Source organism: Roseomonas nitratireducens (genome assembly GCF_017813355.1).
Classification (GTDB): Bacteria; Pseudomonadota; Alphaproteobacteria; order Acetobacterales; family Acetobacteraceae; genus Neoroseomonas; species Neoroseomonas nitratireducens.
The window spans coordinates 55,294-112,964 of sequence record NZ_JAGIYZ010000001.1; the positions used below are offsets into that span (position 1 = coordinate 55,294).

42 protein-coding genes (2 of these 42 only partly in view) are annotated in these 57,671 nt (G+C 71.4%); 23 read left to right on the forward strand and 19 right to left on the reverse strand.

Annotation, left to right across the window (positions count from 1 at the left end; translation table 11 throughout):
* On the reverse strand, nucleotides 1-601 hold the 5' portion of the coding sequence (locus J5Y09_RS00255; RefSeq protein ID WP_209349713.1) for an aromatic ring-hydroxylating oxygenase subunit alpha. 404 nt of this gene lie to the left of the window's left edge; the window shows 601 of its 1,005 coding nt (coding positions 1-601); the start codon lies at nucleotides 599-601; the stop codon falls past the left edge of the window.
* Between the two features lie 220 nt (nucleotides 602-821).
* Between J5Y09_RS00255 and J5Y09_RS00260 the strand changes: the two genes are divergently transcribed.
* The 4 genes from J5Y09_RS00260 to J5Y09_RS00275 are packed head-to-tail and all read left to right on the forward strand — an operon-like array spanning nucleotide 822 to nucleotide 5,420.
* Nucleotides 822-1,844, forward strand: a complete 1,023-nt coding sequence (locus J5Y09_RS00260) for an ABC transporter substrate-binding protein (protein ID WP_209349714.1) — start codon at nucleotides 822-824, stop codon at nucleotides 1,842-1,844.
* Nucleotides 1,845-1,847: 3 nt separating this feature from the next.
* Nucleotides 1,848-2,663 (forward strand): creatininase family protein, encoded by an 816-nt coding sequence (locus J5Y09_RS00265; protein ID WP_209349715.1) that lies wholly within the window; start codon nucleotides 1,848-1,850, stop codon nucleotides 2,661-2,663.
* Nucleotides 2,656-4,017, forward strand: coding sequence for an FAD-binding oxidoreductase (locus J5Y09_RS00270; RefSeq protein ID WP_209349716.1), 1,362 nt, complete (start codon nucleotides 2,656-2,658; stop codon nucleotides 4,015-4,017). The genes J5Y09_RS00265 and J5Y09_RS00270 overlap by 8 nt, the downstream gene beginning before the upstream one ends.
* The gene (locus J5Y09_RS00275; RefSeq protein ID WP_209349717.1) at nucleotides 4,014-5,420 is read left to right on the forward strand and encodes an FAD-binding oxidoreductase; all 1,407 of its coding nucleotides are present in this window, start codon (nucleotides 4,014-4,016) and stop codon (nucleotides 5,418-5,420) included. Before J5Y09_RS00270 ends, J5Y09_RS00275 begins: the two co-directional genes overlap by 4 nt.
* 4 nt (nucleotides 5,421-5,424) lie before the next feature.
* On the opposite strand, the gene J5Y09_RS00280 is transcribed toward J5Y09_RS00275, so the two are convergent.
* Genes J5Y09_RS00280 through J5Y09_RS00290 form a run of 3 tightly spaced genes read right to left on the reverse strand, consistent with a single transcriptional unit; the run spans nucleotide 5,425 to nucleotide 7,135 of the window.
* On the reverse strand, nucleotides 5,425-6,009 hold the full coding sequence (locus J5Y09_RS00280) for an NAD(P)H-dependent oxidoreductase (protein WP_209349718.1): 585 nt from the start codon (nucleotides 6,007-6,009) through the stop codon (nucleotides 5,425-5,427).
* The gene (locus J5Y09_RS00285) at nucleotides 6,009-6,440 is read right to left on the reverse strand and encodes a cupin domain-containing protein (protein WP_245216711.1); all 432 of its coding nucleotides are present in this window, start codon (nucleotides 6,438-6,440) and stop codon (nucleotides 6,009-6,011) included. The genes J5Y09_RS00280 and J5Y09_RS00285 overlap by 1 nt, the downstream gene beginning before the upstream one ends.
* Entirely contained in the window at nucleotides 6,437-7,135 is a 699-nt protein-coding gene (locus tag J5Y09_RS00290; protein WP_342451381.1) for a cysteine hydrolase family protein, read from the reverse strand. Before J5Y09_RS00290 ends, J5Y09_RS00285 begins: the two co-directional genes overlap by 4 nt.
* Nucleotides 7,136-7,236: 101 nt before the next feature.
* Here J5Y09_RS00290 and J5Y09_RS00295 point away from each other — a divergent pair, with 101 nt between their 5' ends.
* Nucleotides 7,237-7,806: an NAD(P)H-dependent oxidoreductase gene (locus tag J5Y09_RS00295; RefSeq protein WP_245216713.1), complete on the forward strand. Its 570-nt coding sequence runs from the start codon at nucleotides 7,237-7,239 to the stop codon at nucleotides 7,804-7,806.
* On the opposite strand, the gene J5Y09_RS00300 is transcribed toward J5Y09_RS00295, so the two are convergent.
* Genes J5Y09_RS00300 through J5Y09_RS00315 form a run of 4 tightly spaced genes read right to left on the reverse strand, consistent with a single transcriptional unit; the run spans nucleotide 7,793 to nucleotide 11,770 of the window.
* The gene (locus tag J5Y09_RS00300; protein WP_245216714.1) at nucleotides 7,793-9,142 is read right to left on the reverse strand and encodes a cytosine deaminase; all 1,350 of its coding nucleotides are present in this window, start codon (nucleotides 9,140-9,142) and stop codon (nucleotides 7,793-7,795) included. The two genes, J5Y09_RS00295 and J5Y09_RS00300, sit on opposite strands and share 14 nt — an antisense overlap.
* Complete coding sequence (locus tag J5Y09_RS00305; protein WP_245216715.1) at nucleotides 9,139-9,975, reverse strand: ABC transporter permease; 837 nt, start codon at nucleotides 9,973-9,975, stop codon at nucleotides 9,139-9,141. The genes J5Y09_RS00300 and J5Y09_RS00305 overlap by 4 nt, the downstream gene beginning before the upstream one ends.
* Entirely contained in the window at nucleotides 9,972-10,754 is a 783-nt protein-coding gene (locus J5Y09_RS00310; protein ID WP_209349720.1) for an ABC transporter ATP-binding protein, read from the reverse strand. The genes J5Y09_RS00305 and J5Y09_RS00310 overlap by 4 nt, the downstream gene beginning before the upstream one ends.
* Nucleotides 10,751-11,770, reverse strand: a complete 1,020-nt coding sequence (locus tag J5Y09_RS00315; RefSeq protein ID WP_209349721.1) for an ABC transporter substrate-binding protein — start codon at nucleotides 11,768-11,770, stop codon at nucleotides 10,751-10,753. Before J5Y09_RS00315 ends, J5Y09_RS00310 begins: the two co-directional genes overlap by 4 nt.
* A 224-nt stretch (nucleotides 11,771-11,994) precedes the next feature.
* Here J5Y09_RS00315 and J5Y09_RS00320 point away from each other — a divergent pair, with 224 nt between their 5' ends.
* The 10 genes from J5Y09_RS00320 to J5Y09_RS00365 all read left to right on the forward strand — a co-directional run bounded on the left by J5Y09_RS00320 (nucleotide 11,995) and on the right by J5Y09_RS00365 (nucleotide 22,983).
* Entirely contained in the window at nucleotides 11,995-13,053 is a 1,059-nt protein-coding gene (locus tag J5Y09_RS00320; protein ID WP_342451367.1) for an ABC transporter ATP-binding protein, read from the forward strand.
* Nucleotides 13,050-14,087, forward strand: coding sequence for an extracellular solute-binding protein (locus J5Y09_RS00325; RefSeq protein WP_209349723.1), 1,038 nt, complete (start codon nucleotides 13,050-13,052; stop codon nucleotides 14,085-14,087). The genes J5Y09_RS00320 and J5Y09_RS00325 overlap by 4 nt, the downstream gene beginning before the upstream one ends.
* Nucleotides 14,084-15,787, forward strand: a complete 1,704-nt coding sequence (locus J5Y09_RS00330; protein ID WP_209349724.1) for an ABC transporter permease subunit — start codon at nucleotides 14,084-14,086, stop codon at nucleotides 15,785-15,787. Before J5Y09_RS00325 ends, J5Y09_RS00330 begins: the two co-directional genes overlap by 4 nt.
* 13 nt (nucleotides 15,788-15,800) lie before the next feature.
* Nucleotides 15,801-16,295, forward strand: a complete 495-nt coding sequence (locus tag J5Y09_RS00335) for a deaminase (RefSeq protein ID WP_209349725.1) — start codon at nucleotides 15,801-15,803, stop codon at nucleotides 16,293-16,295.
* Between the two features lie 150 nt (nucleotides 16,296-16,445).
* The gene (locus tag J5Y09_RS00340) at nucleotides 16,446-18,242 is read left to right on the forward strand and encodes a peptide ABC transporter substrate-binding protein (protein WP_209349726.1); all 1,797 of its coding nucleotides are present in this window, start codon (nucleotides 16,446-16,448) and stop codon (nucleotides 18,240-18,242) included.
* 10 nt (nucleotides 18,243-18,252) lie between these two features.
* Nucleotides 18,253-19,212: an ABC transporter permease gene (locus J5Y09_RS00345; protein WP_209349727.1), complete on the forward strand. Its 960-nt coding sequence runs from the start codon at nucleotides 18,253-18,255 to the stop codon at nucleotides 19,210-19,212.
* Entirely contained in the window at nucleotides 19,178-20,104 is a 927-nt protein-coding gene (locus tag J5Y09_RS00350; RefSeq protein ID WP_209349728.1) for an ABC transporter permease, read from the forward strand. Before J5Y09_RS00345 ends, J5Y09_RS00350 begins: the two co-directional genes overlap by 35 nt.
* Nucleotides 20,105-20,160: 56 nt before the next feature.
* Nucleotides 20,161-21,090 carry an ABC transporter ATP-binding protein gene (locus J5Y09_RS00355; protein WP_209350126.1) on the forward strand — a complete coding sequence of 310 codons (930 nt, stop codon included), beginning with the start codon at nucleotides 20,161-20,163 and terminating at the stop codon, nucleotides 21,088-21,090.
* Complete coding sequence (locus J5Y09_RS00360) at nucleotides 21,087-22,061, forward strand: ABC transporter ATP-binding protein (RefSeq protein WP_209349729.1); 975 nt, start codon at nucleotides 21,087-21,089, stop codon at nucleotides 22,059-22,061. Before J5Y09_RS00355 ends, J5Y09_RS00360 begins: the two co-directional genes overlap by 4 nt.
* 70 nt (nucleotides 22,062-22,131) lie before the next feature.
* A complete protein-coding gene (locus J5Y09_RS00365) occupies nucleotides 22,132-22,983 on the forward strand; it encodes an FkbM family methyltransferase (RefSeq protein WP_209349730.1) in 852 nt (283 codons plus the stop codon).
* A gap of 13 nt (nucleotides 22,984-22,996) precedes the next feature.
* Here the strand turns inward: J5Y09_RS00365 and J5Y09_RS00370 are convergent, their stop codons facing one another.
* The 5 genes from J5Y09_RS00370 to J5Y09_RS00390 form a co-directional block, all read right to left on the reverse strand.
* On the reverse strand, nucleotides 22,997-24,763 hold the full coding sequence (locus J5Y09_RS00370) for an O-linked N-acetylglucosamine transferase, SPINDLY family protein (protein ID WP_209349731.1): 1,767 nt from the start codon (nucleotides 24,761-24,763) through the stop codon (nucleotides 22,997-22,999).
* A gap of 3 nt (nucleotides 24,764-24,766) precedes the next feature.
* Entirely contained in the window at nucleotides 24,767-26,752 is a 1,986-nt protein-coding gene (locus J5Y09_RS00375) for an O-linked N-acetylglucosamine transferase, SPINDLY family protein (RefSeq protein ID WP_209349732.1), read from the reverse strand.
* A gap of 67 nt (nucleotides 26,753-26,819) precedes the next feature.
* On the reverse strand, nucleotides 26,820-33,473 hold the full coding sequence (locus J5Y09_RS00380; protein ID WP_209350161.1) for a hypothetical protein: 6,654 nt from the start codon (nucleotides 33,471-33,473) through the stop codon (nucleotides 26,820-26,822).
* Between the two features lie 170 nt (nucleotides 33,474-33,643).
* On the reverse strand, nucleotides 33,644-34,969 hold the full coding sequence (locus J5Y09_RS00385) for an HlyD family type I secretion periplasmic adaptor subunit (RefSeq protein WP_209349733.1): 1,326 nt from the start codon (nucleotides 34,967-34,969) through the stop codon (nucleotides 33,644-33,646).
* 65 nt (nucleotides 34,970-35,034) lie between these two features.
* A complete protein-coding gene (locus J5Y09_RS00390) occupies nucleotides 35,035-37,170 on the reverse strand; it encodes a peptidase domain-containing ABC transporter (protein WP_245216716.1) in 2,136 nt (711 codons plus the stop codon).
* A gap of 245 nt (nucleotides 37,171-37,415) precedes the next feature.
* Between J5Y09_RS00390 and rutA the strand changes: the two genes are divergently transcribed.
* From rutA to J5Y09_RS00430, 8 genes are read left to right on the forward strand one after another with little or no spacing between them, the layout of a single operon-like run.
* On the forward strand, nucleotides 37,416-38,492 hold the full coding sequence (rutA, locus tag J5Y09_RS00395) for a pyrimidine utilization protein A (protein ID WP_209349734.1): 1,077 nt from the start codon (nucleotides 37,416-37,418) through the stop codon (nucleotides 38,490-38,492).
* Between the two features lie 2 nt (nucleotides 38,493-38,494).
* The gene (locus tag J5Y09_RS00400; RefSeq protein ID WP_209349735.1) at nucleotides 38,495-39,580 is read left to right on the forward strand and encodes an ABC transporter ATP-binding protein; all 1,086 of its coding nucleotides are present in this window, start codon (nucleotides 38,495-38,497) and stop codon (nucleotides 39,578-39,580) included.
* On the forward strand, nucleotides 39,577-40,443 hold the full coding sequence (locus J5Y09_RS00405; protein ID WP_209349736.1) for an ABC transporter permease: 867 nt from the start codon (nucleotides 39,577-39,579) through the stop codon (nucleotides 40,441-40,443). Before J5Y09_RS00400 ends, J5Y09_RS00405 begins: the two co-directional genes overlap by 4 nt.
* Entirely contained in the window at nucleotides 40,443-41,264 is an 822-nt protein-coding gene (locus tag J5Y09_RS00410; protein WP_209349737.1) for an ABC transporter permease, read from the forward strand. The genes J5Y09_RS00405 and J5Y09_RS00410 overlap by 1 nt, the downstream gene beginning before the upstream one ends.
* Before the next feature lie 25 nt (nucleotides 41,265-41,289).
* Nucleotides 41,290-42,435: an ABC transporter substrate-binding protein gene (locus J5Y09_RS00415; RefSeq protein ID WP_209349738.1), complete on the forward strand. Its 1,146-nt coding sequence runs from the start codon at nucleotides 41,290-41,292 to the stop codon at nucleotides 42,433-42,435.
* 14 nt (nucleotides 42,436-42,449) lie between these two features.
* On the forward strand, nucleotides 42,450-43,115 hold the full coding sequence (locus tag J5Y09_RS00420; protein WP_209349739.1) for an isochorismatase family protein: 666 nt from the start codon (nucleotides 42,450-42,452) through the stop codon (nucleotides 43,113-43,115).
* 4 nt (nucleotides 43,116-43,119) lie between these two features.
* Nucleotides 43,120-44,031, forward strand: coding sequence for a polysaccharide deacetylase family protein (locus tag J5Y09_RS00425; RefSeq protein WP_209349740.1), 912 nt, complete (start codon nucleotides 43,120-43,122; stop codon nucleotides 44,029-44,031).
* A complete protein-coding gene (locus J5Y09_RS00430) occupies nucleotides 44,028-44,957 on the forward strand; it encodes a polysaccharide deacetylase family protein (protein WP_209349741.1) in 930 nt (309 codons plus the stop codon). Before J5Y09_RS00425 ends, J5Y09_RS00430 begins: the two co-directional genes overlap by 4 nt.
* Here the strand turns inward: J5Y09_RS00430 and J5Y09_RS00435 are convergent.
* From J5Y09_RS00435 to glgX, 6 genes are all read right to left on the reverse strand, one after another.
* Nucleotides 44,939-48,640 (reverse strand): cellulose biosynthesis protein BcsC, encoded by a 3,702-nt coding sequence (locus J5Y09_RS00435; protein ID WP_209349742.1) that lies wholly within the window; start codon nucleotides 48,638-48,640, stop codon nucleotides 44,939-44,941. The two genes, J5Y09_RS00430 and J5Y09_RS00435, sit on opposite strands and share 19 nt — an antisense overlap.
* Nucleotides 48,640-53,145, reverse strand: a complete 4,506-nt coding sequence (gene bcsA, locus J5Y09_RS00440; RefSeq protein ID WP_209349743.1) for a UDP-forming cellulose synthase catalytic subunit — start codon at nucleotides 53,143-53,145, stop codon at nucleotides 48,640-48,642. The genes J5Y09_RS00435 and bcsA overlap by 1 nt, the downstream gene beginning before the upstream one ends.
* Nucleotides 53,142-53,966 (reverse strand): cellulose biosynthesis protein BcsQ, encoded by an 825-nt coding sequence (gene bcsQ, locus J5Y09_RS00445; protein ID WP_209349744.1) that lies wholly within the window; start codon nucleotides 53,964-53,966, stop codon nucleotides 53,142-53,144. The genes bcsA and bcsQ overlap by 4 nt, the downstream gene beginning before the upstream one ends.
* Nucleotides 53,967-53,970: 4 nt before the next feature.
* On the reverse strand, nucleotides 53,971-54,426 hold the full coding sequence (locus J5Y09_RS00450) for a hypothetical protein (RefSeq protein WP_209349745.1): 456 nt from the start codon (nucleotides 54,424-54,426) through the stop codon (nucleotides 53,971-53,973).
* 94 nt (nucleotides 54,427-54,520) lie between these two features.
* Nucleotides 54,521-55,594, reverse strand: a complete 1,074-nt coding sequence (locus J5Y09_RS00455) for a family 8 glycosyl hydrolase (RefSeq protein ID WP_209349746.1) — start codon at nucleotides 55,592-55,594, stop codon at nucleotides 54,521-54,523.
* 425 nt (nucleotides 55,595-56,019) lie between these two features.
* Nucleotides 56,020-57,671 carry the final stretch of a glycogen debranching protein GlgX gene (gene glgX, locus J5Y09_RS00460; protein ID WP_209349747.1) on the reverse strand. It continues 2,122 nt past the right edge of the window, so the window shows 1,652 of its 3,774 coding nt (coding positions 2,123-3,774); the start codon falls outside the window, past its right edge — the gene reads right to left on this strand; the stop codon is at nucleotides 56,020-56,022.

A 57,671-nucleotide genomic window follows, 5' to 3' on the forward strand; every position in this document is an offset into this window, starting at 1 on the left:
TGCGCACCGGCACCTCGGTGATCATCAGGAACCCGTCCGGATGCTCCTCGATCTCGAGCTTCGCCGGCTCCGGATGACCCTGGTCGCCGAAGGAGGCGCGATGGACGAAGGAGAAATGCGCGTTGTCGAAGGAATTCTCCATCAGGCGCAGCCCTGCGCAGGCCCAGGGTTCGTAGAATTCGTCGATGCGGCGGAAGCCTTCCGCCTCCTCCTCGAATTCCGGGATCGGAAAGAGCGGGTCCTCCAGCGCGACCCAGATGTAGCCGTAGCGTGCCGCCGCGCGATAGGCGGGCGTGCCCATGCGGATCGCGCCCTGGCGTTCGGGCGGGCGCTGCGGGATGCGCAGCACCGTGCCGTCGCGGCCGAACTCCCAGCCATGATAGCCGCAGGCGAGCCGCCCTTCCGTGTAGAAGCCCTTCGAGAGCTTCGCCGTGCGGTGGCAGCAGCGGTCATCCATCGCCGCCGGCGCGCCGTCCCCATCGACCCACAGCACCAGGTCGCGGCCGAGCAGGCGGAAGGGCTTCGGCCCCTCGGCCAGCATCGCCATGGGCATGACGGGATACCAGAAGCGGGTCAGCAGCGGCGTGGCGGTGGCAAGCATGGGCGGGCTCCGGTCCTGTCGCGTGGCGCAGCAAATCGCGGGCCGTGCCGCAGCCGGGCATTCGGGGCCGGACTGCCTGCCGCTGCGGCAGGGCTCGATCCCTGCCCGCACAGAAAGCGGGCAGTCGCGCAGGCGCCCCGCGGGTCTGCGGCTGGTCCGCCGCTTGCACACCCGCGACGACCCGGTCCGGGAACGTCCGGACCTGTGCCGGAGACCCGCCATGGATCGTCGCCTTGCGCTGAAGACCCTTGCCGCCACGGCCGCCGGCCTCGCCGCGCCCGCCGTGCAGGCGCAGACGCTGCTGCCGGTCCGCTTCTCCCTGGACTGGGCGCTGCAGGGCCCCCAGGCGGCCTTCCTGCTGGCGCTCGAACGCGGGTACTTCCGCCGTGAAGGGCTGGCGGTGACGATGGACCGGGGCTTCGGGTCGGGCGACGTGCCGGTGAAGATCGCGGGCGGCGCCTACGATGTCGGCGTCGCCGACCTCAATCCCACCATCCGCATGAAGCTCGAGCGGCCCGAGGTCGACCTCTTCACGCCCTTCATCGTCTACGACGCGACGGCGGCCGCGGTGATGACGCTGCGGCGGGAGAACATCGCGCGCCCGGCCGACCTGATGGACAAGACCGTCGCCGCGCCTGAATCCGATGCCGGCCGCCAGCTCTTTCCAGCCTTCGCCAAGGCGACGGGCATCGACGCCTCCCGCATCCGCTGGCAGACCGTCACGCCGCAGCTGCGGGAGACGATGCTCGCCCAGGGGCGCGTCAACGCCATCACGGGCTTCATCACCTCGGGCGTCTTCTCGCTGCGCGGCCTGGGCGTGCGGGCGGAGGACATCGTGACGATGCGCTTCAGCGATGTCGGGGCGGACTTCTATTCCACCGCGCTCATCACCTCCCGCCGCTGGGCGGAGGCGAATCCCGCCGCCGTCACCGGCCTGATCCGCGGCCTGGTGCGCGCGCAATACGACAGCCTGGCCGATCCCGCCGTGGCCATCGCCGCGCTGCGCGCGCGGGAGCCGTTGACCGACGTGCCGCTCGAGACCGAGCGGCTGCGCATGGCGTTGAACGAGCTGACCTTCACGTCGCATGTCCGCGCCAACGGCTTCGGCCGGATCGACACCACGCGGCTGCAGCGCGGCATCGACATGGTGCGGGAAGCCTTCGCGATCTCCCGCGCGATGCCCTGGGGCGAGGTGTATGATCCGCGCTACCTTCCGCCCGCCACCGACATGAGGCTCGCCTGACGCATGCCGCTTCCCACGCGCTACTGGCAGGATCTGCCCTGGCCGGCCTTCCGAACGTTGCCGGCGAACACGGTCGCCGTCCTTCCGGTGGCGAGCATCGAGCAGCACGGGCCGCATCTGCCCGTATCGGTCGACACCACGATCAACCAGGGCGTGGTGGGGCGGACGCTGAAGGTCATCCCCGACGACCTGCCCGTGCTGGTGCTGCCGACGCAGAGCGTCGCGCTTTCGGTCGAGCACCTGCGCTACCCCGGCACCCTGACCACCAGCGCGGAGACGCTGCTCGCGCTGGTCTGCGACATCGGCGCCTCGGTCGCGCGCGCGGGGGTGAAGCGGCTGGTCTTCGTCAACAGCCATGGCGGCAATGTCTCCTGCCTCGACATCGCGGCGCGGCGGCTGCGGATCGAGCAGGGGCTCTTCGCCGTGAACGCCATGTGGGCGCGGATGGGCAAGCCCGAGGCGCTGCGCGACCCGGTCGAATCGCGCTTCGGCATCCACGCCGGGCGGGACGAGACATCGGTGATGCTCGCGCTGACGCCGCACCTGGTGCACATGGACAAGGCGCGCAACTTCGTCAGCCGCTGGCAGGGCGTGTCGAACGCCACACCCGCCATGGCACCGGACGCCGGCGCGCCGCTCGCCTGGCAGGCGCAGGACCTGCACCCGGCGGGTGCCGTGGGCGATGCCTCCGCCGCAACGGTCGAGATCGGGGAGATGCTGCTGGATCACGCCGCGCAGAAGATGGCCGCGCTCTGGGCGCAGGTCGCGGCGATGGATGTGGAGGCCTTCCTGTCGAACGCGCCCGACCCCGATGCCTGACATCGCCGCCTTCGCGGCCGCGCTCGACGGCGTCGAGCAATCGGCCGACCCCGCCCTGCTGCGGCAGAAGAGCCGCGACTTCTACTGGTACAGCCCGATCCTGAAGGCGCAGCTGGACGGCAAGCGCGCCGATCTGTGGCTGCGCCCGAAGACGGAGGCGGAGGTGCTGCGCATCCTCGCCGCGGCACGCGCGCAGGGTGTGCCGGTGACGGTGCGCGGGGGTGCCACGGGCAATTACGGGCAATGCGTGCCGCTGGCCGGCGGAGCGGTGCTCGACACCACGGCGATGACGGCGCCGATCGCACTCGAGGACGGGGTGCTGCAAGCCGAGGCCGGGGCGCGGATGATCGACCTCGACCTGTGGGCACGCGAGCGGGGCTGGGAATTGCGGCTCTGGCCCTCCACCAAGCGCACCGCGACGATCGCCGGCTTCGTCGCCGGCGGCGGTGCGGGGGTGGGCGGCATCGTGCATGGCACGATGCGCGAGCGCGGCAACCTCAACGGCGTGCGCGTCGCGACGATGCAGGACCCGCCCGCGCTGCTCGACCTGTCGGGCGACGAGGCCGCGCCGGTCAACCGCACCTATGGCACGACGGGCGTCATCACCCGCGTGCGCATTCCGCTGGCGCCGGCGCAGGCCTGGCGCGACATGGCGGTGACCTTCCCGGACTTCCCCGCGGCCGCGCGCTGCGCCCTCGCGCTGGCCTTCGCCGACGGCATTCCGAAGAAAATGGCGGCGGTCTTCGACGACCGGCTGCCGCCCTTCTTCCGTGGGCTGGGCGATGCGGTGCCGGCGGGGCACGCGCTGCTGCTTGCCATGATCGCGCCCGCGGGCCTCGTCGCCTTCCGCGACCTTGTGCGGGAACATGGCGGCACGATCGTCGCGGACCAGGACACGGTGGCGGCCGAGCGCGACCCGGACGCCACGCCTTTCTACGAGTATTGCTGGAACCATACGACGCTGCAGGTGCTCAAGCGCGACCGCGGCGTCACCTACCTGCAATGCCGCTTCCCCTTCGAGGACACGCTGCGCGCCGTCGAGGCGGTGCGGGAAAAATTCCGAGAGGAGGTGTGGATGCACACCGAATGCGTCCGCTTCGGCGGCCGCACCACCATGACCGCGCTGCCCGTCATCCGCTGGACGGACGAGGCGCGGCTCAACGCGATCATGGCGGGGTTCGAGGCCGAAGGCATCGGCATCGCCAACCCGCATGTCTTCACCATCGAAGGCGGCTCGGGCTATCGCCGCGTGCCGGGCGACCAACTCGGCTTCAAGCGCCGCGTCGATCCGCTCGGCCTGTTCAACCCCGGCAAGATGGCGAGTTTCGACGCCCCGGAGACCGACGCCGCATGATTCCTGAGTTGATCGCCGCCCTGCCGGGCGTCGCGTTCATCACCGACGCCGCGCTGGTGCGCCAGCGCAGCCGCGACTTCTTCTGGTACTCGCCCGTGCTGAAGCGCCAGTTGAACGGCGTGACGGCGGATGCGGTGGCGCTGCCGAAGGACGAGGCGGAGGTGATCCGCATCCTCGCGGAATGCCATGCGCGACGCATCCCGGTGACGCCCCGCGGCGCGGGCACCGGCAACTACGGCCAGGCCATGCCGCTCAAGGGTGGGATCGTCCTCGACCTGTCGGCCATGGATCGCGTGCTCTGGGCGAAGCCCGGCCTGCTGCGCGCTCAGGCGGGGGCGAAGCTGATCGCGATCGATGAGCAGGTGCGGCGCGAGGTCGGCGGCGAGCTGCGCTTCCATCCGTCCACCAAGCGCACGGCGACGATCGGCGGGTTCATCGCCGGCGGGTCGGCCGGCGCGGGCTCCTGCATGTGGGGATCGCTGCGGGAGCCGGGGAACATCCTCGGCCTGCGCGTGGTGACGATGGAGGCCGAGCCCCGCGTGCTGGAACTGCGCGGCGCGGAGATCGACAAGGCCAACCACGCCTACGGCACCAACGGCGTGATCACGGAGGTCGAGGTGCCGCTCGCCCCGGCCCATGAGTGGGTGGATGTGATGCTCGGCTTCCCGACGCTGATGGACGCGGCGCGCTTCGCCGATGCGCTGACGCGCGCGGACGGCATCGTGAAGAAGCTCGCCTGCGTCGTCGCCGCGCCCGTGCCGCAGCAATACTTCAAGGCCTTCGACGGCGTGATCCCGGCAGGGATGCATGTGGTGCTGGCGATGGTCGCCGCGCCCTTCCTCGAGGCGCTGCCGCCCTATGTCGAGCGCCACAGCGGCCGCGAGCTGTACCGCTGCCCGACCGAGCAGGCCGCCGTGCCGCTCTACGAGCATTCCTGGAACCACACGACGCTGCAGGCGCTGAAGCTCGACCGGACCATCACCTACCTGCAGACCCTGTTCCCGCCGCCGGGCCATCTCGCGTTGGTCGAGAAGATGGCGGCGATGTTCGGCGACGAGGTGCCGATGCACCTTGAATTCGTCCGCTTCGGCGGCGAGGTGACCTGCTTCGGCCTGCAACTCGTGCGCTACACCACTGAGGAGCGGCTGGCCGAGATCATCCGCCTGCATGAGGAGAATGGCTGCCCGATCTTCAACCCGCACGCCTTCACGCTGGAGGAGGGCGGGATGAAGCGCGTCGATGCGCGGCAACTGGCATTCAAGAAGGAGGCCGATCCGCTCGGCCTGCTGAATCCGGGCAAGATGCTGGCCTGGGACAATCCGTCCTGGTCGCCGGAGGCGCCGCGCAGCCACTACATGTTCGGCGACCCGGACGCGCCGGAGGTGGAGGAAGCGCTCGAATAGCGCGTCAGCCGAAGCGCGCCATGCGGTCGCGCACGTGGGCGACGAAGGCTTCGCGCCGCGCCTGCGGCGCGCGGTTCATGTCATACAGCGGGAGGTATTCCGCCTTCGCCTTCCAGCCGGTCAGCACGCGCAGGTACCGCGTGACCGCCATGCGCGGCGGGTCGCCCATCAGCAGCGCCGTCCACCAGGGGCGGCCATAGGTGACGATGCCGGCGATGCGGCGGATGTTGGTCAGCGCCGGCTTCGCCACGCCCTCCTCCAGCCGGAAGGAGACGCCGGGGAGGAACACCCGGTCGAAGAAGCCCTTGAGGATGGCCGGCGGGCCGAAGCACCAGGTCGGAAAGACGCAGACGATCGCCTCGGCCTTCTGCACGCGCTCCACCCAGGGCGCGACCAGGCGACGGTTCAGCGCCGGGTCGTGGTAGTCGCGCCGTTCCTCGGCGGAGAGCACCGGGTCGAAGCCTTCGGCATAGAGGTCGCAATCGTCGATCTCGTGCCCCGCCCGGGCCAGGCCTTCGAGTGCCGCCGCGTGCAGCGCGGCGTGGAAGGAATCGGCCAGCGGATGGGCAAAGAGCACGAGCACGCGCATCAGGCGCGGCCCGTCAGCACGGCGATGTCCTCCGGCGCGAGGTCGACCGGCGTGCCGTTGCGGATCAGCTCGGCGAAGCCCTCGTTCGGCGTCATCAGCGTCAGGCAATAGAGCTTCGTCGTGCCGGTGTTCTCGACCACATGCTCGACGCCCGGACGCAGCACGAAGCAGTCGCCGGGGCCGATCGGCATGGTCCTGCCATCTGCCATGGCGATGCCGCTGCCGGCGAGGACGAAGAAGCATTCCTCCGCCGCGATGTGGGTGTTGGGCGGCGTCTTGCCGCCGGGTTCGAAGATCTCGACGACAAGGGTGAAGGACACCCCGTCGGCCAGCGGATCGAGCAGGCAGGCGAAATAGTTCGTGTCCGCGGGCGCGATGCGGAAGCCGCGCAGGTCCGCCGCGCGCTTGCCGATGACGGGTGCGCTCATCATGGGCTCATCGCCTCCATCAGGTCGGTGGATGCCAGGGTGAAGCCGAAGATCTGGTGGATGTTGAGGATCGTCGCCTGGCGGCAGAAATCGGGATTGGTGGTGGCGGCGCAATCCTCGACCAGAAGCGTGTCGAAACCCGCGAAGTTCGCGTCCGCCATGGTGTGCAGCACGCATTGATCCAGGTTGACCCCGGCGAAGAACAGCGTGTCCACGCGCAGGTTGCGCAGGATGCTGTCGAGCGGCGTGTCCCAGAAGCCCGACATGCGGTGCTTGTCGATGCGGATGTCGCGCGGATCGGGCGCGAGTTCGTCCACGACCTGCGCGGACCAGGCGCCGGTCTGCAACACAGGACTGCCCGTGCCTGGCAGCGGATCGCCCAACCCGGCCCCCGCGCCAGACCCATTGTAGACATGCAGCAGCGCCGGCGAGAGGTTCAGCCGATCCGGCCGGCTGCCCCAGTTCACCCAGACGACGGGAACCGACGCCGCGCGCAGGAGCGGCAACAGCGCGCAGAGCGGCGCGATCGGCGCGCGGGCCGGGGCGACATCGACGCCGATCGAGGCGAGCCATCCGTCGCGGTGACAGAAGTCGTTCTGCATGTCGATGACGAGGATCGCGCTTCGCGCGAGGTCGAAGGTCACGCGCTTCGGCCGCGCCGCGACGGTGACGGGCCGCGGCGCGATTGCGGGCCGCACCAAGTCTGCCGCTTCTCCGGACACGCGCCATGTGTTGCGCGGCGATGGCCCGATCGGGATCATGCGAAGATGCTCCAGCGGAGGGGATGATGCGAATCCTGATGATCCATGCCCATCCGCGGAGCGACAGCTATTCTGCCGCCCTCCGCGACGCCGCGCGGGACGCGCTGCTGGCCGCCGGGCACGCCGTCACCGTCCGCGACCTTTATGCCGAGGGCTTCGTCGCCGCGCTGACGGCCGAGGAGCGCGAGCGCTACCACACGGAAGGCGCGAACGAGCGGGGCATCGAATCGCATGTCGCCGATTTGCGGGCGGCGGAGGCGCTGGTCCTCGTCTACCCCACCTGGTGGTACGGCCTGCCGGCGATCCTGAAGGGCTGGTTTGACCGCGTCTGGTCGCCCGGCGTCGCGTTCAGGCTCGGGGACGGCGCGATCGAGCCGCTGCTGACCAACATCACGCGCATCGCGGTGGTGACGACCTATGGCTCGCCGACCTGGCTGCTCTGGTACATCGGCTGGCCGGACAAGAAGCTGATCGGCCGCGGCATCCGCCGGCTCTGCGCGAAGGGCTGCCGGCTCGACTGGCTGTACCTGAACGGGATGGACCGCCGCGGGCGGGCCGAGCTCGACGCCTTCCTCGCGAAGGTGCGGCTGCATTTCAGCCGCTGGTGAGGACGGGGTCGAGTTCCCGCCAGTCCGGCAGCTCCGCCGACAGCACGCGGCCCGCGCGCAGCACGATCCGGTCCGCCTGGGGGCGGGAGAGCAACTCCGTCATGACGCGCGCGCGGAACAGGATCAGGTCGGCGGCGGCACCCGGGCGGATCATGCCGTGGTCCGGCAGCCCCATCGCGCCGGCCGGCGTCGCCGCGGCGGCGCGCGGCCAGTCTCCGAAGGGATGATCCAGGTGCAGGATGCGCGTCGCGGCGCGGAACACCTCGACCATGTCGAGGTCGCCATAGGCGTAGAAGGGGTCGCGCGTGTTGTCGCTGGCGACCGATACGGTAATGCCCGCCGCGCGCATCTCATGCACCAGCGTCACGCCGCGCCAGCGCGGGGTGCGGCCCGGCACGCGGTCCTGCAGGTACATGTTGCACATGGGCAGGACGATGATGGCGATGCCGGCCTCGGCGCAGAGGCGGATCGTCTCCTCGGCGAAGGCATCGGGCTGGAGCGACAGCGCGCAGCAATGGCCGCACTGGATCGGCCGCTTGAAGCCGCGGCGGAGCGCGGTCGCCGCGATCTCCCGCAGCGCGCGGGCGCCTGTCTCCCCGCTCTCGTCCACATGCAGGTCGAGGGCGAGGCCACGGTCCTCCGCCAGCGCGAAGAAGCGGTCCAGCATGGGCTGGAAGTCGGCTGGCATCTCGTCATGGATGCCGCCCGACAGGCGCGTGACCATGCCGAGCACGCCGCCCGAATCGGCGACGATGTCGGCGAGTTCGGCCCCTTCCTCCCCCGCGAAGCGGTCGAGCGGCGCAATCGAGGAGGCCTGCAGCGTAATCCGCCCGGCCCAATCGTCGCGCAGCGCGCGGAACATCGCCCAGGCGTTCGGGGCGTGCGGCATGTAGCTGTCGAGATGCGTCCGCAGCGCGACCGTCCCGTGGGCGTAGGCGGCGCGCAGCGCGAAATCGGCTCGGGCGCGCATGTCATCGACCGACCAGTTGGCGCCGCGATCGGCCATGACGGCGCCGATCGCGCCGCCGAAGGTGCCGTCCGGGTTCGGCATGCGCGGCCAGATATGGCCCTTGTCGATATGGGTGTGGCCATCGACCAGGCCCGGCCAGACCTGGCCGCCATCGAGCGAGGGCCCGTCCGGCGCGCTGCCGGCGGGGGCGATGGCCGCGATGCACCCCGCCTCGATGCGCAGGTCGATCCGCGCCAGGCCCTCCCCATCCGTCGGCAGGCCGGGTGTGCCGGCCAGCAGCGCGGCGGGCGCCCGCGCATCGCGCAGCCAGAAGGCGGACCCCGCGCCGTCCAGCGCCGCCCGCAGTCGATCCATCGCGATGCTCATCGCCGGTCCCCCCGCCCCATCGCGCTCTCATGCCATTTCCGCAGCAGCAGGTGGGAGAGCAGCGTCAACGCCAGGAAGATGGCGATCCCCGTGCCGCTGACCAGCACGAGGGCCGCGAACATGCGCGGGATCTGCAGCTGGTAGCCCGCTTCCAGGATGCGGTAGGCGAGCCCCGAGGCGCTGCCGCCCGTCCCCGCCACGAATTCCGCGACGATCGCGCCGATCAGCGCGAGCCCGCCCGAGATCCGCAGCCCCGCCAGGAAGTACGGCAGGGCGGAGGGCAGCAGCAGCCGCACCAGCACCTGCCAGCGATTCGCGCGATAGAGGCGGAACAGGTCGATCAGGTTGTGGTCGGCCGAGTTCAGCCCGACCGTGGTGTTCGACAGGATCGGGAAGAAGGCGACGATCCAGGCGCAGATCAGCAGGGACAGCGTGACGTCGTTCACCCAGATGATGATCAGCGGCGCGATGGCGACGATCGGCGTCACCTGCAGGATGACGGCGAAGGGGAACAGCGACATCTCGATGATGCGCGACTGCGCGAACAGCACCGCCAGCGCGAGCCCCAGCACCGCGGCGACGGACAGCGCCATGAAGGTGATCTTCAGCGTGATCAGCAGCGAGGTGGACAGCGTGCCCCAGTCCTTCAGCAGCGTCTGCCCGACCAGCAGGGGCCCCGGCAGGATGTAGTGCGGGATGCCGTTCACCCGCACCACTGCTTCCCAGGCGCCGAGGAACAGGAAGGCGATGACGGTCGGCGCCACCACGCGCATCCAGGCGGCCACGCCGGGCAGGGCGGGTAGGGCGCGTTCCGGCGTCGGCTCCTCGCTCATGCCGCGGGCGCCATGGCGCGCGACAGGGCGTGGGAGACGGTCCGGCATTGCGCGGCGTAGTCGGGGGAGGTGCGGAATTCCTCCCCCCGCGGGGTCGGCGCGGTCACCGCGATCTCCTCCGCGATGCGGCCCGGGCGCGGGGCCATGACGACGATGCGCTGCGCGAGGAAGACGCTCTCGAAGACGGAATGCGTCACGAACACCACGGTGAAGCGCTCGGCCTCCCACAACTGGAGGAGGTCGTTGTTGAGCCGGAAGCGGGTGATCTCGTCCAGCGCCGCGAAGGGCTCGTCCATCAGCAGCAGGCGCGGGCGGGTCACCAGCGCGCGGGCGATGGACACGCGCATGCGCATCCCGCCCGACAGTGCGCGGGGATAGGCCTTCTCGAAGCCCTTCAGCTCGACGCGGGCGAGCCATTCGGCGGCGCGGTCCTCCGCCTCGCTGCGCTTCACCCCGGCGAGTTCGAGCGGCAGGGTGACGTTGCGCATCACCGTCGCCCAGGGCATCAGCGTCGGTTCCTGGAAGACGAAGCCGATGTCGCGCTGCGGGTCGCCGGCGGCGTCATGCGCCGCGCTCGGCCAGTCGATCGTCCCGCCGGTCGGCCCCGAAAGGCCGGCCAGGATGCGCAGCAGCGTCGACTTGCCGCAGCCGGACGGGCCCAGCAGCGCCACGAAGTCGCCCGGCAGGATGTCGAGGTCGATGCCGGTGAGCGCCAGCGTCCCCGTGGCGTAGCGCTTCGCGAGTCCGCGAAGCGCTACGAGCGGCCGCGCCGAGCTCACCCCAGACCGACCCGCTTGTTCACGAAGCGGAGCGAATAGGCGCGCTTGACGTCGAGGCCCGGCGGCATCGCGCCGGCGTCGCGCATGGTGGTGTAGAAGGTCTCCCAGCGCTCATCCGTCATGGCGCCGATGCCCAGGCGTTCGGCGTCGCCCGACAGGACGATGCCGCGCTCGTTCATCACCCGCACGGCGTAGGTGATGCGTTCCAGCGTCATGTCCGGGTTGTCGCGGATGATGAGGCGGTTCGCGGCTTCCACGTCCTGGCTGCGCATGTACTGCGTCCAGCCTTCCGCCGTCGCGTCGACGAAGCGCTGCACGAGATCCGTCTTCTCCTCCGTCATGCGGCGGGAGATGTCGATGGTGGTCTGGTAGTTCGGGAAGCCGGCATCGGCGATGAGGTGCACGCGCGGCCGCGCGCCGCCGGCCATGGCCGAGAAGGGCTCGGAGGACAGGAACCCCTGCTGGATCGCGCCCTTGTCGGCGAGGAAGGGCTGGATGTTGAAGGTGTAGGGGCGGATCTGGTCGTCGGTCAGGCCGAAGCGCGCGCGGAGGAAGGGCCAGTACGTCACCCGCCCGCCGGCGCCGATCAGGATCGGCCGGCCGCGCATCTGCTCGAAGCCGGCGATGTTCGCTTCCTCGTGGCTCATCAGGATCTGCGGATCCTTCTGGAAGATCGCCGCGATGGTGAGGAAGGGCACGTTCTCCCGCACGTAGTTCAGCGCCTGGAAGCCGTTCGACATGACCATGTCGACGCGGCCGGCGAGCAGCAGCTGCGCGGGATTCTGCTGCGGCCCGCCCATGCGCAGGTCGCATTCGATCCCGTAGCGCCTGTAGATGCCCGCGGCGACCGCCTGGTAGTAGCCGCCATGCTCGGCCTGGGCGCGCCAGTTCGTCTGGAAGGAGACGCGGTCGAGCGCCTGGGCGGAGGGCACGCGTGCGCCCGTGACCGCGGTCAACGCAAATCCGACGCCACCGCCGATCAGCGCGCGCCGCTCGATCCTGTACCTGGTGCGCATGGCTTCCTCCGCCCTCGTCGACGGCGCCGTGGGCAGCAAGGGACATGCCACGTGCCGCGGCGCGGTTCGCCGCCTGGACATATGGGCGCTGCACATGGCTTGTGCAGGTCCGTCGCATCTGCCTGCCCAAGGCGCAGGCGCCTTGCCGCTTGGCGGAGGGCATTCCCGCGCGCGCCCTGGCACGTTTCTTGGAGCCGAAGCCCCGGGCAACGTGTCGGGACATCGTGGCGCATCTCCTGCTGGACCAGGTCACCAAGCGGTACGGCGCGCAGGCCGTGGTCGACGGGCTGACGCTCGGGGCCGAGGCCGGCGAATGCATCGCGCTGCTCGGCCCGTCCGGCTGCGGCAAGACGACGACGCTGCGCATGGTGGCCGGCTTCGTCGCGCCCGATGGCGGGCGCATCGTGATGGAGGGACGGGCCATCGAGCGCACGCCCCCGCACCGGCGCGGCATCGGCATGGTGTTCCAGAACTACGCCCTGTTTCCGCACATGACCGTCGCGGGGAATGTTGGCTTCGGGCTCGAGATGCGCGGCCTGCCCCGGGCCGAACGCGATGCCCGCGTGGCCGAGGCGCTGGCCATGGTGGGCCTTGCCGCCTTCGCCGCGCGCTATCCCGCGCAATTGTCGGGCGGCCAGCAGCAGCGCGTCGCGCTCGCCCGCGCCCTGGTCATCCGCCCGTCGCTGCTGCTGCTGGATGAGCCGTTGTCGAACCTCGATGCCGGGCTGCGGGTCGAGATGCGGCAGGAAATCGCCGCGCTGCGCCGGCGCACCGGCATCACCACCCTGTTCGTCACGCACGACCAGGAGGAAGCGCTGGCGCTGGCCGACCGGATCGCCGTGCTGAACCACGGGCAGCTGGTGGAATGCGCCACGCCCGCGGAACTGACCGAACATCCGCGCCGCGTCTTCACCGCCGGCTTCCTCGGCGCGCGCACGGTGCTGGCGGGGCGGCTCGATGGCGGGGTGTTCATGCTGGCGCCCGGCCTCGGCCTCGCGCCGCCGGCCGGGGCACCGCGGCAGCCGACGCATCTCGTCCTGCGCGCCGCGCGGCTTCGGTTGGTGCCGCGGGATGACGCGCTGCTCGCCGCCCCCGGCCGCGTCGCGGAGGCCGCCTGGCTGGGCGACGAGGTGGCCTACGAGGTCGCGCTCGACAGCGGCCCACGCATCCGCGTGCTGCGCCCGACGACGGAACCCGCCCTGCCGCCCGGTGCGCCGGTGACGCTTTCGGCCGGCGCGGATGCGCTGACCTTCCTCGAGGACCCTACGGGAGACACCGCATGACCCGCCTGACCCGCCGCCTGATCCTCGGCGCCGGCGCCGCCGCGCCCTTCGCCTTCATGCGCAGCCCCGTCGCGCAGATCCAGCGCGGCCAGGAACTGACCGTCGGCGTCTGGGGCGGCGCGCAGGAACGCATCCTGCGGGAATTCGTCGCCACGCCGCTCGAACAGCAGCACGGGGTGAAGATCAACTTCGTGCTCGGCGGCACGCCGGAACGGCGCGCCCGCGCCTATGCCGAACGCGGCCGTCCGTCCTTCGACATCGTCTACCTGAACATCTTCGAAAGCCGCCAGGCGGTGCGCGACGGGGTGACGCAGGCCGCGACCGACCGCGTGCCGAACGCGGCGAACCTCTATCCGGCCGCGAAGCTCGGCGGCTATGGCGTCGCCTTCAATCCGGTGACGATCGTTTATGACCGGCGCAAGGTGGATGCGCCGATGACGTCGTGGAGAGATTTCTGGCGCCCCGACCTGCGCGGCAAGGTGATCTGGCCGACCTATCCCGGCGCGCAGGGCACCTCGGCGCTGCTGATGGCGGCCAAGGTCTGGGGCGGCAGCGAGAATGACATCGACCCCGCCTTCCGCCAGATCGCGGCGCTGAAGCCCTTCGCCGCCATCCAGGGCAGCCAGGACCAGCTGTTCACCATGTTCGACCAGCAGGTGGGCGCGGCAAGCGTCGAGTTCGGCTCCTTCACCCGCGCCTATGCGGAAGCCCGCAACCCGAACATCGTCATCGCCGACCCGACCGAGGGCCAGGCGCTGGCGACCAACGTCGCCTGCATCACCGTCGGCACGCAGAAGCAGGCGCTGGCCGAGGCCTGGGTGAACCTGCACCTGTCGCCCGAATGCCAACGCGCCTATGCCGAGCGCATCTACTACAGCCCGACCATCCGCAACCTCGACCTGCCGCCCGATCTCCGCGCCAAGCTGATCATGGGGGAGGAGGCGGTCGGCCGCCTTGTCGACTTCGACTGGGACTTGGTGATCCGCAACCAGCCCCGCTGGTCCAGCCGCTTCACGCGCGAGATCGCCGGGTGACCTCGCGCGCCGCGGCGCCGCTGCTCGCGACGCCGTACCTGCTCTGGATGCTCGCGGCCTTCGCCGCGCCGCTCGGCGTGGTCGCGCTGCTGTCCGTGCAGGAAAGCCCCGAGATCTTCGCGCCGCTCTCCTTCATCCCGTCCGGCGTCCAATACGCGGACCTCGCGACGGACCCCTTCAGCCGGCGGACCATCCTGCGCACCCTGGCGCTCGGGGCGGGTGTGACGCTGGCGAGCGCGATCCTCGGCTACCCGATCGCGCTGTGGCTGACGCGCCTGCCGCCACGCTGGCGGCCGCTCGGCTTCGCCTGCGTGCTCGTGCCGCTGCTGACCAATGTGGTGGTGCGCAGCCTGGGCATCATCCTGCTGCTCGCGCCGGGCGGCCTGGTCTCGAATCTTTTGGCCTTCCTGGGGCTGCCGCGGGTGAACCTGCTGTTCGGCTGGTTCGCGGTGGGGCTGGCGCTGACGCAGGTCTTCCTGCCCTACATGGTGCTGGCGCTGTACGACGTGCTGGAGGCGCAGGAAAAGCGCCTGGCGGAAGCCGCCGCGGGGCTCGGCGCCGGGCCGGTCGTGACCTTCTTCCGCGTCACGCTGCCGCTCTCGCTCCAGGGCCTGCGGGCTGGGCTGGTGCTGGTCTTCCTGCTGGCGTCGACGGCCTATGTCTCGGCGACGCTGGTCGGCGGGCGGCAGGTGATGGTCAGCGGCATGGTGGTGCTGAAGGAAGGGCTCGAGATCCTGAACTACCCCGCCGCCTCGGCGCTCGCGATGGTGATGCTGGGGGCCTCGGTGCTCGGCACGCTGCTGATCGGCCGCGCGATCCTGTTCGCCACGCCCTGGAGCGCCGGCCGCCCGCCGCGCCGCCTGCCCGGCCTGCCGCCGGCGTTGCGCCGGGCGTTGGTCGCGGCGCTGGAGGCGGTCGGGCCGCTCGTCGCGCGCCTGCTGCTCGGCATCGCCCTGCTGCTGCTGCTGTTCCCGCTGGTGCTCGTCGCCGTATCCTCCTTCAACGACAGCCCGCAGGCGACGGTGGCGCAGTGGCTCGGCTTCACCTGGCGCTGGTACGCGGCCGTGCTGGGGAATGAGCGCTACCTCGGCGATGCCTGGGTCAGCCTGCAACTCGCGCTCGCCGCGACCGGCGTGTCGCTGCTGATCTCCCTGCCGGCGGCGATCGGCCTGGCGCGCGGAACCTTCCCGGGGCGGGAGGCGCTGGCCGCCTTCTTCATGCTGCCGCTCGCCTTGCCGGGGATCGCGATCGGGCTCGGCATGTTGCGGCTGCTGCAATGGTTCACGCTGCTGCCGGCCTTCCTCGGCATCCTCGCCGTGCATGTCGTGCTGGTCGCGCCCTTCATGCTGGCGATGCTGCGCGCCTCCGTCGCCGGGCTCGACCGGGGGCTCGAGGAAGCGGCGTCGGGCCTCGGCGCGCCGCCCTGGCGCGTCTTCCAGCGCGTGGTGCTGCCGCAACTGGCGCCGGGGATCGCCGTCGCCTGCCTGATCGGCTTCCTGATCTCCTTCGGGGAGGTGACGGTGACGGCCTTCCTGACCACGGCGCGGCTGCAGACGCTGCCGGTGCGGATCTATGCGGAGGCGGCCTTCAGCCTGGAGAACACGGTGAACGCGATTTCCACCGTCTTCATCCTCGTGACGGTGCTGCTGCTGCTGGCGATGCACCGGCTTGTCCCGCTCGACCGCGTCTGGCGGCGATGAGAGGATGGCGACCATGCTGACCGAGACCGACACGCGCCTGCTGCGGCGGGCGATCGCCCTGGCTGCCGAGGCGCGAGCCCGCGGCGACCGCCCCTTCGCCTGCGTCATCGCCGATGCCGGGGGTGCCGTCATCGCGGAAGCGGGGTCGATGCAGGGTGCTTCCGGCGCCGGCACGCTGGCGCATTCGGAGATGAACGCGCTGACCGCGGCGCTGGCGGCGGGCACGCCCCGGGCCAGGATGCGCGCGGGCACCATGTATTCCTCGGGCGAGCCCTGCGCGATGTGCGCCGCGGCCGCCTTCTACGCGGGCGTCGGGCGCGTGGTGTACGGACTTTCGGCCGGCGCGATCCTGCACCTGCGCAATGCCCAGGCGCATACGGCGGGGCTGTCGCTTTCCTGTCGCGCGGTGCTGGACACGGCGGCCGAACCCGTCGCCGTCATCGGCCCCTGCCTGGAGGAGGAAGCGGCGGTCCCCCACCAGGGATACTGGACGGATGGCGCGGCATGACCGGCCGCCCCTTGTGGGTGCGCGGGAATTCCGTGCAGGCTTGCGCGGCCGCCTGTATCGTCGGGCAGGGATGACGGGCTGACCTGGACAATCTGCGGCGCATGAAGGCCGCAAAAGGGCAAAGCTCGAGGCAGGACTGGGAGACAGGGCATGAGCGAAGACCATCTGCGCGAGATGATCGGGCGCGTGAAGCGCGGCACGCTGACACGGCGCGGCTTCGTCCGGCGCATGGCGGCGCTGGGCTTCACCGCGCCCATGGCGACGCAGCTGCTGGCCATCGCCGGCGCGGCGCCGGCCGCGGCGCAATCCGTGCCGGCCTATCGCCCGACCCGGCGCGGCGGCGGCGGCGCGCTGAAGATCCTGTACTGGCAGGCGGCGACGCTGCTGAACCCGCATTTCGCGGCCGGCACGACGAACCAGGACGCGGCGCGCGTCTTCTATGAACCGCTGGCCGGCTGGGCTTCCGACGGCACGCTGCACCCGATCCTCGCGGCCGAGATCCCGTCGATCGAGAATGGCGGCCTGTCGCAGGACGGGCGGTCGGTCACCTGGAAGCTCAAGCGCGGCGTGAAGTGGCACGACGGGCAGGATTTTTCGGCCGACGACGTGGTGTTCAACTGGGAATACGCCCGCAGCGCGGCCGTGGCGGCGGTCACCTCCGGGTCCTACCGCGACGTCAACGTCGTGAAGGTGGACGACCATACGGTGCGGGTGGAATTCGCCCAGCCGACGCCCTTCTGGGCGGATGCGTTCGTGGCCGCGACCGGGCAGATGATCCCGAAGCACATGTTCCAGGGCTTCGCCGGCGCCAATTCGCGCGACGCGCCGGCCAACCTGCGCCCGGTCGGCACCGGCCCCTACCGCTTCGTCTCCTTCGCGCCGGGCGACCTGCTGCGCGGGGAGCTGAACCAGAACTACCACATGGACAACCGGCCATTCTTCGACACGCTCGAGATCAAGGGCGGCGGCGACGCCGTCTCGGCCGCGCGCGCCGTGCTGCAGACCGGCGACTTCGACTATGCCTGGAACATGCAGGTCGAGGACGAGATTCTGAAGCGCCTGGAAGCCGCCGGCCGCGGCAAGGTGAACATCGTCGAGGGCGGCGGCATCGAGTTCGTGCAGCTCAACGCCACCGACCCGAACCGTGAGATCGACGGCGAGCGTTCCCACATCAGCACCCAGCACCCCGCCTTCCGCGACCCCGCGGTGCGGGAGGCGATGGCGCTGCTGATCGACCGCAACGCGCTGGAGCAGTTCATCTACGGCCGCGGCGGCCCAGCGACGGCCAACTTCCTGAACAACCCGCCGCGCTTCCGCTCGCCCAACATGCGCTGGGAATTCAGCATCCAGAAGGCGAACGAGATCCTGGACCGCGCCGGCTGGGCGCGCGGGCGGGACGGCATCCGCGCCAAGGACGGCGTTCGGCTGCGCTTCGTCTACCAGACCTCGGTCAACGCGCCGCGCCAGCGCACCCAGGCGGTGTACAAGCAGGCTGCGCAGCGCGCGGGCATCGACCTCGAGCTGAAGTCGGTCGTCGCCTCCGTCTTCTTCTCGTCGGACGTCGCTAACCCGGACACCTACACCAAGTTCTACGCCGACGTGCAGATGTACACGACGACGATGCCGCAGGCGGACCCCGAGCGGTTCATGAACCAGTACGTGTCCTGGGAGATGTCGACCAAGGCCAACAGCTGGCAGGGTCGCAACATCGTCCGCTGGCGGAGCGAGGAGTACGACCGCATCTTCCGCGCGGCGCAGTCCGAGCTCGACCCGGTGAAGCGCGCGGCGATGTTCATCCAGCTGAACGACCTCGTCGTCGGCTCGAACCACATCATCCCGCTGGTCAGCCGCCCGACCGTCAGCGCGAGCCTGAACAACCTCCGGCACGTGCTGAGCGCCTGGGACGGGACGCTCTGGCTGCTCGGCGACTGGTGGCGCGAGACCTGATCCGTCCCGCGTGACCCAGTACCTCATCCGGCGCCTGCTGATCGCGATCCCGAGCCTGCTCGGGATCAGCGTCATCCTCTTCACGGTGCTCGCCCTCGCCCCGGGCGACCCGTTCGAGGAGCTGGCGACGAACCCCGCCGTGCCGCCCGATGTCCGCGCGCAACTGCGCGCGAGCCTCGGTCTCGATGACCCGATCCATGAGCGCTATGTCAGCTGGCTGCTGGCCATGCTGCGGGGCGACTGGGGCTATTCCTTCGTCAGCCGCATCCCGGTCGACCAGCTCATCATGCAGCGGCTGCCCACCACCGTCGCGGTGATCGGCGCATCGCAGGTGCTGGCGCTGTGCATCGCGCTGCCGGTCGGCGTCTATGCCGCGACGCGGCCCTATTCCATCTTCGACCAGATCGCGAACACGCTGGCCTTCGTCGGCTTCTCGCTGCCCACCTTCTTCACCGGGCTGCTGATGATCCTACTGTTCTCGATCACGCTGGACTGGCTGCCCTTCGTCTATTCGACGAACATCACCTCTTCCGGCTGGCGCTGGTGGTGGGACCACATCCGCCAGGCGATCATGCCGGTGCTGGTGTTGGGCCTGTTCCAGGGCGCGGCGTGGACGCGCTACGTGCGATCCGCCGTGCTGGATGTCATTCGGCTCGACCACGTGACGACGGCGCGCGCGAAGGGCCTGCCGGAGACGCGGATCACCATGCGCCATGTGGTGCGCAACGCGATGATCCCGGTGGTCACGCTGGTCGCGCTGCAGATGCCGGCGGTGTTCGGCGGCGCGATCGTGACGGAGCAGATCTTCCGCGTGCCGGGCATCGGATCGCTGCTGATCAGCGCCATCCTCGCCAACGACACGCCGGTCATCATGGCCGTCACCTTCGTCTTCGCCGGCCTCGTCATCTTCTTCAACCTGATCGCGGACATCCTGTATGGCTGGCTCGATCCCCGCATCAGCTACCGCTAGCGCCCCCGCCCGCCCGCGGATCGGGCCGTGGGGGGAGGCATGGCGCCGCTTCCGCAAGCACCGGCTTGCGGTCGTCAGCGCGGCGATCCTGCTGATGCTGATCCTCGCGGTGCTCGTGGGGCCGCTCGTCTGGCGCGTGCCGATCGACGAGATCGACTTCACCGCGCGGCTGCAAGGCCCGTCCTGGGAGCATCCGCTGGGGACCGACGACCTCGGCCAAGACCTGCTGGCGCGCATCCTCTATGGCGGGCGCATCTCGCTGGCGGTCGGCTTCACGGCGATGCTGGTCGCCGTCTTCCTCGGAACCTTCGTCGGCGCGGTCGCCGGCATGGCGGGCGGCAAGCTCGACGCGGCGCTGATGTGGCTGACCGACCTGTTCCTGTCCCTGCCGCAGCTGCCGCTGCTGCTGCTGATCATCTACCTGTTCCGCGACTCCCTGAAGGACGTCGTGGGGCCGGAGATGGGCGTCTTCATCCTCATCGTCGCGGTCATCGGCCTGTTCAACTGGATGCCGGTCGCGCGCCTGGTGCGCGCGCAGTTCTTCTCGCTGCGGGAGAAGGAGTTCGTCGAGGCCGCGCGCGCCCTCGGCGCTTCGCGCCTGCGCCTTGTGATGCGCCATATCCTGCCGAACGCCCTCGGGCCCGTCATCGTCGCGGCGACGATCGACGTGGCGGCCGCGATCATCGCCGAGAGCACGCTCTCCTTCCTCGGCCTCGGCTTCCCGCCGGACATCCCGACCTGGGGGCGGCTGCTGTTCGACGCCAAGGACAACCTCGATTTCGCGCCGCACTGGGCGCTGTTCCCGGGGCTCGCCATCTTCCTCACCGTTGTCAGCATCAATTTCGTGGGCGACGGGCTGCGCGACGCGCTCGACCCGAGGCGCGTCCTGTGACCGGCCGCCTGCTCGAGATCTCCGGCCTCAAGGTCCATTTCCGGACGGATGACGGGATGGTCCGCGCCGTGGACGGCGTGGACATCGGCGTCGACCGCGGGGAGACGGTCTGCGTCGTCGGCGAATCCGGCTGCGGCAAGACGGTCACGGCCAAGACCGTGCTCAAGCTGATCGACATGCCGCCCGGCCGCATCGTGGCGGGCAGCATCCTCTGGCAGGGGCGGGACCTGGTGCCGCTGCCGCCGGCCGCGATGCGCGCCATACGGTCGAAGGAGATCGGCTTCATCTTCCAGGAGCCGATGACCTCGCTGAACCCCGTCTACACCGTGGGCGACCAGATCGCCGAGACGGTGCGCCAGCATGAAGGGATGTCCCGCCGCGCCGCGATGGACCGGGCGGCGGAGATGCTCGCCCTGGTGAACATCCCGAACGCCTCGCGCCGCGTGCACGACTATCCGCACCAGTTCTCCGGCGGCATGCGCCAGCGCGTGATGATCGCCATGGCGCTGTCCTGCAACCCGAAGATGGTGATCGCGGACGAACCGACCACCGCGCTCGACGTGACGATCCAGGCGCAGATCCTCGACCTGCTGAACGAGATGAAGCAGCGGCTGGGCATGGCGGTGCTGCTCATCACCCACGCGATGGGCGTGGTGGCGGAAACGGCGCAGCGCGTCGTCGTCATGTACGCCGGCAAGGTGGTGGAGGAAGCGCCGGTCGGCGAGCTGTTCGCCCGCCCGCTGCATCCCTACACCCAGGGGCTGATCCGCTCGATCCCGCGCCTGGATCTCGCCGCCACCGAGCATCGGCGCCTGGAAGCGATTCCCGGCACGGTGCCGAGCCTGCTCAACCCGCCCGCGGGCTGCCGCTTCGCCGCGCGCTGCCGGCACGCGACCCCCGAATGCAGCGCCGCCGAGCCGCCGCTGCGGGAAGCCGCGCCCGGCCACAAGGTCGCCTGCATCCACGCCGAGGCCATCGCCGCATGACGCAGCCCCTGCTCCGCGTCGACAAGCTCGTGAAGCGCTTCGCCGTGAAGGGTGGCGTGCTCCGCCGCACCGTGGGGGAGGTGCATGCCGTCTCGGGCGTTTCCTTCGACCTGGCACCTGGCGAGACGCTCGGCCTGGTGGGGGAATCCGGCTGTGGGAAATCCACCACGGGGCGCCTCATCCTGCGGCTGATCGAGCCGACCGCGGGGCAGGTCTGGTTCGACGGCAAGGACATCACGGCGCTCGACGAGAAGCAGATGATCGCGCTGCGCCGCGACATGCAGATCATCTTCCAGGACCCCTACGCCTCGCTCAACCCTCGAATGACTGTCGGCGCCATCATCGGGGAGGCGCTGGTCATCCACGGCCTCGCCAGGACGGCGCGGGAGCGGGAGGAACGCGTCGTCGAGCTGCTCGAGACGGTCGGCATGAACGCCGACCAGATGCGCCGCTTCCCGCATGAATTCTCGGGTGGCCAGCGCCAGCGCATCGGCATCGCGCGCGCCCTCGCCGTCTCCCCCAAGCTGATCGTGTGCGACGAGCCGGTCTCGGCGCTCGACGTCTCGATCCAGGCGCAGGTGGTGAACCTGCTCGAGGACCTGCAGGAGAAATACGGCCTCACCTACCTGTTCATCGCGCATGACCTCTCGGTGGTGGAGCACATCAGCGACCGCGTCGCGGTGATGTATCTCGGCCGGATCGTGGAGATCGCCTCGGCCCGCGGGCTCTACACCGATCCGCTGCATCCCTATACGGAAGCGCTGCTCTCGGCCGTGCCGATCCCGGATCCGACGGTGAAGCGCCAGCGCATCCGGCTGGAAGGGGATGTGCCGAGTCCGCTCAATCCGCCGCCGGGCTGCAATTTCCACACGCGCTGCCCGATCGCCGATGCCGGCGCCTGCCGGTCCGAGGTGCCGGAACTGCGCGAAGTGCGCGCGGGTCATTTCGTCGCCTGCCACAAGCGCGGCTGACGGCCGGCCGTAACCTTCGGGAAAGGCCGGCGCGCGAGACTGCGGCGTTTTCCGCTGCAGGAGGCAGCCCATGGTCGCCCTTTCCTTTCGCGCGCTGACGCGCGGCGCCGCACCCCGAATCAAGGTCGTGGACATCGGCGCCAATCCGATCGATTCCGAACCGCCCTATGCCGGCATGCTCCGCGCCGGCGAGGCCGAGGTGGTCGGCTTCGAGCCGAACCGCGCCGCGCTTGCCACGCTCGATGCGCGCAAGGGCCCGCTGGAGAGCTACTTCCCCCACGCCGTCGGCGATGGCGCGCGCCACACGTTGCGCATCTGCCAGGCGCCGGGCATGACCTCGCTGCTCGAGCCCGACCCCGCGGTGCTTTCGCTGTTCCACGGCTTCCCCGAATGGGGGCGCGTGATCGCGACCGAGGAGGTGGACACGGTCCGGCTCGACGACGTGCCCGAGACGGCGGGCGCGGACATGCTGAAGCTCGACATCCAGGGCGCCGAGCTGATGGTGCTGCGCAACGCGGTGGCGCGGCTCGCCGACGCGCTGGTGATCCAGGCGGAGGTCGAGTTCCTGCCGCTCTACAAGGGCCAGCCCTTGTATGGGGAGATGGAGACTTTCCTCGCCGGCCACGGCTTCCGCCTGCACCGCTTCTTCCCGACGGTCAGCCGCGCGATCCAGCCCATGATGGTCAACAACGACCCCTATGCCGGCATGGGCCAGCTCGTCTGGGCCGATGCGGTCTTCATTCGCGACCTGACGCGTCTCGACGCGCTGTCCGACCGGCAATTGCTGGCGATGGCGGCGATCCTGCACGAATGCTACGGCAGCGCGGATGTCGTGTTCCGCCTGCTGGGCGAGCACGACGCGCGCCAGGGCGGCGCGCTTGCCGGGGGCTACCTCCAGGGCATGCAGCAGCGGGCGGCGTGACCGCCCGCGCCCGTCAGGGGCGCAGGCGGATCCGCTCGTAGGCGGCCTCGATGCGGCGGGCGAAGCCGGCCGCGTCGCCGACCGTCCGTGCCCAGGCATCGCCCGCCAGCGCGGTCTTCACCCGCGCATGATGCGCGGGATCGAGCGCATGGGCGCAGGCGATCTCCACATACTCGTCCACGCTCGTCGCGGAGTTGCCGGGAAGCCCGATCGCGCGCAGCAGCGCGGTCGCCATCCGGGCGGCGAACGCGCGTCCGGCGAGCGTGACGATCGGCAGGCCCATGCGCAGCGCGTCGCTCGCCACCGTGCCGGCATTGTAGGGCGTGGTGTCGAGGAACAGGTCCGCGAGGCCGAGCCGCGCGCGATACCGCGCCGGGTCGCAGCGCGTGGCGAACAGGATGCGCGCCGGATCGACCCCCGCCGCCTGCGCCGCCCGGCGCAGATTGGCGATGCCGGTCGCGTTGTCCTCGGTCAGCCACAGCACGCTGCGCGGCGCCCGCGCCATGATGCGCATCCAGGCGCCGAAGACCGTGGGCGTGATCTTGTAGAAATTGTTGAAGCAGCACAGGACGAAGGCGTCCTCCGGCAGGCCCTCGCTGGCGCGCGTCACCACGGGCAGGGCGGGCGGCTGGCCGTCATTCGCCTGGTAGAGCCCATCCAGCGGCAGCGGCCGCGGCGCGTAGCCGTCATCCTCGGCTTCCGGCACCACGTCCCGGTCGCAGATCATCCAGTCGAGTTCGGGCAGCGGCACCGGGCCGACATAGCCGAGATAGGTCGCCTGCACCGGGGCCGGCTTCCAGCGCAGCGCGCCCAGCCGCGCCCCGCGCGTCAGCCCGTTGAGGTCGACCAGGATGTCGATCTCGTCGGCGCGGATGCGGCGCGCCAGCTGCTCGTCGGTCAGCTGCCGTACGGGCACATGGTGGTCGAAGGCGGCGAGGATGCGCGCGCGCAGCTCGCTGCCATCCTCCTCCGTGGTGCAGTAGCCGAACACCTCGAAGCGGCTGCGGTCGTGCCGTTCCAGCAGCTCGACGATCAGCGTGCCCATGGCGTGGCGGCAGAAATCGGAGGAGAGGTAGCCGACGCGGATGCGGTCATGCGCATAGCCCTGCGGCGGCGCGAGCCGTTCCGGCGCCGCCGGCACCTTGCGCGCGATCCAGGCCGCGCCGATGCGCGTCTGCAGCGCGGGGTCGTCGGTCAGCGCGAGCGCGCCGAGCGGCCCGCCCATCAGCGCCAGCGTCTCCGCGTCCAGGCCAGGAAGGCCGCCGCCGTCGAGCGGCCACATGCAGCCCTTCTGCCGCAGATGCGACCAATGCTGCACCACGTCGGGCTGCTGCGGATCAAGCTGCAGGCTCTGCCGCAGCGTCGCCTCGGCTTCCGCGTAGCGCTTCTGGTTCTCGAACAGCCGGCCGCGATGGTTGAGCAGCGGCAGGCGCGCCTCGACCGGCTGCAGCGCGGCCTCCCAGGTGGCGAGCGCTTCCTCCTGCCTGCCTTCCGCTTCCAGCGCGAGGCCGAGATTCACCGCGGCCTGGTGCAGGTCCGGCTTCATCGCCAGCGCCTGGCGATAGGCGATCATCGCGCCCTGCCGGTCGCCGCCGGCGCCAAGCTGCACGCCGAGGTTGAACCAGGCGGCGAAGCGCTGCGGGGATGCCGGGTTGGCGGTGAGCCAGGCGCGGTAGAGGCCGATCGCATCCGCCGGCGGCAGGCCTTCGAGGCGCGGCATCAGCGCCTCCAGCCCCATGCCGGCAAGCGGGACCTGGGTCGCGGTGTCGAGCGGGGCCATGGCTCAGCCCTCCTGCGCAGAAGGATGGAAGCGGCGGTCGGCCGGCAGGGCCGCGAAGGCGTGGCGCCGCGCGACCGCGTCGCGCCAGCGCGCCTCGTAGTCGGGGCGGAAGCCGGTCTCGACCATCGGGTCGTCGAGCTCGGCGCCCAGTTCGAGATAGGTGTCGAGGTTCGTCATATCCGGCCGCGGCAGCCGGCCCTCGGCGAAGTCCCGCCACATGCCGCGGAACAGGCCTTCGAGCTCGCGCACCAGGCGCGGCGTGTCGAACAGCGTCGCCGTCGCGCGCCCTTCCAGCAGCCGGGCCCGCAGCGCCGTCAGCGCCGCGCGGTCCTGACCGAGGGCGACGGCGCGCGCGACGTATTCGTCCGGCGTGGCGCAGACGAGGTCCGGCAGGCCGGCCGCATGCACCAGGCTGCCGCAGACCCGCGCGGCGAAGGACCGGCCCGGCACCGTCAGCACCGGCACGCCCATCCACAGCGCGTCCGACGCCGTGGTGTGCGCGCCATAGGGCACGGTGTCGAGGAACAGGTCGGCCAGCGCATAGCGCGCGAGGTGGTCATGCGCGCCGACGACGGGGGCGAAGACCAGCCGTTCCGGCGCGACGCCGGCCTGGGATGCCGCGTTGCGCAGCCGCGCCTCGACCTCCTCGCTGCTCTTCAGCAGCCAGAGCACGCTGCCCGGCACCTGGCGCAGGATCGCCATCCAGCGGCCGAAGACGAAGGGCGTCAGCTTCTGCGTGCCGTTGAAGGAGCAAAAGACCGTGCCTTCGGCTGGCAGGCCCGCGGCCTCGCGCGTCGGTGCGCGGTCCGTCGCGGTCGGGCGCAGCCGGTCGTTGGGCTGGTAGCAGGGCAGGCGCACGACCGTCTCGGAGTAGTAGCGCTCGCTGCCGGGCGGGACGATCTGCGCGTCGGCGATGATGTAGTGGTGGAAGGGGCTGCCCATGCTGCCCGGATAGCCGAGCCAGTTGACGATGACCGGCGCCGGCCGGCGCGCGAGCAGCCGCGTGCGCGCGCTGCGCGTATGGCCGTTCACGTCGACCAGGATGTCGATGACGTCGGCCAGCATCATCGCTTCGGCCGCGTCGTCGTCCAGCGCGCCGATGTCGCGCCAATGCTCGACGGTGTCGCGTATGCGCGCCTTGGTCGCATCCTCCTTCGCGACGCCGCAGTAATAGGCGAAGACCTCCACCGTCTCACGGTCGTGCAGGCCGAACATCTCGGCCATCAGCGACCCGATCGCGTGTTCCCGCAGGTCGGAGGAGAGGTAGCCGATCCGCAGCCGCCGCCCGGGCACCTGGCCGATGCGGTCCGCGAAATCGGCGGTGGTGCGGAAGCGCGTCGGCCAGCCCGCATCCTCCTTGCAATGCGCGTAGGACACGGCGAGCTGCATCATCGGGTCGTCGGCGTGGCAGCAGATGGTCAGCGGCGCCATGCGGCGGAGCATCGCCGGACGGTCGAGCCCCGCGAGCGGCACCACCGCCGGCCATTGGCACTGACGCTGGCGCAGCGCGATCCAGTGCTGCGCCACGTCGCGCTGGCCGGGGGAGATCTCGATCGCCTGGCGCAACGCTTCCTCGGCCGGGGCGAGCTGGCGGCTGCCTTCGAGCATGGTCGCCATCTGCTTCAGCGCCGCGACCTTGTAGGTCAGGCCATCGGCGGTGACGGCCGAAAGGCTGCCGGTGACGTGCGACCACTGGGTGAAGGCCTCGACCGCCGCGCCCATGCGTTCATAGGTCGCGCCGAGGTTGATGTAGGGCGGCAGGAAGCCGGGGTTGCGCCGGATCGCGGCCACGAAGGCCTCGGCCGCGCCGCGCAGGTCGTCGAGCGAGGACAGCAGGACGCCCTGGTTGAACAGGACGACGTGCAGCAGCGGATCGTCAGGGTTGAGTGCTGCGTAGTCGCGATACAGTTCCGCCGCCAGCGCCACCTGGCCAGAGGCGGAGAGCGCCTGCGCGCTCGCCACCAGCTCGGCAATGCCCATTCTGGCCATGCCCGCTTCTCCCAGTTCTTGGGTCTCGCGCGGCCCATCCCCGGGCCGCGCGGCAGCGAAGCACGCCTCAGGTAAACAGGGCGTTTACCTGATCGTTGGTCATCACCCCGATCTGGGTGGAGGAGAAGCCCGCCACCTGGGTTTCGGTCAGGGCCGCGATATCGGCCGTTTCCAGCGCGGCGACCTGCGTCGTGCTGAAGGCGGCGATCTGCGTCGTGCTGAACCCGCCCATCTGCGACGTGGTCAGCGCCGCGATGGAGGTGGTGCTGAGCGCCACCACCTGGGTGGTGTTCAGCGCCGCGACCTGGCCCGTTTCGAGCCCGACCTGCTGGGTCGTGGACAGGCCCGCGATCGCCGTGGTGCTCAGCGCCGTCACCTGCTCCGTCGTCAGCGCCGCCAGCTGGCTCGAGGACAGCGCCCGGATCTGGGTGGAGGAGAGGACATTGACGTCCGCCGTCTCCATCCCCGGCAACTGGCCGGTGCCGAGCGCGGCCACCTGGGTGGTGGTCAGCGCCGCGACCTGGGTCGTGCTGAGCGCGGCCAGCTGGGCCGTGGTCAGCCCGCCCATCTGGGTCGAGCCGAACCCGCCGATCTGGGTCGTGGTCAGCGCACCGACCTGGGTCGTGGTCAGGCCCGGCACCTGGGTGGTGGTCAGCGCGGCGAGCTGCGTCGTGGTCAGCGCGCCGGTCTGCGTCGTGGTCAGCGCCCCAAGCTGCGCCTGGTCGAGCCCGCCGATCTGCGTGGTGCTGAGGACGGCGAGGTCCGTCGTCTCCAGCGCCCGCATCTGCGAGGTGGTCAGGGCGCCGACCAGGGTGCGCGTCAGCGCCCCGACCTGCGTCGTCGTCAGCGCGGCGAGGTCCACCGTCTCCATCCCCACGATCTGGGTGGAGGAGAGTGCCGAGATCTGCGTCGTGCTCAGGGCGCCGATCTGCGTCGTGGTCAGCGCGGCGACCTGCGCCGTGGTCAGCCCGCGCACCTGGGTGGTGCCGAGCCCGCCCACCTGCGTAGTGCTCAGCGCGCCGAGCTGGGTCGTGGTCAGCGCGGCGATCTGCGTCGTGTTCAGCCCCAGCAGCTGGGTCGTCGACAGCGCGCCCACCTGGGTGGTGGTCAGGCTCGCCATCTGCGTGCTGGTCAGGCTGCGCAGCTGCACCGTGCCGAGCGCGGCGAGGTCCGTCGTCTCCAGCGCCGCGAGCTGCGTCGTCGCGAGCGACCCGAGCTGCACCGAGGTCAGGCCGGTGGCCTGGGTGCTGCTGAGCGCCGCGATGTCGGTCGTGTCCAGCCCGCGCAGCTGCGTGGTGCTGAGCGCGCCCACCTGGGTGCTGGTCAGCGCCCCGATCTGCGTCGTGGTCAGCGCGCTGACCTGCGAGGAGGAGAAGCCGACCACCTGGGTGGTGGTCAGCGCGCCGACCTGGGTGGTGGTCAGCGCCTCGACCTGCGTCGTCGTCAGGGCACCGACCTGGTCCTGGTTGAGCGCGCGGATCTGGGTCGTGTTCAGCACCGCGAGGTCGGTCGTCTCCAGCGCCCGCAGCTGGGTCGTGTTCAGCACGTCCAGCTGCGTGGTGTTGAAGGCGCCCATCTGGGTGGTCGAGAAGGCGGCGATGTCGGCCGTCTCCAGCCCCAGGATCTGGGTCGCGGTCAGGGCGCCGACCTGGGTCGTCGTCAGCACGCCGATCTGCGTCGTGGTCAGGGCACCGACCTGCGCGCTGGTCAGGCCGCGCAGCGCCGTGGTGCCGATGGCCCCGATCTGCGTGGTCGTCAGCGCCCCCACCTGCGTCGTCGTCAGGCCCGACAGCTGGGAGGAGTTCAGCGCATTCACCTGGGTGGTGGACAGCGCGCCGAGCTGGGTCGTGCTGAAGCCGCCCATCTGACTCGAGCCGAGGCCGAGGATCTGCGTCGTGGCGAGCGCCGCGACATCCGTCGTCTCGAGCGCACCCACCTGGGTCGTTGCCAGGCTGCCGATCTGCGCCGAGGCGAGGCCGCGGATCTGCGTCGTGGAGAGCGACGCGATGTCCGTCGTGTCCAGCGCCCGCAGCTGCGTCGTGGTCAGCGCGCCGACCTGGCTGCTGGCCAGCGCGGCAAGCTGCGTGGTCGTGAGCGTGGAGACCTGGGCCGTCGTCAGGCGCGCGATCTGCGTGGTGTTGAGCGCGGCGACCTGCGTCGTGGTCAGGGCATCGACCTGCGTCGTCGTCAGCGCCGCGATCGCGGAGCCGCCGAGGGCACCGATCTGCGTCGTGGTCAGCACGGCGAGGTCGGTCGTCTCGATCGCCGAGACCTGATTCGTCGCCAGCGCGCCGACCTGCGTCGTGGTCAGGGCGCTGACCTGGGTGGTGCTGAGGGCGGCGATGTCCGCCGTCTCCAGCGCCTGGACCTGCCGGCTGGACAGCCCGCGGATCTGGGTCGTGGTCAGGGCGCCGACCTGGGTGGTGGACAGCGCCGCGACCTGCGTCGTGGTCAGCCCGCCGATCTGGGTGGTGTTGAGGACGGCGACATCCGTCGTCTCCAGCGCCGCGACCTGGGTGGTCGACAGGCCGGCGACCTGGGCCGAGCCGAGCCCGCCGATCTGCGTCGTGGTCAGCGCGGCGATGTCGGTGGTCTCAAGGCCCCGCAGCTGGGTCGTGGTCAGCGCGCCGATCTGCGTGCTGTTCAGGGCGCCGAGCTGCGTCGTCTCCAGCGCGGTGATGGCGCTGGACGTCAGGCCGAGGACCTGGGTCGTGGTCAGGGCGCCGATCTGGGTCGTGGTCAGCGCGGCGACCTGCGTCGTCGTGAGGCCACTGATCTGCGAGGAGGTCAGCCCACGCACCTGCGTCGTGGTCAGGACCGCGAGGTCCGTCGTCTCGAGCGCCCGGAGCTGCGTGGTGGACAGGCCGATGGTCTGGCCCGTGGAGAGCGCGCCGACCTGGGTGGTGCTCAGCGCCGCGATGTCGGCGGTGTCGAAGCCGCCCACCTGCGTCGAGGTGAGGGCAGCGACCTGGGTCGTGGTCAGCGCCGCGACCTGCGTCGTCGTCAGCGCGCCGACCTGGGCGGTGTCGAGCCCGCGGATCTGCGTCGTGTTCAGCGCCGCGACGTCGGTCGTCTCCAGCGCCGCCACCTGCGAGGTGGCGAGGCCGGCGATCTGCGCGCTGCGCAGCCCCGCGATCTGCGTGGTGCTGAGCGCCGCGATGTCGGTCGTGTCGAGCCCGCGCAGCTGCGCCGTGGTCAGCACGTTGACCTGGGTGCTGGTCAGGGCGCCGAGCTGGGTCGTGGTCAGCGCCGCGACCTGCGTCGTCGTCAGGGCCGCCACCTGGCCGGTGGTCAGCGCGCCGACTTGCGTCGTGGTCAGCGCATCGACCTGCGTGGTGCTGAGCGCGGTGATGGTGGAGACGCCGAGCGCGCGGATCTGCGTCGTGGTCAGCACCGCGAGGTCGGTCGTCTCCAGCGCCGCCACCTGCGTGCTGGCGAGCCCGGCGACCTGCGTCGTGGTCAGCGCATCGACCTGCGTGGTCGTCAGGGCGGCGATGTCGGCGGTCTCGAATGCCTGGATCTGGCGGCTCGACAGGCCGCGGATCTGCGTCGTGGTGAGCGCCGCGACCTGGGTCGTGGACAGCGCCGCGACCTGGTTGGTGGCAAGCCCGCCCAGCTGCGTCGTGTTCAGCGCGACGATGTCGGTCGTCTCCAGCGCCGCGACCTGGGTCGTGGACAGGCCGGCAATCTGGCTGCTGCGCAGGCCGCCGATCTGCGTCGTCGTCAGCGCGGCGATGTCGGTCGTCTCGAGGCCACGGAGCTGCGCCGTGGTCAGCACGCCCACCTGGGTGCTGGTCAGCGCGCCGAGCTGCGTCGTGTCGAGGGCACCGATAGCCGTGGAGGTCAGGCCCGGCACCTGCGCCGTGGTCAGCGCGCCGATCTGGGTCGTGGTCAGCGCCGCGACCTGCGTCGTGGTCAGGCCGGACAGCTGGGTCGAGGTGAGCCCGCGGATCTGCGTGGTGCTGAGGACGGCGAGGTCCGTCGTCTCCAGCGCCCGAAGTTGCGTGCTGCTGAGCCCCGCGACCTGCGTCGTCGTCAGCGCGCCGACCTGCGTCGTGCTCAGCGCCGCGATGTCGGCGGTATCGAAGCCGCCCACCTGGGTGCTGGTCAGCGCACCCATCTGGGTGGTCGTCAGCGCCGCGACCTGGGTCGTGGTCAGCGCGCCGACCTGTGCGGAGGTGAGGCCGCGGATCTGCGTGGTGTTGAGGACGGCGATATCCGTCGTCTCCAGCCCGCCGATCTGGGTGGTGGTCAGGGCGGCCAGGTGGCCGCTGCGCAGCCCGACGACCTGGGTCGTGGTCAGGGCCGCGATGTCGGTGGTCTCGAGCCCACGCAGCTGCGTCGTCGTCAGCGCGTTGATCTGGGTGCTTGTGAGGGCGCCGATCTGGGTGGTGGTCAGCGCCGCGACCTGCGTCGTGGTCAGCGCCGCGACCTGGCCGGTCGCGAGCGCGCCGACCTGCGTCGTCGTCAGCGCGTCGATCTGCGTCGTGGTCAGCGCCGCGATCGCGGTCGGCGCCAGGATCCGGATCTGCGTGGTGCCGAGGATCGCGAGGTCGGTCGTCTCCAGCGCCGCGACCTGCGTGCTGGTCAGGCCCGCGACCTGCGTGGTGGTCAGCGCATCGACCTGCGTGGTGGTCAGGGCGGCGATGTCGGCGGTTTCGAAGGCCTGCATCTGCCGGCTCGACAGGCCGCGCAGCTGGGTCGTGGTGAGGGCGCCGACCTGGGTGGTCGAGAGACCCACGATCTGCGCGGTGGTCAGGCCGCCGAGCTGGGTCGTGGTGAGCGCGGCGAGGTCGGTCGTCTCCAGCGCGGCAAGCTGGGTCGTGGACAGGCCAGCGATCTGGCCCGTCCGCAGGCCGGCGATCTGGGTGGTGGTCAGGGCGGCGATGTCGGTCGTCTCGAGCCCGCGGAGCTGCGCCGTGGTCAGCACGCCCACCTGGGTACTGGTCAGCGCGCCGAGCTGCGTCGTGTCGAGCGCGCCGATCGCCGTGGAGTTCAGGCCCGGCACCTGCGCCGTGGTCAGCGCGCCGATCTGCGTCGTGGTCAGCGCTGCGACCTGCGTCGTGGTCAGGCCAGCCAGCTGGGTCGAGGTCAGGCCGCGGATCTGCGTGGTGTTGAGGACGGCGATATCCGTCGTCTCAAGCGCCCGGAGCTGCGCGCTGGTCAGGCCGGCGATCTGCGTGGTGGTGAGTGCGCCGACCTGGGTCGTGTTCAGCGCGGCGATGTCGGTGGTCTCAAGGCCGAGGATCTGCGTCGCGGTCAGGGCGCCGAGCTGCGTCGTGGTCAGCGAGGCGACCTGGGTCGTGTTCAGCGCGCCGAGCTGGGCGGAGGTCAGGCCGCGGATCTGCGTGGTGTTGAGCGTCGCGAGGTCGGTCGTCTCGAGCGCCGCGACCTGCGTCGTCGTCAGGCCGGCCAGCTGGCCGCTGCGCAGCCCGGCCACCTGGGTGGTGGTGAGCGCGGCGACATCGGCGGTCTCGAGCCCGCGCAACTGCGTCGTCGTCAGCGCATTGACCTGGGTGCTGGACAGGGCGCCGACCTGCGTCGTGGTCAGCGCGGCGATACCGGCGGAGGTGATGGCGGCGGTCTGGGTGGTGGTGAGCGCGCCGATCTGGGTCGTGGTCAGCGCCTCGACCTGCGTGGTCGTCAGCGCGCCGATCGCGGTCGCGCCGAGCGCGCGGATCTGCGTGGTGTTCAGCGCCGCAAGGTCGGTCGTCTCCAGCGCGCGGACCTGGGTCGAGTTCAGCGCCGCCACCTGGGCGGAGCCGAGCGCCGCGACCTGCGTCGTGCTGAGCGCCGCGATGTCGTCGGTGCCGAGGCCCGGGATCTGGCGGGAGGACAGCCCGGTGATCTGGGTCGAGGTGAGGGCCGCGACCTGCGTGGTTGACAGCGCCGCCGTCTGGGTCGAGGTCAGGCCCTGCAACTGCGCCGTCGTCAGCGCGGCGAGGTCCGTCGTCTCCAGCGCGGCGATGGCGGTCGTCGTCAGGCCGGCGATCTGGCCGCTGCGCAGCCCGGCAATCTGGGTGGTGGTGAGCGCGGCGATGTCGGTGGTGTCGAGGCCGCGCAGCTGCGCGGTCGTCAGCACGCCGACCTGCGTGCTGGTCAGCGCGCCGAGCTGCGTGGTGTCGAGCGCCGCGATCGAGGTCGAGCTCAGCCCGCCCACCTGGTCGGTGCCGAGCGCGCCGACCTGGGTCGTCGTCAGGGCGCCGACCTGGGTGGTCGTCAGCGCCGCGATCTGCGTCGAGGTCATCCCGCGCAGCTGCGTCGTGTTCAGGGCGGCAAGGTCGGTCGTCTCGAGCGCGCGCAGCTGCGCCGTGGTCAGCGCCGCCACCTGCGTCGTGCTGAAGGCGCCGATCTGGGTCGTGGACAGCGCCGCGATGTCCGAGGTTTCCATCCCCCGCAGCTGGGTGGCCGTCAGCGCGTTAACCTGCGTGGTCGTCAGGGCGCCGACCTGGGTGGTCGAAAGCGCCGCCAGCTGGCCGGAGGTGAGCCCGCGCACCTGCGTGCTGCTCAGCACCGCGAGGTCGGTCGTCTCCAGCGCCCCGACCTGGGTCGTGCTCAGCGCGGCGATCTGGGAGGTTCGCAGCACCCCGACCTGCGTGGTCGTCAGCGCGGCGATCTGCGTTGTCGCCATGCTCCGGATGGCGGTCGTCGTGAGGCCAGCGATCGTGGTGGTGGTCAGACCCTGGATCTGCGTCGTCGTCAGGGAGGAGATCACGGTCATCGCTGGCTCCAAGCCGGTTTAGCGTCGTGCGGACACCGCCGTGCCCGCCATGCGGGCGACGACGCCAAGACGTGCCACGACCTTCTGTCGGCACGGCGTCTCTGGCGAAGGATGCAGGGGGTCTGCTTGAGCAACAGTTAAGGAGAGAGAAGATGACGTTCCGCGACAGGTCACGGTTCGCGGAGACTCTCCTGCACGCCACGCAGCACGGGGGAGAGGAAGTAGGACAGGACGCTGCGCGTGCCGACGCGCACTTCCGCCGTCACCGTCATGCCGGGCGTCGGCGCCGCGCCGTCCGGCAGGCCGATCAGCGCCGGCGCATCGAGCGTGACCTGGGCGCGATGCACCGCGCCGCCGGCCATCTGGCCGGGTTCCGGCCCCTCGGCGCCCTGGCGTGGCGGGCCGGATTCCTGCGCGATGGCGCGCAGCCGGCCGGTCAGAAGCCCATGCCGCTGGAAGGGGAAGGCGTCGATCTTCACCACCACCGGGTCGCCGGCGCGGGCATGGCCGATATCGGCAGACCGCAGCGTCACCTCGGCGATCAGGGGCGCGCCGGCGGGCACCAGGCTTACCAGCGGCTCCGCCTCCCGCATCACCGAGCCGACCGAGCGGCGCGCGACTTCCAGCACCGTGCCGTCGGCCGGGGCGGTCACAACGGTGAGCTCGGCGAGCCGCGTCGCCTTTGTCAGCGCTTCCTCGACGCGGGTGAGTTCGCCGCGCAGGCGTGCCACTTCCTCGAGGATCTGGCGGCGCCAGTCGTCGAGGAAGCCCTGCCGTTCGGACCGCTTCGATTCCAGCGCGTGCCGCAGTTCCTGCATCCGGCCGCGATCGTGGTCGCGCTGCTGCTCGGCCTGCAGGCGGCGGGCGCGCGCTTCCAGGAATTGCAGGCGGGAACCGATCTGTCCTTCAAGCAGCCGGGCGCGCAGCGCCTCCACGTCGCGGGCGATCGTCACCTGCTCGGCCAGCGCGACGTCGTTTTCCTCGAGCGTGCGGATCGCGGCTTCCTGGCCGCGGATATCCTCCTCCAGGGCGCGGAGGCGCGCGGCGAGGAAGGCCTGGCGCTGGGTGTGCAGGCTGGCCTGGATCAGCGCGTCGCGGTCCTCGCCGGCGGGCGGGGGCAGGCCGGCGAGCTCCGCCTCCATGCGGGCGAGCTGGGCGGCGAGGGCGCGCCGCTGGCCCGACAGCGCGGCGCGGTCGGCCTCGGCGAAGGAGGGGTCGAGCACCGCCAGCACCTGGCCCTGGCGCACGACCTCGCCGGGACGGACGCGGATTTCCCGGATGACGGCGCGTTCGATCGGCTGCAGCACGATCGGCGGGGCGTCGGGCGCGAGCCGCCCGGTGCCCGACACGACCATGTCCACCTCGGCCACGCCGGCGATGCCGACCAGCCCCGCGAACATGGCGGCGACGACCCAGTGCATGCTGCCGAGCATCCGCGGCGGCGGCTCGTTGATAAGGGCCTCCAGCTCGTCCTGGAACGGCACGGCCTCGGCCACGGGCGGCGCGGCCGCGGGTTCGCGCCGTGGCGGCGCGCCGCGTTCGCTCCGGCGTGTCCGGGCGGCTAGCGCAGGTGCTGGGTCTGCTGGTGCCATAGGTGCCGATAGACGTCACAGCGTTCGAGCAGCACGTCGTGCGGGGCGAAGTCGACCGCGCGGCCCTGCTCGAGCACGAGGATGGAATCCGCCCGCACGAGCGAGGACAGGCGGTGGGAGACGATGACCATGGTCCGCCCGCGGCCGATCTCGGCGAGGTTCGCCTGGATGATCGCCTCGCTGTCCGGGTCGAGCGCGCTGGTCGCCTCGTCCAGGATCAGCAGCGGCGGGCGGGTCAGCAGGGCGCGGGCGATGGCGATGCGCTGGCGCTGGCCGCCGGAGAAGTTCGACGCGCCTTCCTCGACCATGGTGTCGTAGGCCATGGGCAGGCGCTCGATGAATTCCTGCGCGCCGGCCAGCCGCGCGGCTTCCAGCACCTCCGGCAGCGGGGCGTCGGGACGGGCCGCGGCGATGTTGTCGCGCAGCGTGCCGCGGAACAGCAGGTTTTCCTGCAGCACCACGCCGACATGGCGGCGCAGGTGCTCGAGGTCGATGGTGCGGATATCCGCTTCCCCGAAGCGGATGAGGCCTTCCTGCGGCGCGTGGATGCCCTGGATCAGCCGCGTGACCGTGGTCTTGCCGGACCCCGAGCGGCCGACCACGCCGATCATCTGCCCCTGCTCCACGGTGAAGGAAACGCGGTCGAGCGCGGGGCTGGCGGCGCCGGGGTAGCGGAAGGTGACGTCCTCGAAGCGGATGGCGCCGGAGACCGGCGGGCGGGCGAGGCGTTCCCTGGCCCGGCCCTCGGGCTTTGCGTTCATCACCGTGCCGAGCATCCGCACCGACAGCGCGGCTTCCTGGTACTCGTTGATCAGCGTGACGATCTGAACGAGCGGCCCGGTCACCTTGCCCGAGAGCATGGTGAAGGCGACCAGGGCGCCGACCGTCAGGCTGCCCTCGAAGACCAGCGCCGCGCCCAGCCCGAGCACGGTGATCTGCATCAGCCGTTCCAGCACGCCGGTCGCGACCGAGCCGAAGGCCGAGATGCGGCCGACGTCGGCATGGGCGCGCACCGCGGTCGCGACCTGCCCGTCCCAGGCGCGCTGGCGCACCGGTTCCAGCACCAGCGACTTGACCGCGCGCATGTTGTGCAGCGTCTCGACCAGATGCGCCTGGCGCGCGCCTTCGGCGGCATAGAGCCCGTTCAGCCGGCCGCGGAAGGACGGCACCATGGCGCCGATCACCAGCGCGATGGCCAGGGAAAAGCCGAGCACCACGAGCGTCAGCACGCCGGAATAGATGGCGAGCAGCACGAGCAGCACCGGCAGCAGCGCCGCGTCCAGCAGCGTCTGGAACAGCCGGCCGGTGAGGAAATGCCGCAGCTTCTCCGTCTGCTGCATGTGTCGGACGACCACGCCCGCCGCATGCGTCTCGAAGAAGGACAGCGGCAGGGAGAGCAGGTGCCGGAAGGTCCGCGCGCCGAGCCGCGCATCGACCTTGTTCGACGCCAGCAGCATCAGCCTCTGTCGGGCATAGGTGAAGAAGCCGTCGAACAGGGCGAGCACGATGAAGACGGCGACGACGACATAGAGCGTCTGCCAGGCCTGGTGCGCCACCACCTTGTCGATCAGCACCTGGAACAGGAGCGGGATCGCGAAGGCGATCAGGTTCGACAGCACCGCGGCGATGGCGACGCCGGTGAAGAAGCGGCGGTGGCGGGCGATTTCCGGCAGGAACCAGGAAAAGCCGAAGGGGCGGTCGTCCTCCGCCAGCGCGGTGGCGCGGCGGCACAGGATGAGCGTGCCCGACCATTCGGCTACGAAACGGTCGCGGGGGACGAGGCGGACGCCTTCCGCCTCCTCCGCCGGGTCGAGCACCGCCGCGGCGAGTTCCCCGTCCGGGCCCGGGACGACATGGACCAGGATGACCCAGGACCCGTCGCGACGCACCGCGAGCGCGGGATAGGCGCTGCCGAGCCGCGTCGCCTTGTCCCAGGAGCAATGCGACAGCGCGCGCGCCTTCAGCCCGAGCCGGCGCATGGAGCCGAGCACGGCCGGCAGCATGTCCGGCCCCTGGGCCGTCGGCAGCTCATCCGGCGCCATCTGCAACCCGTGGTGCATGGCGATCAGGAAGAGGCTCCGCAGGGCTGTCAGTTCTGGCGCCAAGATGCGTTCCGCCGGGGATAGGACCCGCAAGGTACGGGAGCACCCTTGCGGTCGCGTTAAGCGGGGCGACCTGGCCTGACCGACCGGCGTGAATGTTCAGAATCTAGGCGGCGACGTCGAATCCGAACAAGAATTCACCAATTCTGACTCTATAGCCGAAAATTCGCGCAGATTCCGGCTCCGGGACGATTGCTGCACATGCTCACAGGGACCTAGCCTCGCGTATCCGGAACGTGGAGGCGGCGATGAAGCTCGGGGTCTTCCTTCCCATCGGGAACAACGGGTGGCTGATCTCCACCACCTCCCCCCAATACATGCCGACCTTCGAACTGAACCGTGAGGTGACGCTCAAGGCCGAGCGGTTCGGCTTCGACTTCGCGCTGTCCATGATCAAGCTGCGCGGTTTCGGCGGGCCCAGCCGCTACTGGGACTTCAACCTCGAAAGCTTCACGCTCATGGCTGGCCTCGCGGCGGTCACGACGCGCATCAAGCTCTTCGCCTCCGTCGCCATCCTTTCCATTCCGCCCGCGCTGATCGCGCGGATGGCGACGACGATCGACGCCATCGCGCCGGGGCGCTTCGGCGTGAACATCGTCACCGGCTGGCAGAAGGCCGAATACGAGCAGATGGGCATCTGGCCGGGCGAGGCGCATTTCGCCCGCCGCTACGAGTACGCCGAGGAATACGCGTCGATCCTGCAGGATCTGTGGGACGACGGCGTGTGCGACCACAAGGGCGAATTCTTCCACATGACGGATTGCCGCGTCGCGCCGACGCCGTCCGGCAAGGTCGACATCATCTCCGCCGGCCAATCCAACCGCGGCATGAAGTTCGCGGCCGAATACGCCGACTACAACTTCATCAGCGCGGGCGGCATCAACGACGTCGCCCAGGTGGCGCCGCACACCGAGCGCCTGCTCGCCGCCAACGCCGCCGCCGGCCGGTCCTGCGAGGCGATGCTGCTGATGATGATCATCGCCGACGAGACGGATGAGGCGGCGATGGCGAAGTGGAACCACTACGTCGAAGGCACGGACGTCGAGGCGCTGGCCTGGCGCGACGGCCAGGCCGCGGCCGATGTGAAGGCGGAAGCGCATTCGACCGTGGGCCGAATGGTCCGGTCCGACCGCGTGCCGACCAACATGCTGCGGCTGATCGGATCCTACGAGACGATCGCGCGGCAGATGGACGAGCTTGCCGCAATCCCCGGCCTCGCTGGCGTCATGCTCACCTTCGACGACTACCTGGTCGGCATGGAGCAATTCGGCACGCGCATCATGCCGCTGATGACGTCGCGCATGCCGGTCGCCGAGGCGGCCTGACGATGCCCGAGGGGCCGATGATCGCCCAGCTCGACCTGGAGCTGCGCGGCGTCCGCAAGCGCTACGGCAGCTTCCTCGCCGTCGACGGCGTCTCGCTCAAGGTCGAGAAGGGGCAGTTCGTCTGCCTGCTCGGTCCCTCCGGCTGCGGCAAGACGACGACGCTGCGCTGCGTCGCGGGCCTCGAGGAACCCGATGAGGGCGACATCCTCATCGGCGGCCGCCAGGTGACCGGCGATCCGCCCTGGAAGCGCGACATAGCGATGATGTTCCAGGACTTCGCGCTGTTCCCGCATATGAGCGTCGCCAAGCAGGTCGGCTTCGGGCTCGAGATGCTGAAGAAGCCGCGCGCGGAGATCGGCAAGCGTGTCGCCGAGGTGCTCGCGGCCTTCGAGATCGCGCACCTGGCCGAGCGCCGCCCGGCGCAGCTTTCGGGCGGGCAGAAGCAGCGCGTGGCGCTCGCCCGGGCCATGATCACGGAACCCCGCATCCTGCTGCTCGACGAGCCCATCGGCGCGCTCGACTACGCGCTGCGCGAAGCGGTGATGCTGGAGCTGAAGGCGCTGCAGCAGCGCACCGGCATCTCGTTCATCTGGGTGACGCACGACCAGAACGAGGCCTTCTCGCTCGGCGACCATGTCGTGGTGATGAACCATGCGCGGATCGAGCAGCAGGGCCCGCCGGAGGACCTGCTCTCGCGCCCCCGCACCGCCTTCGTCGCCGGCTTCATCCAGGGCAACAACGTGCTGCGCGGCAAGGCAGGCGCGGCCGAGGCCGGGGTGCTGCCGGTCGAGACCGCGGATGGGCGCTTCCACGTGCCGATCATCGGCGCGGCGCCCGCACCGGGCAGCGAGGTCTCCTTCTCCGTCCGCGCCGAGCGGATCGAGGAAGGAGAGAACGACCTGCCCAACCGCATTGCCGCGCGCTGCACCACGGTCGAGTATTTCGGCGCCTTCCGCCGCCACGTGCTGTCCAGCGGCAGCGGCGTCACGCTGAAATGGGACCAGTTCGGCGCCCTGCCGCCGCGCCTGCGCGCGGGGACGGAGACGACGCTGGGCTGGCGCACGGAAGATTCCGTGCTGCACGCATGAGCACGATCCGGCACCGCTCCGCCGCCGCCTTCTGGCTTGCCGTTCCGGCGGGCACCTGGATGCTGGCGGCGGTGGTGGTGCCGACGCTGCTCATCGTGTGGGTGTCCTTCTGGGGCGGGCGGGCCTTCTCGGCCTCCTCCCCGCTCACCTTCGACAACTATGCGCGCTTCTTCGCCAACGCGGCCTATCTGCGGCTGATCGGGCAGACCTTCCTGCAGGCGGCGACGCTGATGCTGATCTGCGGCACGCTCGGCTACTGCATCGCGTATTTCCTGGTCTGCAAGGTCCGCGACGCGCGCTGGCGCACCGCGTTGTTCCTCGCCTTCATCATCCCGTTCTGGACCAGCACGCTGATCCGCGCGATCGCCTGGGTTCCCTTCCTCGGCACCAATGGCGTGATCAACCAGGCGCTGATGGCGACCGGGCTGACGGAACGACCGATCGAGGTGTTTCTCTATTCCATGACCGGCGTGACCATGGCGCAGGTCTCGCTCTACACCATGCTCGCGGCGGGGCCGGTCGTGTACATGCTCGCCTCCATCCCGCCCGCGCTGCGGGAGGCGGCGATGACGCTGAAGGCGGCGCCCGTCACGGTGTTCCGCCGCATCGTCTTCCCGCTGACGCTGCCCGGCGTCGTGATCGGCCAGGTGCTGGTGTTCCTGAACGTGATGGCGGATTTCGCCACCGTCGCGACGATCGGCGGCAACAAGTTCGCGCTGCTCGGCAACCTGGTGCTGAACTTCTACGAAGGTTCCCAGCTGCGCTTCGCCGCGGTCGCCGCGGTGCTGCTGATGGGCTGCATGCTGGCCGGCGTTGTGCTCGCCCTGCGCGTCGTCGACATCCGGCGGCTGGGGGCGCGCTGATGCACTGGAAGACGCGCTCCCGCCTCACCGGCTGGATCCTCGGCACGGTCACGGTCGGCTTCCTGCTGTACCAGTGGCTGCCGATCTTCGTGCTCGGGCTGCTGTCCTTCTCGGGCCCGACGGGCGGTACAACCTTCCCGATGAACGGCGTCTCCCTGCACTGGTACCGGGAGCTTTGGGACGCCTCCATCATGAACGACTTCAAGCCGCCGGTGCTGCGGTCCTTCCTGCTGGCGCTGGCCTGCTCGGCCACCACCGTCGTGCTGTCGGTCACGGCCGCGCAGGCGGTGCGCGGGCAGTTCCGTGGGCACAACCTGTTCTTCTACCTGCTCCTGCTCGGCATCATGGCGCCGGGCATCCTGGTGGGCTTCGGCTTCGCGCTGATGATGCGGCTGCTGGGCGTCGATCCGTCCTGGGACACCACCGCCTACATCACGCATGTCTCCTGGACGCTGCCCTTCGGCTTCCTGACCATGCTCGCGGTGTTCAACCGCTTCGACCCGAAGCTCGAGGAAGCGGCGCTGACCCTCGGCGCGTCGCGCGTCACCGCCTTCCGGCGCATCACCCTGCCCATCGTGCTGCCGGGCGTGATCGGCGCGGGCCTGTTCGGGTTCTCGCTCTCCTACGACGAGTATCCGCGGAGCCTCTTCACCACGGGTGCGGACCTGACGCTGCCGCTCGCGGTGATGGCGCAGCTCGACCGGCAGCTGACGCCGGAACTCTACGCCATCGGCACCACCACGACGCTGTTCTCCTTCCTCGCCATCGGCGTCTTCACCTTCGCCTTCTGGACGCTGCGCCGCCGCGTCCAGCCCCGCTGACCCTACGCACAAGGAACCACGCATCATGACGATCGGACGTCGCCATCTGCTCGGGGCCAGCGCTGCCGGCCTCGCCATGCCCACGGTCGCGCGCGCGCAGGCGCGGGTGATCAACCTGGCTGGCGCCTCCTTCGACATGCGGGAGCCGATCCTGCGCGAATTCGCCCGGCGCACGAGCATCACGCCGCGCCCCTGGGTGAACCCGTCCACCCAGGCGCGCGTCGACCGCGTGCGCACCGCGCCGGTGGACTGCATCACAACCGACGCGCCCTTCGCCGCCTATGGCCGTGGGGAGAACCTGACCCAGCCGATCGACATCTCGCGCATCCCGAACTGGGCGAAGATGCATCCGCTGCTGAAGGATGGCCGCGCGACGCCGACCAGCCCGCTCGGCCTCGGCGCCAATCCGGGGCGCATGATGTACACCTCGGACGCCAAGACCCAGGCGATCTTCATGCCGACCTTCTTCCAGATGGACAGCATCGGCTACAACACGCGCCACGTTCAGGCCGAGAACAACGAGCTCTCCTGGGGCGAGCTGTTCAATCCGAAATACCGCGGCAAGGTCGCGCTGTTCGGCATCGACTGGCTCGGCATGCTCGACGCGGCGCTGGGGATGAAGGCGCTCGGCCTGATCAACCCGGCCGACATCTCGAACCTGACGAACAGCGAAGTCGACACCGTCGTCGCCTTCCTCAAGGAGAAGAAGCGCGAAGGCCATTTCCGCGCGCTCTGGCGGGCCTATGGCGAACTCGTGAACCTCATGGCGTCGGAGGAAGTCTGGATCGCCGATGCGTGGTGGCCGGTGATCGTGGAGGTCGCGGGCCGCGGCATCCCCGTCCGCTACGCCGTCGCCAAGGAAGGCTACCGCGCCTGGTGCCAGGGCCAGGCGATCTCGGCCACCACGCGGAATCTCGACGCCTGCTACGAATGGCTGAACTTCTGGCTGGAAGGCTTCGCCGGCGCGCGCCAGACCGAGATCGGCTACTTCGCCTCGGTCGACACCTACGGCCAGTACCTGCCGCCCGAGACCATCCGCCAGGTCTATGGCGGGGAAGGCCGCGACGGCGGATCGCTGGAGGATCGTTCCCAGCGCGTCTTCGTCTGGAACACGCGCCCGTCCAACCTTGAATACTACACGGAGAAGTGGAACGAATTCCTCGCCGCCTGAGCGGAGGGGAAAGCGTGATCGAGGAAGGCAAGACGGCGCGGCAGCTCTACGCCGAGATCAAGGCCGCGCCCACGCGCCGGCGCTTCGGCTTCGGCCGCCGCGCCGCGCTGATCAACATCGACGTGCAATGCGCCTACACGCAGCCGCAGACCTACGTCACCGCCTATGAGACCGACCCGCGGCAGATCGAGCACATCAACGCGCTCGCCCACGCCTTCCGCGCGCGCAGCTGGCCGGTGGTCTGGACCTATGTCTCCTACCTGCCCTCGGGCGAGGATTGCGGCGTCTGGGGCACGCGCTCCGACACGCCGGACAGCCTGCAGAACATCAAGGAAGGCTCGCCGCGCGCGGCACTCGATCCGCGGACGGAACGCGCGCCCCCCGACATCCTCATCAACAAGCGCATGGCGAGCGCCTTCTTCGAGACGAACCTGCGCTCGCTGCTCACCTTCCACGGCACGGACACGGTCATCGTCACCGGGGGCTCGACATCGGGCTGCGTGCGCGCAACGGTGGTGGACGGCCTGTCCTGCGGCTACCGCATGATCGTGCCGGAGGAATGCGTGGCCGACCGCCACGAGGGCCCGCATTTCGCGAACCTCTACGACATGGCGGTGAAATACGCGGATGTGCTGCCGGTGGCCGAGGTGCTTGCCGCCATCCCGCGCCTGGAGGGCTGACGCCATGCTGAAGACCCCCGGCCACTACGACTACATGCCCTGGCGGCGCCGGCCGCGCATCGCCTGGCCCGGCGGCGCGCGCATCGCCGTCTGGGTCGCGCCCAACATCGAGCACTACGAGCTCGACCCGCCGCCCAACCCGCGCCGCATGCCCTGGCCGCGACCGGTGCCGGACATCCTCGGCTATTCCTGGCGGGACTACGGCAACCGTGCCGGCTTCTGGCGCATGGCGGATGTCATGGCGCGACACGGCGTGCGCGGCTCCGTCTCCCTCAACGTCGCGGTCTGCGACCACTATCCCGAGATCATCGAGCGCTGCTGCGAGCTGGGCTGGGAGCTGTTCAGCCACGGCACCTACAACACGCGCTACTTCTACGGCATGAGCGAGGAGCAGCAGCGCGAGGTCATCCGCGAGAACCGGGAGACCATCCTGCGCGCCTCCGGCCAATCCATGGATGGCTGGCTGACGCCCGCGATTTCCAACGACGAGACGACGCAGGACATCCTGGCCGAGGAAGGCATCCTCTACACGCTCGACCTGCTGCATGACGACCAGCCGACGCCGATCCGCACGCGGTCCGGCAAGCGGCTCGTCTCCATCCCCTATTCGCTCGAGGTGAACGACGTGCCGCTGCTCGTGATGCGCAATACGCCGCCCGAGCGCTACGCCGCCATCTGCAAGGCGCAGTTCGACCAGCTGTATGAGGAAGGGGCGGAAAGCGGCACGGTGCTCTGCCTGCCGCTGCACCCCTTCCTGATCGGCCAGCCGCACCGCGTCGCGGCGCTGGACGAGGTGCTCCGCCACATCGCCTCGCACGACAAGGTCTGGCTCGCCACGGGGCGGGAGATCGCGCGGCACTACATCGACCATCACCTCGCCGCGCATGAAGCCTGGATCGCGGAGGGCACGCCATGACCGGCCTCCCGCCCGACTACTTCGTCTACCCGCACCGCCGGCGCGGGATGGACCATGAACGGTATCCCTACCGCATCCTGCCGCGCACCCAGCCCTTCGCCTGGCCGGGCGGGGCGCGCGTCGCGCTCTGGATCGCCGTGCATGCCGGGCATTTCCCGATGGACATGCCGCTGAAGCCGGTCGTCGCGCCGGGCGGCATGGAGCGACCCTACCCGTCCTTCTGGGACTTCACGCAGCGGGACTACGGCAACCGCATCGGCATCTACCGCATGATGCAGGTGATGGCGGCGCGCGGCCTGAAGGGCACCGCGCTGCTCAGCGCGGCGCTCGCGCGCGAGTATCCGGTGCTGATGGACGACATCGCCGCGGCGGGGTGGGAGCCGGCCTGCGCGGGCCTCGACATGGGCCATATCCATCACGGCCAGGTGCCGGAAGCCGAGGAAGCCGCCTGGGTGGAGGAAGCGACGTCGCTGCTGCGCGCCCGCTTCGGCGACGCGCTGCGCGGCTGGCATTCGCCAGCGCATTCCGAATCCCACCGCACGCCCGACCTGGTCGCCAAGGCCGGCTATGCCTGGACCAGCGGCTGGGTGAACGACGACCTGCCCTACGCCTTCGCGACGCAGGCCGGGCCGATGATGGCCATGCCGCTGCCGCAGGACCTGTCCGACCAACGCATGCTGCACCAGCAGAACATGGCGACCGAGGACTACGTCGCCGCGACCCTCGCCGCGCATGCGGCGCTGGATGCGGAAGCGGCGGCGACGGGGTCAGGTCGCATCCTGACGCTCGCGGTCACGCCCTGGCTGATGGGCCAGGCGCACCGCATCCGCGCCTTCGCGGCGATGCTCGATGCGATCCTCGCCCGTGGCGGGGTCTGGCCCGCCACGGCATCCGAGATCCTGGCGGCCTATTCCGGCAGCCGGTAGCGGACGTAGACGCCGGTGCGGCCCTCGTTCCAGTCGGCCGAGCGGTCGTAGCGGAAGGTCGCACCGAGCGCGAGTTCCGGTGTCATCGCGTATTCCACGTCGGCGCGCACGCTGCCGATCAGCCCGGCCTCGCTCTGCGACGGGTAGAAGGCCTGGATGCGCGGATCCTGCCCGACGCGCGCGGAGAGCGCGCCCTGCAGCGCCGGGTCGTTCGGGAAGACCGGCGAACGGTCCTCCGACCACACCGCGTAGCCGACCGAGCCGCCGAGCCGCCAGGACCAGTCCCCCGACCGCGCGCGCCAATCGACCGGCACGTTCACCGCCGTGTAGTTCTGCGGGCTGAAATAGCCGCCATGGCCCAGCGAGAAGAAGCGCAGGTTCTCGTCGTAGGCGAAGTAGACCAGGTCGAGCCCGACCGTGACCTGCTCGTCCGGCCGGCGCAGCACGGCGTAGTTCATGCCGGCGCCGGCCTCGACGCGCGCGTTGTCGCGCACGTTCTCGCCCTGGAAGATCGAGTAGCCGCCGCCCGCGTAGAAGGTCGCCGGCCCCTGCGAATACTCCACCTGCGCGCGGCCGCCGGTGCGCACCACGCCGCCCCAGGTCTGGCCGGTCAGCCCGTCCCGCGCGCCGGACCAGGACAGCAGGCTGTCCGTCACCGCGCGGCGCTCGCCGGTCACCCGCATGCGCCAGCCGCCGCCGAGCCCGGGCGCGACCTCGACGCCGCCGACCACGTTCTGCGTCCGGAAGCCGAGCGGCGTGCTGCCGACATCGGCGCGGAACCAGTCCCGCTGGTAGGAGGCGCCGAGCGCCACGCCGCTCGCCGAATCATCCAGCGGCCGCCGCATGTTGCCCGGGAAGGCCACCGCATTCGCGCCGAAGGATTGCAGCGACGTCAGGTCGCCCGGCAGCGTGCCGGTGCTGATCGAGACCGGCGTGACGGTCGCGGCGAGGCGCCCGCCCACGCCGCGCGGCGATAGCGAGGCCTCGAGCGGGATCGACACTTCCTCGAGCCGGTCGAGGCCATTGGTGCCCGACCGGCCGCGCATCGTCGGCGCCACGGTGAAGCGTGTGGAGGCGGCGTCGCGCGCGCGCTCCACCTCCCGCGCGATCTCCGCCGAGAGCGGGTCGCGCGATGTCGGCGCGCCCACCGTCACCCCGGCGCTGCGGAACGGATTGGCGGTCGCCAGGCCGCCCGGCACGAAGGCCATCGGCACCACCTCGCCCACCTGGGCGCGGCGCTGTTCCTGCGCCAGCTGCGCCGCGCGCAGCGCGCCGCGCTCGTCGCCGCGCGCGCGCGCAAGCCGCGCCTGCATCAGCGATACGCGCGCCTCGTTCGGCGCCAGCGCGCGCGCCTCGTCCACCAGCGCCTCGGCGCGGCGGTAGTCGCGCGCCGCGATCGCGGCATCGACCGCGCCGGCACGCGCCTCGAGGTTGCGCGGATCGCGCGCGAGCACGCTCTCGGCGATCTGCTGCGCTTCCTCCGGCCGCCGCGCGCCGGCATAGAGCCGCGCGAGCGCCATGTTCGCCGCCGGGTCCTGCGGATTGCGCGCGAGCGCGGGGCGCAGCCGCTCGAAGCCGGTCGCCTGGTCGCCGGCCTCGTTCGCGCGGTCGGCACCGCGCACGGCGATGCCGGCGAGCAGCGCCTCCGCCTGGCGGCGGCTGTCGGCGGGCAGGGAGGGGTCGCCCTCGACGCCGCGCACCAGCGTCATCGCCATCTGTTCCTGGCCGGCTTCCAGCAGCGCGCCCGCGATGGCGAGCCGCGCCGGGCCCGATGGCGCGCGGTTGACGGCGAGCGCCACGCGGGCCGCTTCCTCCGCGCCGCGCGCATCGCCGATGCGGCCGAAGGCGCGGATCACCGCGGCCGGCGTCGCGCCGGACGGGTCCTGCCGCGCGGCGAGCGCGAGCAGCCGCTGGCGGCTCTCGAACCCGCCGATGGAGGCGCCGGCGACGGCTTCCTCGACCTCGGCCGCCACGCGGGTGCGCGCGGCGAGCCGCGCCATGTCGGGGGACCGTCGGGCCGGCGGCACGCGGCCGATCAAGGCGGCGGCATCGCCGACGCGGCCCTGCTCCTCGGCGAACAGGGCGGCGGCGAAGACCGCTTCCGATCCGGCGCGGGCTTCGGTCAGCGGCGCCTCGATGATGGCGCGCCCCTCGGCGCCCTGGCCTTGCCGTGCCAGCGCGCGGGCAAGGTCGAGCCGCACCCAGGGATCGTTCGGCGCTTCCGCCAGCGCGGCGCGCAGCAGCGCGGCCGCGGTCGCCGGATCCGGTGCGCGCGATGCCTCGGCGCGCAGGCGCCCGGCATTGCCCGCCGTCACGCCGCCGGTGCCGCCCGTCGCGGGGGCGGCGACGCGGATGCGGCGCGCGATCTCGTCCGCCTCGGCGGTGCGGCTCTGCCGGCGCAGCGACTGCTCCAGGCCCTGCAGCGCCGGCTGGAAGTTCGGGCGGCGGGCGAGCGCCGCGCGGAAGCGCATCTCGGCCGTGCTGAGGTCGCCGCGAGAAAGCGCGATGTCGCCGAGCAGCGCCTCGGCATCCGTGCGGTCGGCGGCGGCTTCCCGCGCGGCGGCGCGACGGGCTACCTGCTCGGCCGCATCGGTCTGGCCGCGGCGGAACAGGGCCTGCGCCTCGGCCAGGTCGACGGAGTAGGAGGCGCCCTCGAAGGCCTGCCGCCAATTGCTGGCGCGCGTCGGGTCGGCGGCCATGGCGCGTTCGAGAAGGCTGCGCGCTTCTGTCACGCGGCCCTGGCGCAGCCGCACCACGCCGAGCCCGCCCAGCGCGTCGGCGTCCTGCGGATTGTTCGCGAGCGCGGTCTCGAAGGCGCGCGCGGCCTCGATCAGGCGGTTCGCCTCGAGGCTCTGGAAGCCGGCGACGCGCGGCACGCCGGCGGCGCGCTCGGCGCGCAGCGACGGGTCGCGGATCTCGGCGAGGCGCCGCTGCAGCGTGCCGTCGTCGGGCCGCACCGCCAGATACTCGGCGATCGGCCCTTCCGCCGCCTCGTTGACGCCGAGCCAGATCACCGCCTGCCGCCAGGCCGGCAGGGCCTGGGATGCCGCGGCGGGCTCGCGCGACAGCGCGGCGAGCTGCGCGATGCCCTGCGCGCGCGTGGATTCCCGGTAGGTGAGCACCTGCGCGGCGGCGACGCGCGCGCGCACATCCTGCGGCCGGCGCGCGGCGAAGCTCGCGAGCTGCCGTCGCGCCTCCTCCCACCCGCCCTCGGTGCCGGCGAGGGTCAGCCAGTATTCCACCGCGAAGGTGTCGGTCGGCGGGCCGCCGGCGAAGGCGTCCCGGTAGCGCGTCAGGGCTTCCGGCACGCGTCCGTCGCGCGACAGCCGGCGCGCTTCCTCAACAAGGCCGCGATCGACCGTGACGCCGCGCGTCGCTTCCTCGACGCCGGTCGCGTTCGGCGCGACGGCGCGCAGGCGCGCGATCAGCGCCTCGGCCTCGGTCCGGTTGCCGAGCGCGGCCTGCGCCTCGGCCGCGCCGGCCAGCGCCTCCGGGTTGCGGGGCGCGGTGGCGAGCACGCGCTCATAGGCGCGCAGCGCCAGGTCCGGGCGGTTCTGTTCCTGCCAGTGGCGCGCCTGCTGGAGCAGGATGCCGAGCGCGCCGCTGGTCGGCTGCGCCGCGGCGGGGCCGGCGAGGGCGAGCGCCGCCACGGCGCCGAGGAGGCTGGCCTTCAGCGGGCGCATCAGCCGCGCCCCCGCAGCCGCCGCACGGCCCTTCGCCGCAGCGATGCCATGACCGGCAGGCCGATCAGCACGCTGGCGCCGACCAGCAGGAAGAGCACCGACCAGGGCTGCGAGCCCAGGTAGTGGTTCGGCCAGAGCCAGAAGGGCAGGTTGCCGACCGAGTAGGTCGGCGCGGTGCGGAAGGATTCCGCGCCATCCGCGCTGAGCACCATCAGGTCGCCCTGCACGCGCGGGATGGTCGCGGGGTCGCGCAGCGCCTCGGCCACGGCCTCGATCCCGGCGGGCGTCGGTGCGGCGATGGCGAGGACGGAGCGGCCTTCGCGCAGCGGCGACTGCGCCGCGGCGACGAAGCCCAGCCGTTCGGCCGGGGCGGCGAGTTGCGCCGCGGCGCGCACGCGTTCTTCCGGCGGCGGGCCGCCGCGCACCACGCGCTGGAATCCGGCCAGCGGGTCAGGCAGCGTCATCGCCAGCCGCCCGGCCTCGTCGATGCGCAGCGGCGCCTCGCGCAGCAGGGTGGTCAGCGCCGGCTGGCGGCCGAGCGTGCCGAGGACGATGAGGTCGCGGTCGGCGACCTGCTGCAGCTGGCCCGGCCGCACCACGGCAAGGCCCGTGGCCGGCACGCCGACCATGGCGGACAGGCCGCCCACCATGCCGAGGAAGGCGCTGACCTCGATCGGGCCGGCGCGGTCAGGCATCACGACCGCCGTCTCCGACAGGTCGGCCAGCCGCGTGTAGGGGAAGCCGGCGCTGGCGAAGAACGCGAGGTTCGGCAGCGTCGCGAAGCGATGCGCGCGGGTGATGTCGATCGTGCTCGACGGATCGACCGCCGCCTGCACCTGCGCTGGGATGGACACGCAGTCGCCGCGGTGCAGCGGGCGCATGTCGAACACCAGCTGCAGGTCGTTGCGGCCGGTGACGAGCCAGGGCGGCACGCTGGCCGTGCCGGTGCGCGGGCCCGGCTCGATGCCGACCTGGCGCAGCATCCAGGTCCAGGGCCAGCTCTCCTGTTCCCGCAGCGGGATGGAACGGAGGAAGGTGCCGCTGACCAGGACATCGAGGCGCGAGCGCTCGACATCCGTGATCGGGCCCGGCGGGGAGCGGAAGGCGAGGTCCACCGGGAAGCCGTGGCGGCGCCAGGTGGTCAGGTCCGGCGCGGTGCGCAGCGGCACCGTGATGGGCCCGGGCGCATAGCCCGAGACCTGCAGGTCGGCGCGGTCCACCAGCTCCCCGAGCTGGACCGGGCGGTCCGTCGGCAGCCAGCGCGGCGCGTCATAGGGCCGGCGCTGCGGCGCCTGCGGCTGCGCGACCGTCGCGAGCGTGCCCGACAGCAGTTGCGGCGCGAGGGCGAGCGCCTGCGCGGCGACGCCCGCTTCCTGCATCGTGCGCCCGGCGACCAGCAGCAGCATGCCGCGCGGGTCGCGCGGGTTCTCCATCAGCGCGACGGTCGGCCCGGAGAGCGGCGGCAGCGTCATCCCCTCCGGCGTGTCCTGCGGCGTCGCGAAGACGACCGCGTTGCCGGTGCCGGGAATGGAGACCGAGGCCGGGAAGCGCGCGCCGCGGTATTCCGCCTGCATCGCGAACCAGGAGGCGACGACGGCCGCGCCGCGCAGCGTCTCGTTGCCGGGATTGTCCGGCATCACGAAGGGCAGCACGAGCGGGTCGCGCAGCTCGCGCGGGTCGAAGAAGGGTTCCGGCAGCCGCGCGAGGTCGGCCGGCAGCGGCAGCCTTTCGAGCGTCAGCTGGACGGTCGATGTCTCGGCGACGTTCATCCACAGCAGGTCGGACAGCGGGTCGACGCATTCCGCCCGGTAGCGCCCGCTGAAGGCGAAGTTCAGCCGGTTCATCTCGGTGAAGAAGGCCGGGTTCACCGGCATCTCGATCGGGCCGAAGGAAGGCCGCGCCGGATCGGGCCGCACGGCGCCGATGAACTGGTCGTTCAGCGTGACGACGAGCTGGCTCACCTCCGGCACCAGGGCAGGGGAGGCCGCGCCGGAGATCACCACGCGCGCATCCGTCACGACCTCGTCGCTGCGGATGCCGAACTGGATGCCCTGCAGCGGCGACGCGCCGCGCAGCTGCATCGTCGACTGCAGGCCGAGCTGGCGGAGCGAGCGGACGACGCGGCGCTGCGTGAGCGTCGGCGCCGCGGAGGGCGGCGGCGGCGGTGGGGCGGCGAGCACGGCTTCCGGCGCGGGCGGCGGCACCACGGCGGGCGGGGCCTCCGGGGCCGGCTGCGTCGCGGCCGGCTGCGGCGGCGGGGGCGCGTTGCGCCGCTGCGCGAGCGCGGGGCTGGAGGCGACCAGGATCAGCGCGATGACGGCCGCGTTGCGGAAGGTGTCGCGCGGCGCCATCACCTCGGTCCGGCGCTGCGTGGCGACGGGGGCGACGGGGTTGCGCGCCTCCTCCTTGCGCCGGCGGCGCGCGCGCCACCAGGCGAGCGAGAGCTGCGAGCGGCCGGTGAAGACCGAGCCCATCGTCGCCAGCACCTCGAGCAGCGAGCGCAGGGGCCGGTCGGGCCGGTGGCGGTCCCAGGACAGCCAGGCGTCGGCGCGGCCGAAGACGGCGCGCACGATGGCGCCTTCCTCCTCGACCGTCTGCGGGCGGAACAGCAGCTGCACCTCGCCGCCGTCGGCGCGCAGGAAATAGCCGCTCAGCGTCAGCACCTCGCCGCCCATCGGGATGTCGAGCATCACCGGCGTCTCGGCTTCGAGAGCCGGCGCCTCGGCGACCACGATGCCCGCGCCGCCGAGCGAGAGGTCGCGCGTGCGCGCGTCGATCCGCCGCCCGTCGGGCAGGACGAGCTGCGCCGGCAGCGACACCTCGACGCGCGCCGTGGCGCGCACCTGCTTGCGCTCGCGGCCCGCGGCGACGGAGGCGAGCACCGGCACGATGCACAGCAGCGCCCAGATGCCGTTCAGCAGGTAGGCCTGGCTCTCGAGGCTGCCCCATTCGGTGGAGGCGAGGCCGCGGACGCCGGCGACGACGCCGAGTGCGAGGAGGATGGCGAGGATCAGGCTCGGATAGACCGCCCGCCAGTCGAAATAGCCTTCGGGGAGAAGGCCGCCCTTCTGCGTCACGTTGAACTTCCCCTTCTTGGGGTCGAGGATGGTCGCGATGGTCACCGGGACGAGCCAGAGCGCGAGCACCGTCTCGTAGATCTCGCTCCAGAACGAGTGCCGCACGCTGCCGGCGACGCGGCTGCCGGTCGCGACCGCGTGGAAGATGTGCGGCCCGGCATAGGCGATGATCGCGAGCGGCGATGCCGCGATCGGGCTGAAGCCGAGCAGCAGGAAGGCGAGCGGCGCGGTCAGGAACACCACGCGCGGCAGCGCGAACAGGAAGTGGAACATCGCGCTGAAGTAGCAGAGCCGCTGCGCGATGCTGAGGCCGGGCCCGAAGATCGGGTTGTCCACGCGCATGATCTGCAGCATGCCGCGCGCCCAGCGCATCCGCTGGCCGATGTGGATCATCAGGCGCTCGGTCGCGAGGCCGGCTGCCAGCGGCACGCGCAGATAGGCGGTGTTCCAGCCGAGCCGCTGCATGCGCAGCGAGGCGTGGCAATCCTCGGTCACCGTCTCGGTCGGCACGCCGCCGGCGTCGACGATCGCCTCACGCCGCAGCACGGCGCAGGAGCCGCAGAAGAAGGTCGCGTTCCACAGGTCGTTGCCGGGCTGCACGAGGCCGTAGAACATCAGCCCCTCGTTCGGCACGTCGCGGCCGTTCGAGAGGTTCCGCTCGAAGGGATCGAGCGAGTAGAAATGGTGCGGCGTCTGGATCATGCCGAGCTTCGGGTCGCGCAGCATCCAGCCCATTGTCATCTGCAGGAAGGCGCGCGTCGGCACGTGGTCGCAGTCGAAGATGGCGATGTACTCGCCGTCGGTCTGCGCCATGGCGTGGTTCAGGTTGCCGGCCTTCGCCCCCTTGTTGTCGGGGCGCACGATGTAGCCCGCGCCGCATTCCTCGGCGAATTCGCGGAAGGCGGGCCGGCGGCCGTCGTCCAGGATCCAGACCTTCAGCTTGTCGATCGGCCAGTCCATCGCCAGCGCCGCGAGGACGGTCGGGCGCACCACATCCAGATCCTCGTTGTATGTCGGGATGTAGACGTCGACGGTCGGCCAGGTCTCATGGTCCTCGGGCATCGGCGCGGGGCGGCGCTCGAGCGGGCGGAGCGTCTGGAAGTATCCGAGCAGCAGCGCGATGACGGCATAGGTCTCGGCCGCCGCGAGGCCGAACATGAAGAAGCCCTGGGTGAAGCTGTCGGCGGTCAGCGTGTCGGACAGCCGCCAGTGCAGGTAGCGCAGGGAGACGAGGCAGGAGAGGATGGCGAGCACCGCCGTCACGCGCCTGCTCTTGAAGCGGTTCAGCACCAGGAACAGCACGAGGCCGCCGATGGCCAGCAGCGCCTGGTCCTCGGCATCGAGCGGCGTGACGACCACCGCCCAGGCGAGCACGAGGCCCACCAGCACGACGAGCGCGAGCCAGGCGCGGGAAAGGGCGCGGCTCATGGGCGGCTCCAGGGAAACAGGGATGACGTGACGGCCGGGGCGACCGGCGCGGGCGCGGCCACGGGCATCTCGCGCAGCACGGTCGCGGCGAGGTCCTCGATGTCGCGCGCCGCGGTCGAATAGGGCGCATGGGCGCCGACCGGGCGCTGGCAGGCGAGCGCCTCGGCGACCGCTTCCTCGCGCGAGATGGCGCCGGCGAGCCGCGCGCCGAGATGTGCGGCGACGCCCTCGGCCGCCGAGACGGACAGCCGGGAATGCCGGTCCACCTGGTTCAGCACCACGCGCAGCTTCGGGCCGACGAGCGTGCCGAGCGTGCCGCGGCCGAGGAAGCGGCCGGTCTCGATCTCCGGCAGCAGGGCGGTGCTGGCCGCGTCCGCGAGCAGCACGGCGAGCACGAGTGCCGCCTGCGGCGCCAGGATCTGCAGCGCGGCCGAGGCGCCGGGCGGCGTGTCGACCACGACGATCGCCGAGGGGTCGGCCAGCATGGCGCGGACCGGGCCGGCCAGCAGCTCAGGCTCCCGTTCGATCAGGCCCGAGGTCGCGAGCGCGCCGCGCATGTCGGTCTCGCCATAGGGCAGCAGGTCGGGCCCGGCCGGCGTGCGGCGGAGGCAGGCGCGCCAGTCCGGCCGCAGGTGCAGCCGCGCGAGGTAGCCCTCGGGGTCCGTGATCGGCAGGCCGAGATGCAGGCGCAGCGCGTTCTGCGGGTCGCAATCGATGGCGAAGACGGGCCGGCCCGTCCGGTGCAGCGCGTGCGCGAGTCCGGAGGCGAGCGACGTCTTTCCCACGCCCCCCTTGGGCGAGGCGAGACAGAGCAACGGCATGCGTTCAGCCTCCCGCGCCGCCGACGGCGGCGCGCAGCGCCAGGAAGGGGAGGGTTCCGGGCGCCGCCGGTTCCGCGGCGGGGCCGCCGAAGGGCTGGCCCTGCGGCGTGGCCGCGGCGGCGAGCGCCTGGGCGATGAGGGGGAAGGAAGGCGCGGGTGCGGGCGCCGGCTGCCATGGCGCGGGCGCAGCGGGCCGCGGCGCGGCGGCCGCCGGCCATGCCGGGGCCGGGCCGGGCGGCGGGGCCATGAAGGGCGATGCCGGCGGGGCGACCATGCCGGGCGGTGCCGGCGGAACGACCATGGCGGGCGCCGGCATCGTAGCCGGCGGCACGACGTTCGGTTGCACCGGCGGCGGGCGCCGTTCACCGCGATAGGGCGGATTGCCGAAGGACCTGTAGCGGACCCCGCGCATGCCGAGCCTGGATGCCAGCGCGGAGATGTCCGGTTCCTGGGCGTCCATCAGGCCTGTCCGAAAGCGTTGGCCTCGTGCGTCATGCTCGGCTCTCCATCTTTTTGTCGACGTCGGCCCGTCGTGTTGGCGGGCCGTCGGCGGATCACGCGATACGGGTCCCCGTCGCGGCGCAGGCCAAGCGGACCAGCATCACGAGCGCGGCCGAGTAGTAGTCGGCGGAGTCGGCCACCTGCGGCAGCCGGACGGGCGCGGCAGCGCCCGCGATCCGGCTGGCCGCGAAGGCGGCGATGGCGCGCATCCCCGGGCTGGCGGCGAACTCGGCGGTCACGCCGGTCTCGAGGTCCACCCAGGCTGGCGGCTGCGACCAGCGCTGGTCCGTCCAGAAGGCGTGCGGGCCGCGGAGCGCCGGATGCATGGTCTCGCCCGCCCAGGCGAGCATCAGCGGCACGCGCACCGCGTCGAAGGAGAAGCGCCTGGGCCAGCCATCCGCCATCACGAAGGGCGCGCCGGCCGCGCGCGGCACCAGCAGCCAGTCGGGGCTCAGCCCCCAGGCGCCGAACCGGCCGCGCCGGAGCAGGTCGGACCCGTCGCGCATCAGCGTCAGCCAGCCATCGCCCGGCATGGCGCGGTGCATCGCCGCATAGGCCGGCAGCGCGACGTAGGAGGGGTTGAGGACGAGGCCTTCCTGCCGCTCGAAGCCCACCGCGCCAGGCAGCAGCACAGCCTTGCCCTGCGGCCGGCGGAGCGTCAGGCGCAGCATGTCGCGGGCGATGGCCGTGGCGCGCATGCGGTGCGGCGTGTGGCGCCAGCGCTCATAGGCCATGAGCAGGCCCCAGGCGATGTAGAGGTCGCCATCCGTCGCGTTGTTCGGGTCGTCCACGGGCTCGGTCGCGCCGGGGCGGAACCGCCAGGCGTGCAGGCTGTCGCCGGACCGCTTCAGCACGGTCGTGGTCCAGGACAGGATACGGTCGAAGGCCGCCCGGTCGTTGAAGGCGGCCGCGAACATCAGCCCCCAGCCCTGGCCTTCGCTGTGCGAGATACCGCCATTGCCGGTATCGACGATGCGTCCCTCGGGCGTCAGGAAGCGCTGGGTGAAGGCGCGCCATTCCGCCGCGATCAGGTGCTCGCCCGACTCGGTCGGCGCGGCGCCGAGCATGGAAATGCCAAGCGCGCCGAGCGCGCGGCGGCCCGTTGCCGCGGCAAGGACGGTCTTCATGCGCGCCCTGCCGCGATGGGCGGGGCGGGCCGTCGCGGTCGATACACCTCGAACCTCCGGAACCAGATGGTCGAAGGCTCGCCCAAATCGGTTACCAATCGGCCAATGTCGCTTGGCCGCCCGGCCGGGCCGCGGCGGGCAGCATGACAGACCAGCGGCGTTGGCGCGCGTGGCCCGCCGGAGCGCTCGCATTTCCTTGCCCCCCCAGGACAGGATCTGCGCCGATTCTTGCGAACTCTCATCGATTCGGCCAACCGTGCCAGACGCCTATTTTCGTGAATTCACAACAATGTGAACGAGTTTACGAGGGATTTCTCAACAATTACGCGAGAAGACCCAACTTGTGATTGAATAGCTCGACAAAACGCGACGCGTGACCTCGCCGCAGCAGCGAAGGGGCCGGTCCAGCCGCCCCGCCCGCATATCTATACCGCGCCGCGATCCCCCAGCGCATCCATGATCGCGCGCGCGGTCGGCCCCATCGTCAGCCCGGCGCCCTCGACGGGCAGGCGGCGGCGCCAGTTCGGGCGTTCCCGGTCTGTGCCGGGCAGGTTCACCCCGATCGTCTCGCCGGCCAGGTCCTCCGCCTGCACCAGCAGCAGCGCGGCGGGTGCCGCGGCCACGCGGCCATGCAGCGCGGCTGCGACCGCCGGCGTGAAGGGTCCGTCCGCCACGCCGCACAGCGCGGCGAGTGTCGCCCGTTCCCGCGCCCGCGCCGCCCGGGCCCCGGCCTCGTCCCCGATCAGCCCGAGCGACAGGCGTTCCTCGATGTCCGCCCCCGCCCACCAGCCGGCGAGCGGCGGCAGGTCGTGGGTCGAGACGCAGGCCGCCGCCGCCTCGGGCCACAGGGCCGGGTCGCGGAAGCCCTCGCCCTCCCGCTCGAACCACAGGACGCGATAGGCGAGCACCCCGGCCGCGGCGAGGCGGTCCGGGAAGCCTTCCGGCACCGTGCCGAGCGCTTCCCCCACCACGGCGCAGCCCGCCGCGCGGCTTTCGCGCGCGAGCGTCGCGAGCATCCCCGCGCCGTCGAAGCGCAGATAGGCGCCATCCGCCGCGCGCCCGCCCTCCGGCACCACGAACAGCCGCTCGAGCCCCATGGCGTGGTCGAGCCGCAGCGCCCGCGCATGGCGCATGTTCGCCCGCAGCAGCGCGGCGAAGCCGGCATGCCCCGTCGCTTCGGACCGGTGCGGATGCGGCACCGGCAGGCCCCAGACTTGGCCCTCGGCCGAGAAGGGGTCGGGGGGCGCGCCGATCGAAAATCCGCCCAGGAAGGCTTCGGGCTGGGACCAGGTCTCGGCGCCGTCCGGCGCGGCGCCGACCGCGAGGTCGCGATAAAGTCCCGACCCCGCCGCGGCGGCCGCGGCGAGCTGCCGGTCGCAGAACCATTGCAGCACGGCGTGGAAGCGGATGGCTTCGGCATGCGCCGCGCGGAAGGCCGCCATCGCGCCGTCGGCGGGGTGCGAGAAGCCGGCCGGCCATCCGCCGCGCGGGCCGAAGCGGTCGGCGATGGCGGCGAAGGCGGCGAAGTCCTGAAGCGCCTTGCCGCCCGCCGCGCGGAGGGCGGCGAAGCCCGGATGGTCCTGCGGCAGGGCGCGCGCCGCGGCCTCCAGCACGCCCCGCTTGGCGGCCCAGGCCGCAGGGTAGTCGACAAGGCTGCCGGCGCGCAGCGCGGCGAAGACCGGCTCGGCCGCCGCCAGCGCCGCGCGCACCGCGGGCGCGTCGCCGACATCGGGAAGTGCCGCGACATCGAGCAGCACGGGTTCCAGGAAGCGCCGGTCGGAGGGCTGGTACGGGCTGGCGCGGTCCCGTTCCACCGGCATCAGCGCATGCGGCGGGCTGATGCCGATCAGCGCCGCGCCGTGCGCATGCGCGGCGAGTTCCGCGATCGCGCCGTAGTCGCCGATGCCCTGGTCCGCCGCCCGACGCAGCGCGAAGGACTGCGCCATGATGGCGAAGCGGCGGCCCTGCGGCGGCGGATGGCAGCGGCCGGGATCGGGCGCCGGCACGCGCGGCGCGGCGCGGCGGCGGGCGAGGCTGTCCCGCGCCTGCCCCGCCGTTTCCGCCGGCAGGCCGAGCG

What these genes read in the sequence shown, in the direction of transcription:
- J5Y09_RS00260 (WP_209349714.1), top strand. Translation starts at nt 822, where the DNA reads ATGGATCGTCGCCTTGCGCTGAAGACCCTTGCCGCCACGGCCGCCGGC.
- J5Y09_RS00265 (WP_209349715.1), top strand. Translation starts at nt 1,848, where the DNA reads ATGCCGCTTCCCACGCGCTACTGGCAGGATCTGCCCTGGCCGGCCTTC.
- J5Y09_RS00270 (WP_209349716.1), top strand. Translation starts at nt 2,656, where the DNA reads ATGCCTGACATCGCCGCCTTCGCGGCCGCGCTCGACGGCGTCGAGCAA.
- J5Y09_RS00275 (WP_209349717.1), top strand. Translation starts at nt 4,014, where the DNA reads ATGATTCCTGAGTTGATCGCCGCCCTGCCGGGCGTCGCGTTCATCACC.
- J5Y09_RS00280 (WP_209349718.1), bottom strand. Translation starts at nt 6,009, where the DNA reads ATGCGCGTGCTCGTGCTCTTTGCCCATCCGCTGGCCGATTCCTTCCAC.
- J5Y09_RS00285 (WP_245216711.1), bottom strand. Translation starts at nt 6,440, where the DNA reads ATGATGAGCGCACCCGTCATCGGCAAGCGCGCGGCGGACCTGCGCGGC.
- J5Y09_RS00295 (WP_245216713.1), top strand. Translation starts at nt 7,237, where the DNA reads ATGATCCATGCCCATCCGCGGAGCGACAGCTATTCTGCCGCCCTCCGC.
- J5Y09_RS00300 (WP_245216714.1), bottom strand. Translation starts at nt 9,142, where the DNA reads ATGAGCATCGCGATGGATCGACTGCGGGCGGCGCTGGACGGCGCGGGG.
- J5Y09_RS00305 (WP_245216715.1), bottom strand. Translation starts at nt 9,975, where the DNA reads ATGAGCGAGGAGCCGACGCCGGAACGCGCCCTACCCGCCCTGCCCGGC.
- J5Y09_RS00315 (WP_209349721.1), bottom strand. Translation starts at nt 11,770, where the DNA reads ATGCGCACCAGGTACAGGATCGAGCGGCGCGCGCTGATCGGCGGTGGC.
- J5Y09_RS00325 (WP_209349723.1), top strand. Translation starts at nt 13,050, where the DNA reads ATGACCCGCCTGACCCGCCGCCTGATCCTCGGCGCCGGCGCCGCCGCG.
- J5Y09_RS00335 (WP_209349725.1), top strand. Translation starts at nt 15,801, where the DNA reads ATGCTGACCGAGACCGACACGCGCCTGCTGCGGCGGGCGATCGCCCTG.
- J5Y09_RS00340 (WP_209349726.1), top strand. Translation starts at nt 16,446, where the DNA reads ATGAGCGAAGACCATCTGCGCGAGATGATCGGGCGCGTGAAGCGCGGC.
- J5Y09_RS00350 (WP_209349728.1), top strand. Translation starts at nt 19,178, where the DNA reads ATGGCTGGCTCGATCCCCGCATCAGCTACCGCTAGCGCCCCCGCCCGC.
- J5Y09_RS00355 (WP_209350126.1), top strand. Translation starts at nt 20,161, where the DNA reads ATGGTCCGCGCCGTGGACGGCGTGGACATCGGCGTCGACCGCGGGGAG.
- J5Y09_RS00360 (WP_209349729.1), top strand. Translation starts at nt 21,087, where the DNA reads ATGACGCAGCCCCTGCTCCGCGTCGACAAGCTCGTGAAGCGCTTCGCC.
- J5Y09_RS00365 (WP_209349730.1), top strand. Translation starts at nt 22,132, where the DNA reads ATGGTCGCCCTTTCCTTTCGCGCGCTGACGCGCGGCGCCGCACCCCGA.
- J5Y09_RS00370 (WP_209349731.1), bottom strand. Translation starts at nt 24,763, where the DNA reads ATGGCCCCGCTCGACACCGCGACCCAGGTCCCGCTTGCCGGCATGGGG.
- J5Y09_RS00375 (WP_209349732.1), bottom strand. Translation starts at nt 26,752, where the DNA reads ATGGCCAGAATGGGCATTGCCGAGCTGGTGGCGAGCGCGCAGGCGCTC.
- J5Y09_RS00380 (WP_209350161.1), bottom strand. Translation starts at nt 33,473, where the DNA reads ATGACCGTGATCTCCTCCCTGACGACGACGCAGATCCAGGGTCTGACC.
- rutA (WP_209349734.1), top strand. Translation starts at nt 37,416, where the DNA reads ATGAAGCTCGGGGTCTTCCTTCCCATCGGGAACAACGGGTGGCTGATC.
- J5Y09_RS00400 (WP_209349735.1), top strand. Translation starts at nt 38,495, where the DNA reads ATGCCCGAGGGGCCGATGATCGCCCAGCTCGACCTGGAGCTGCGCGGC.
- J5Y09_RS00405 (WP_209349736.1), top strand. Translation starts at nt 39,577, where the DNA reads ATGAGCACGATCCGGCACCGCTCCGCCGCCGCCTTCTGGCTTGCCGTT.
- J5Y09_RS00410 (WP_209349737.1), top strand. Translation starts at nt 40,443, where the DNA reads ATGCACTGGAAGACGCGCTCCCGCCTCACCGGCTGGATCCTCGGCACG.
- J5Y09_RS00415 (WP_209349738.1), top strand. Translation starts at nt 41,290, where the DNA reads ATGACGATCGGACGTCGCCATCTGCTCGGGGCCAGCGCTGCCGGCCTC.
- J5Y09_RS00425 (WP_209349740.1), top strand. Translation starts at nt 43,120, where the DNA reads ATGCTGAAGACCCCCGGCCACTACGACTACATGCCCTGGCGGCGCCGG.
- J5Y09_RS00430 (WP_209349741.1), top strand. Translation starts at nt 44,028, where the DNA reads ATGACCGGCCTCCCGCCCGACTACTTCGTCTACCCGCACCGCCGGCGC.
- J5Y09_RS00435 (WP_209349742.1), bottom strand. Translation starts at nt 48,640, where the DNA reads ATGCGCCCGCTGAAGGCCAGCCTCCTCGGCGCCGTGGCGGCGCTCGCC.
- bcsA (WP_209349743.1), bottom strand. Translation starts at nt 53,145, where the DNA reads ATGAGCCGCGCCCTTTCCCGCGCCTGGCTCGCGCTCGTCGTGCTGGTG.
- bcsQ (WP_209349744.1), bottom strand. Translation starts at nt 53,966, where the DNA reads ATGCCGTTGCTCTGTCTCGCCTCGCCCAAGGGGGGCGTGGGAAAGACG.
- J5Y09_RS00450 (WP_209349745.1), bottom strand. Translation starts at nt 54,426, where the DNA reads ATGGACGCCCAGGAACCGGACATCTCCGCGCTGGCATCCAGGCTCGGC.
- J5Y09_RS00455 (WP_209349746.1), bottom strand. Translation starts at nt 55,594, where the DNA reads ATGAAGACCGTCCTTGCCGCGGCAACGGGCCGCCGCGCGCTCGGCGCG.